The organism is Brucella daejeonensis, from assembly GCF_014199265.1.
GTDB classification, from domain to species: domain Bacteria; phylum Pseudomonadota; class Alphaproteobacteria; order Rhizobiales; family Rhizobiaceae; genus Brucella; species Brucella daejeonensis.
Window position 1 is genome coordinate 1 of the sequence record NZ_JACIJG010000015.1, and the last position, 55,495, is coordinate 55,495.

The window sequence follows — 55,495 nt, forward strand, 5'->3', positions numbered from 1 at the left end:
CATCGGCCACCTCGTCACAACCATCGAACCAGCCGAATGTTCAAACTACTTCGAAAGCGCCGGATACGCTTCCGTCAAAACCTGAAAGGCTCTAAGCGCAACGCAGGCGGGTTTTGGGGAAACAGCCACTTGAACATCCATGCATGTCATGGACTTGTGACGTTTCTTCCTTTCTATGAAGTTGTGATATCGTGCCGGCACGAGACTGCCGATAACCGGCGTCCGCCCCAGCGAAGAGGAACAAAATGGCGAAAGCGAAATGGCAAGTCTATGGCGAGATCACCGGCCCTGTAATCATGATCGGCTTCGGGTCGATCGGGCGCGGTACCCTGCCGCTGATTGAACGCCATTTCAAATTCGACCAGTCGCGGATGGTCGTGATCGACCCCAGCGAGGCCAATCGCAAGATACTCGACGACAAGGGCATTCGCTTCATCAAGGAAGCGATCACCAAGGACAATTACAAGAAGGTGCTCGGCCCCCTGATGAAAGGCGTCGAAGGCCAGCCTTTCGTCGTCAATCTTTCGGTCGACACGGGATCGCTCGACCTTATGCGCTATAGCCGCGAGCAGGGCGCGCTTTATATCGACACCGTGGTGGAGCCGTGGCTCGGATTCTACTTCGACGAGGAGGCGGACAATGCGTCGCGCACCAATTATGCCCTGCGCGAAACGGTGCGCGCCGAAAAGCGCCGGAACCCCGGCGGTCCGACCGCCGTTTCCTGCTGCGGCGCCAATCCGGGCATGGTGTCCTGGTTCGTCAAGCAGGCGCTCGTCGATCTTGCCGGGGAACTGAAGCTCAGCTTTACCGAACCGGCGGCGGAAGACCGTCACGGTTGGGCGAAGCTGATGAAAAAGGCCGGGGTGAAGGGCATTCATATCGCCGAGCGCGACACACAGCGCGCCAGGGAGCCGAAGCCCTTCAACACGTTCTGGAATACCTGGTCCGTGGAAGGTTTCATCGCCGAAGGCCTACAACCCGCCGAGCTTGGCTGGGGCAGCCATGAAAAATGGATGCCGAAAAATGCCCGCAAGCAGAAAAAGGGCAACAAGGCCGCCATCTTCCTCGAACAGCCGGGCGGCAATACCCGCACGCGTACCTGGTGCCCGACGCTCGGCGCGCAATACGGTCTGCTGGTCACGCATAATGAAGCGATTTCGATTGCCGACTTTTTCACGCTGCGCGACAAGAAGGGCAAGCTCGACTATCGCCTGACCTGCCACTATGCCTATCATCCAAGCAATGACGCCATCCTGTCGCTGGACGAAATGTTCGGCGCGGGCGGCAAGGCCCAGCCCGTCCAGCATGTTCTGGAGGAAGATGAAATCCTCGATGGCTGCGACGAACTCGGCGTTCTGCTCTACGGTCACGACAAGAACGCCTACTGGTACGGCTCGCAACTGACGGTCGAGGAAGCGCGCAAGCTTGCCCCTTATCAGAACGCCACCGGATTGCAGGTGTCGTCCGCCGTTCTGGCGGGGATGGTGTGGGCGCTGGAAAATCCCGAAAGCGGGATCGTCGAAACGGATGAGATGGACTATCGCCGCTGCCTTGAGGTCCAGAAGCAGTATCTGGGGCCGGTGAACGGCTATTACACCGACTGGACGCCGCTGGAAGGCCGAAGCCACCTGTTCAAGGAAGACCTAGACGTCAGGGACCCGTGGCAGTTCCGCAATATTCTGGTGCGCTAAATCATTCTGGTGCGTTAAATCGGCGCCGCCCGGTCTGAAAACCGGGCGGTTTTCATTGAGGCAGTTTCGCAACAGTTTCGTTATCCTCACACATGGGGCTTGTTTTCGTGTAGATTTCAATACATCACACGTCATTATCCCCGAATGGAGAGCATGGATATGAAACGCTTCCGCATCATTGCCCCTCTTGCAGTCATGTCGCTGGCGTTGGCCGCGTGCGAAACGGCTGGCCCGATTGGCGGCAATGTCCCGGTCGTCTCGCGCGCGCCTGCCGGCATCGAAGGCAACTGGGTGGATCCGAACGGCATCACCTCCTCGTTCAACGGGGGCATCTTCGAAACCCGCACAACCGACACCAACGAAAAGCTGGCCGAAGGCAACTATCGTTACCAGTCGCCGCAGCTTGTCGAAATCGACATGCGTTCCATCGTGCGCGGCACGACGTCGAAGGTCAATTGCGCGCTCGTTTCCCCGGCGCAGCTCAACTGCACCTCGTCCTCCGGCTCGCGCTTCTCGCTGACCCGCCGCGCCGCAGGATAAGCATCCGATATCCTGCGTAAATTTCAAATATCCACGGCGCGGCCAATATCCGCGCCGACCGGATTTCGGCAGCGACAATTGTCAGGATTGTAATTTGTCTTTTTTTCTCTAGTTTTCCGGCTGAACAGGAGTCGGAAGGTGAGTAAGATGGACAGAGTACATGAGAAACCCGGCAGCGCGACCGGGCAGCAGGCGCAGGCAAGGCTTCCTAAAATCGGCGTCCTCCTGGTCAATCTCGGTACGCCGGACGGCACAGGCTATGGGCAGATGCGCCGTTATCTGGCTGAATTCCTTTCCGATCGCCGCGTCATCGAATGGCCGCGCCTCATCTGGTATCCGATCCTTTACGGTATCGTCCTCAACACCCGCCCAAAGCGTTCCGGCAGGCTTTACGACCGCATCTGGAACCGCGAGATGAATGAATCTCCGCTGCGCACCTATACGCGCGCGCAGGGCGAGAAACTGGCCGCGGCGCTCGCCGACTATCCGAATGTCGTCGTGGACTGGGCCATGCGTTACGGCCAGCCCTCCATCGAAAGCGTGGCCGACCGTTTGTTGCAGCAGGGTTGCGAGCGCATCGTGATGTTCCCGCTCTATCCACAATATTCGGCCACCACCACGGCAACGGTGAACGACAAATTCTTCGAAGCGCTCATGAAAAAGCGTTTCCAGCCCAGCGTCCGCGTCGTGCCCTCCTATGAGGCGGAGCCGGTTTATATCGAGGCGCTGGCGCGCTCCATCGAGAGCCACCTGGCGACACTTTCCTTCAAGCCGGAAGTGATCCTCGCATCCTATCACGGCATCCCGAAGAGCTATTCGGAAAAGGGCGATCCCTATCGCCAGCAGTGCCTTGAGACGTCACGCCTGCTGCGAGAGAGGCTCGGCCTCGATGAAAACCGGTTCCGCTCGACGTTCCAGTCGCGTTTCGGCCCGGAAGAATGGCTCCAGCCCTATACGGACGAAACCGTGGAAGAGCTGGCCCGGCAGGGGGTGAAGTCGATGGCGGTGCTCAATCCGGGCTTTGTCGCCGATTGTCTGGAAACCGTGGACGAGATCGGCCATGAAGCCGCAGAAGCATTTATGAGAAGTGGCGGCGAGAACTTCAGCCATATTCCCTGCCTCAACGACAGCGAGAACGGCATGAAGGTGATCGAAACGCTGGTTCGCCGCGAATTGACGGGATGGGTGTAATATAAGGGAATAGGGGAGTAGGTTAAAAACATACTCCCCTATTCCCTTACTCACCTACTCCCCTAACGGACGAGAGACAACACCATGACAGGCTTCGACATCACGCTGCTCATTCTGGCCGCACTGGTTCTGGCGACGCTGTTTGCCGGCATCAAGACCGTGCCGCAGGGGTTCAATTACACGGTCGAGCGGTTCGGGCGCTATACGCGCACGCTCAATCCCGGCCTGAGCCTCATCGTACCCTTCTTCGACCGTATCGGTGCGCGCCTCAACATGATGGAGCAGGTGCTGGACGTGCCGACGCAGGAGGTCATCACCCGCGACAATGCCATTGTCGGCGTGGATGGCGTCGCCTTCTATCAGGTGCTGAATGCAGCGCAGGCCGCCTATCAGGTGGCGAACCTGCAATATGCGATCCTCAATCTCACCATGACCAATATCCGCACCGTCATGGGATCGATGGACCTGGATGAGCTTCTGTCCAATCGCGATGCGATCAACGACCGCCTGCTGCGCGTCGTCGATGAAGCGGCCCAACCGTGGGGCATCAAGATGACCCGCGTGGAAATCAAGGACATCAATCCGCCGGATGATATCGTCAATTCGATGGCGCGCCAGATGAAAGCCGAGCGCGACAAGCGCGCGCAGGTTCTGGAAGCCGAAGGCGACCGCAACGCGCAGATTCTGCGCGCGGAAGGCCAGAAGCAGTCGCAGATTCTCGAAGCCGAAGGCAAGCTGGAAGCCGCCAGGCGCGAGGCGGAAGCGCGCGAGCGTCTGGCCGAAGCGGAAGCGAAGGCAACCACGCTGGTTTCCGACGCCGTCTCCAATGGCAATGTGCAGGCGCTCAACTATTTCGTTGCACAGAAATATACCGAAGCGCTCGGCAATATCGCCAGCGCGAAGAATCAGAAGGTCGTGCTGATGCCGCTTGAAGCAAGCTCGCTCATCGGTTCGCTTGGCGGTATCGGCGCCATTGCGAAAGAAGTCTTCGGCGACGGCGGCAGTCCAGTCGATCCGACGCCGCAGCCGCCAGCCAGCTCGCGCCCGCGCTCTCGCAGCGTTCCCCCTGCCGGGCGCAGCTGAACGTTTACCGGAGAGGCGCCATGATCATCGAATTTCTGGCCGGTCTCGGCATCTGGAACTGGCTCGTTTTCGGGCTGGTTCTGCTCATCCTCGAACTTCTGGCGCCCGGCTTCTTCTTCATCTGGTTCGGGCTTGCCGCACTTGTAACGGGCGCGCTTGCCTTCCTGCTGTCCTCGACGGCAGGTTTCGGCTGGCAGTTACAGACCATCGTCTTCCTGGTTCTGGCGGTGATTTTCGTTCTGATGGGGCGCCGTATTTTCGGTTCGCGCGGCAACGATGCCGACGAACCCTTGCTCAACCGTCGCGGCGAGCAACTCGTCGGCCAACGGGCCACGCTGACGGAACCCATCATCAACGGCCGCGGCCGCATTCGCATCTACGATACGACCTGGCGCATAAAAGGACCCGACCTGCCCGCAGGAACGGAAGTGCGTGTGGTGGCTTTCGATCCGGTGACGCTGGAGATTGAAATAGGGGAGTAGGGGAGTAGGGGAGTATGTTTCGGCAAGCACGAAGTGTAACCTGACCTACTCCCTTATTCCCTACTCACTTACTCCCTTAAGCCGCCCCAATCCGCAGCAGATCGTGAAAATGCACCAGCCCGACGGGGCGGTTTGCCTCGATCACGATCAGCGCGCCGATGTGATTCTCATTGATCGTGCTGAGCGCAGCCGTGGCCAGCATGTTCTGGTCTATCGTTTTCGGGTCGCGTGTCATGATGTCATCGACCGCAAGCGAAGCGAGGTTGCGGCTCAGATTGCGGGAAATGTCGCCGTCCGTGACGATGCCCGCCAGTTCGCCTCCTTCGCCGATGACCACGACGCAGCCGAAACTCTTCTGCGCCAGCACCTTCATTGCATCCTGCATGGACGTACCGGTATTCACAAGCGGCAGGCGCTCGCCACGATGCATGATATCGCGGATATGGATAAGGCTGGCGCCAAGCGAGCCGCCGGGGTGGAAGGTCTTGAAGTCACTCGGCGTAAAGCCGCGCGCTTCCAGAAGCGCAATCGCCAGCGCATCGCCGATGGCAAGCTGCATCATGGTCGATGTCGTGGGCGCCAGACCATGCGGACAGGCTTCAGCCGTTTTCGGCAGAAGCAATACGACATCCGCCGCGCGGCCAAGCGCGGATTCCGCGCGCGAGGTGACCGCGATCAAAGGGATGCGGAAACGTCGCGAATAATTGACGATACCCTTCAGCTCAGCCGTTTCACCCGACCATGAAATGGCAAGAATGACATCGTCGCGCCCGATCATGCCAAGATCGCCATGATTGGCTTCCGCCGAATGAACGAAAAATGCCGATGTGCCGGTGGAAGCGAAGGTTGCAGCCAGCTTTGAGCCGATATGTCCGCTCTTGCCGACGCCTGTGACCACGAGACGCCCCCGCGAAGCGACAATACGCTTCACCGCCTCGACGAACGGACCGGAAAGACCGTCGTTCAATGCGTCTTCGAGCGCGGCAAGCCCCGCATTCTCAGTCTTGATGGTGCGCAGCGCCGAAGCGATGGCCGCTTCTGCCTCTGCCGGCGGGAGGATCTGGTCGAGCTTTTCCATGGCGGCAAGGGTTAACTTCTTCGTGGCGCGTTGTCCAAACATTTGTTCGATCCCGATATTTCAACAACCCGCTCGTTCTTCGACGGCAACCAAGAATTAACCATGTGCCTTTACCGTTCGTCTACCACGTTGCGACGGTTTGAAAACACGACATGCTTTTTGCCAAGGCCCTATCCGGCGGTTCGACGCCCATTGCCCGCAGGCTGCGATGCCTGTTGCTGACGGGCGTGGCGATGGCAATCGGTCACGGCCCCTCCCTTGCCCAGAATGCCTACCTGCGCGGAAGCGTTGCCGAGGATGTGCTTTCCGCCTCTTCGCCGGAAACGCTCGCAACCCGCGGCCTTGCCGCGCCCGGCTATGAGGGCGGCTCTGCGGACGCGGCGGACATGGCGGACGACGGCTATACGCCGCCGGAGACCCCCGCCGCGACCGGACCTGCTTCCCAGCCAGGAAGCCAGGCTGCGACCCAGCCCGTTCCCCTACCGCAGGATCGCGAGACTTCAGGGCCCGACAATATGCGTGTCGGCTCCATCAATACCGAAGCGGACAACGCGACGGGCCGCGCCCAGCGGGAGAATCTTCGTCAGGCGCCGGAGCAGGGTCGCGGCGGCGGCACGCAGGAAACCGATCCCTTTGCGCCGGTCGGCATTCGCACCGGATCGTTCATTCTGCGGCCATCGCTGGAACAGGGCATAAGGGCAACGACCAACGGCGACAACAGCGCGTCAGGCTCCAGCGCCGTGCTCAATGAAACGACCCTGCGGCTCAATGCACAGTCGGACTGGTCGCGTCATCAGGCAATGCTCGATGCGTCAGGCACCTGGAGCAAGTCCATTTCGGGCGAAGACGTCTCCGAACCGCAGATCGATATTCAGGGCCGGCTACGCCTGGATCTTGGCGACCAGACGACGGTCAATACCGGCGCGGGCTATCGCCTGCGCCGCGAAAGCGCGTCGAGTCCCAACGGGGTCGTGGGTGCGCTGAAACGCCCGCTCGTGCATACGTTCAACGGAGAACTCGGTGTCGAACGCGACCTGGGACTTCTCTTCGGTGGCGTGACCGGCCGGGTCGAACACGACATGTATGGCGACGCGGAACTGGCCTCCGGCGGTTCCGTCAGCCAGAAGGACCGCGACAACACCTATGCGAGCATAACCCTGCGCGGCGGCTTTGCATTGTCGGCCGCGCTCAAGCCTTTCGCCGAAGTGGAACTGGGCAAGCGTATCTTCGACGAAAAGGTGGACAGCAACGGCTATGAGCGCAGCGGATCGCAATTCGCGCTGCGCGGCGGCCTGATAGTCGATATGGGCGAGAAGCTGAACGGGGAATTCGCCGCCGGTTATATGCGCGCCAATAGCGACGATCCACGGCTCGGCAATGTCAGCGGTCCATCGATCAATGCGGCGCTGAACTGGTCCCCGCTGCGCGGCACCGACGTGCGTCTGTTTGCGCAGACCATGGTCGACAGCTCGACCTCACCGGGAATCACCGGGTCGCTCCTGCATTTTGCCAGCCTCGATGTGACACGCCAGATTCGCTCCGATCTGAGCCTCAACGGCAGGCTGGACGCGAATATACGCCAGAACAAGGACGGTACAGGAACCGACTACACGATCGGGGCGCAGATCGGCGCCACCTACTGGATCAACCGTTTCGTCGGGCTGGATGCGCGGCTTCGCCATGAATTCCTGACGAGCAAGGTGTCCGGCCGTGAATATAAATCTGACAGCATCTATCTGGGCGTGAAGGTCCAGCGATAGTTTCACCCGGATCAAAAACCCCGCCTTCCTTGCGGAAAGCGGGGTTCGAAACGCACAGGTCGCTGTTCGGTTCAGGCTCTCAGGCGGGCTTGACGCTATTCAGCAGGTGGCCGATGGAGTGTTCCACCGAGGGGCGAATATCGTTCCGCCACAGCGCGAAGGCGATATTGGCCTCGATGAAGCCAGCCTTGGAACCGCAGTCGAAGGTCAGGCCCTGATAGTTGAAGCCGAAGAATTTCTGGGCGTCGGCAAGCTTCAGCATGGCATCGGTCAACTGGATTTCGTTGCCCGCGCCCTTTTCCTGCTTGCTCAGCAGTTCGAAGATTTCCGGCTGCAGAATATAGCGCCCGTTGATGTAGAGATTGGACGGCGCCGTACCCTTGGCGGGCTTTTCGACCATCTGCGTGATCTCGAAGCCGCTGCCGACGGCGGCGCCCTTGCCGACGATGCCGTATTTATGAGCCTCGTCCGGGTCGCACTCTTGCACGGCGACGACGTTGCCGCCGGTCTTTTCGTAAAGCTCGACCATTTCCTTCAGGCAGCCCTTTTTGGACTGCATGACCATGTCCGGCAACAGGAGGGCGAACGGTTCATCGCCGACCAGTTCACGCGCGCACCAGACCGCGTGGCCGAGGCCGAGAGGCACCTGCTGGCGCGTGAAACTCGTCGTCCCCGGCTGCGGCTGGAGATCCTGAAGATGTTCCAGTTCCGCCGTCTTGCCGCGTTCGGCCAGCGTGGAGTAAAGCTCGACCTGCGCATCGAAATAATCTTCGATGACCGCCTTGTTGCGCCCTGTGACGAAGATCAGATGTTCGATACCGGCTTCACGCGCCTCATCGACCACATACTGGATGACGGGCTTGTCCACGACCGTCAGCATTTCCTTTGGAATGGATTTGGTAGCGGGCAGGAAGCGGGTGCCAAGGCCCGCGACTGGGAATACTGCCTTGCGGATTTTCCGGATCGAACTCATTCCTCTCCTCGACTTCACTAGAATTACTCGCAGCCAAATGCGACCATTCGGCAAAAGCGCTTTAAGGTCTAACCTTAATTAGGATTGCTATCAAAGCATTGAAACGACTGGAGTTCAAATAAGGCCTTTTCATTAAAGAACTAAGAAATTGCAGGAAGTACCCCATCACATTCGATGACCCGACCTTAATGTTGCTTGATTCAAATATTGTTCGAAACTCCGGCCAAATTTTCCGGGACAATCGCGATGGTAAACCAATTGCTAACCGACAGGCTCTAAATTGATCGTTCGACGGTTCGGTCCGAGAATTTATGCTGGCTCCAACTCAACACGGGATGGTATTAAGTGGTTAATGCAATCTCGAGCAAGCAAAACGGGGATCGAATAAAAACGCGCCGGTATCGGCGAAATTTGATTGCACAAGGGAAACACAGAATGCTGCGATTTCCATTCACGGTGGGACAGACGCTGAAGCTGAAGGCAGTTGCAACGGTTGTGATAGCCGTGCTCGCCTCGACCCTTACAACCGGTTCCGCATTGGCCGACGCGAAGTTTCGCCAGTGGGTCGCCGGTTTTCGCCCCGTCGCCATCAAGGCCGGTGTGTCGCCTTCCACATTCGACCGCGCATTTCGCGGCGTGGATGCGCCCGATCCGGTCGTATTGCAAAAGGCGCGCTATCAGCCTGAATTCACCGAACCCGTCTGGAACTATATCGATAACCGGGTGAACGAGCACACCGTTTCGGTCGGTCAGAGCATGGCGCGCAAATGGGGTCCCTGGCTCCAGCGCATCGAGCAGCGTTTCTCGGTCGACCGCAACGTTCTGCTCGCCATCTGGTCGATGGAAAGCAATTACGGCGAAATCCTCAAGCGCGACGATGTCATGCGCGATGCCGTCCGCTCGCTGGCGACACTCGCCTATGGTGATCGAAAGCGCGCCAAATACGGCCGCACGCAGCTCATCGCGGCGATGAAGATTCTCCAGACCGGCGATATCGATCGCGGCCATCTTTCCGGTTCCTGGGCCGGTGCGCTCGGCCACACACAGTTCATCCCGACCAGCTATCAGGCCTATGCCGTGGACGTGGACCGCAATGGCAAGCGCGACATCTGGAATTCGGTTCCCGATGCGCTCGGCACGGCGGCAAACCTGCTGCACCGCAATGGCTGGCAGCCCGGACGGACCTGGGGCTATGAAGTCGTGTTGCCGAAGGGGCGCAAGTTCCCGTCCGGCTCGCTGTCGGTTGCCCAATGGCAGAAGATCGGCCTCGTGCGCGCCAATGGACGCACCTTTCCCGATCCGAACGAAAAGGCGACGCTGAAAGTGCCGGATGGTCGTCAGGGGCCTGCCTTCCTCATGACGAAGAACTTCTTCGTGCTCAAGCGCTACAACAATGCCGACAAATATGCGCTGGCCGTCGGCCTGCTTGCCGACCGCATCGGCGGCTATCAGGGTCTGCGCCAGGACTGGAACCGCCCTTTCACGCCGATCTCCATGGACGAACGGCTGGAGTTGCAGACACATCTCAAGGCGCTCGGCTATTATGACGGCAATATTGACGGCAAGATCGGCTCGACTTCACGCAAGGCCATCGAGGCTTTCCAGAGTCGCAACGGGCTGCAACCGGACGGACATCCAAGCAAGGAAGTGCTGTCGGTTCTGCGCCGCCGCTAATTCGCCTCGCCCGTTCGATGGAGCGCATTCGATCCCGATGCGCTCCATTTCCTTTTTCAACCCGCACCGAAACGGGTATAAATCGATTTTGACCATGGGCGGGTGCTATCGGCGCAAAAGGCGAGATGGATGAATGCAAACCGCAATATACGCGACTTTGCAAAAAGTGCCGCAATCGCGCTCGCAGCGCTGGCATTGCTGCTTTCCGGTTTAGCCACCGCGTCCGCGCAGGAGCGCCCGCGAACGCTCTTCGACATGCTGTTCGGCCCGAGACAGGCAGAACCGCGGCGTCAGCATGAACGCCCGGTACAAAGGCGCGCCCGACCGAAACCGAAACGCACACAGAAAGCCACCTCCCCCGCATCGCGCCCCGCGCCACGACCGGCAGCACCCGCCGTCGATTATGTGGAGAAAAAGCCCGATGCGAAAAAGATACTGGTCGTCGGCGACTTCATCGGCAACGGCCTTGCCGAAGGCCTCGACATCGCTTTCGCTTCGGACCCCGACCTGAAAGTCGTGTCGCGCGTCAACGGTTCCTCCGGCTTCGTGCGCGACGATCACTTCGACTGGCCCGAAAACATCGGCGGGATAGTCGATGAGGAAAAGCCCGACACCGTCGTCGTGATGATCGGCGCCAATGACAGGCAGGCCATAACGATCAAGGGCACGGGCCTGCCGTTGCGCTCGCCGGAATGGAACGAGGAATATCAAAAACGCGTCGCAGCCTTCGTCAAGTCGATCGGCGACAAGCACGTTCCGTTCGTCTGGATCGGACAGCCGCCTTTCCGCCCGAGAGGCATGTCGCAGGATATGCTGGCCCTCAACGAATTCTATCGCGGCGCCACCGAAAAAGCGGGCGGTAAATTTGCCGACGTATGGGACGGGTTCGTCGATGAAGACGGAAACTTTACCCAAACCGGCTTTGATATTAATGGCCAGACTGCCCGCCTGCGCGGCAATGACGGCATCAATATAACCTCCGCCGGCAAGCGAAAGCTGGCCTTTTACGCAGAAAAGCCGCTGCGCGCCTATCTCGGCGGCGGCAACGCGGAAGACCAACCCCTGCCCGCGGCCGAGAGGCACGACCCGTCCAGACCGGTCGACCGTGTAGCGCCGATGAGCCTGCGTGACATCGACAGGGATGAGAGCGGTGTTCTGCTTGGCGGGAGTCTTCCGACGCGCCCGCAAGCTGCCCGCCCGGCCCCGACCGGCAACAAGCCCTCACCGGGGCGCGCCGACGATTTCACCTGGCCGCGCGCGGGTATAAATCCCTAAAGTCTCCCGAAAGTGGGAACCGCCTACGCGGGGAAAGACATGCGTCCATCTGGACGCACAAAGGCCGCCATGAGCGGCTGCATCTTTCCCTGCCCGCATGATTCTAATTGCCAAGTTTGAGGGAGTTCACAGCGGCGGCTCCATCGTCTATCAGGAAGCCTCGTTCGCCCATGGAGCGTACAGATACGGGTGCAGCGTCGCATATCTCACGCGCAAACGGATCACGCAGCGTCCGCCCAACCCAAGAGGCATTTGAATGAACATCGTATCCAAGCCTCCCGTCGATCACAAACGGGACGAGGCTCCCCATCTCGCGCGCAATCTGTCCAACCGACATCTGCAACTGATCGCCATCGGCGGGGCCATCGGCACCGGGCTTTTCATGGGCTCGGGCAAGACCATTTCGCTGGCTGGTCCTTCCATCCTGCTCGTCTATGCCACGATAGGCTTCATGCTGTTTTTCGTCATGCGCGCACTGGGCGAAATCCTGCTTTCCAATCTCGAATACCGTTCCTTCGCCGATTTCTCGGGCGATTATCTCGGCCCATGGGCACAGTTCTTCACCGGCTGGACCTACTGGCTGTGCTGGATCGTAACAGGCGTGGCAGATGTCGTCGCCGTTTCCGGCTATGTCTCATTCTGGTTCCCGGAACTGGCGCTATGGGTACCTGCGCTCGGCCTGATCGCCACTCTTTTGGCGCTCAATCTGCCCACCGTGCGCAATTTCGGTGAAGTCGAATTCTGGTTCGCATTAATCAAGATCGTCGCCATTGCGGCGCTGATCCTGGCGGGCGCTTATATGCTGATCACCGGATTCGCGCTTCCGGGCGGCGAACAGGCATCGGTCACACATCTGTGGAATCGCGGCGGCTTTTTCCCGAACGGTTTCCTCGGTTTCGTCGCCGGGTTCCAGATTGCCGTTTTCGCCTTTGTCGGGATCGAACTTGTCGGCACGGCAGCAGCCGAAACCAAGGACCCTATGCGCAATCTCCCCAAGGCGATCAATTCGATCCCCATCCGCGTGGTGTTGTTCTATCTGGGCGCATTGTTCGTCATCATCACCGTGATCCCCTGGGATGAGGTCGACCCGAATTCGAGTCCGTTCGTCGCCATGTTCTCGCTGGCTGGCCTTGGCATCGCGGCCCATGTGGTGAATTTCGTGGTGCTGACCTCGGCCACGTCGAGCGCCAATTCCGGCATTTATTCGACGTCACGCATGATCTATGGCCTTGCCACGTCGAGACTGGCGCCCAAGGCGCTCGGCCAGCTCAACAAGCGCCAGGTGCCGGTCAACGCACTGTTTTTCTCCTGCGTTTTCCTGCTCGCAGGTGTGGCCCTGCTTTATGCAGGCCAGAGCATCATCGAAGCCTTCACCATCGTCACGACGATCTCCGCGCTTCTCTTCATCTTCATCTGGTCGATCATTCTGGCGTCCTACCTGCAATATCGCCGCAAACGCCCGGACCTGCATGAAAAATCGACCTTCAAAATGCCCGGCGGTCGCGCGGCGGTCGTGATGGTCTTCGCCTTCTTTGCCTTCATCTTGTGGGCGCTGGCCCAGAAACCGGACACAGCAGTGGCTTTGAAGATCACGCCATTCTGGTTTGTCCTGCTTGGCGTCGTCTATCTGGTCATGAAAGCAAAACGTCGATAAAAAAAACCCGCCTTCATGGCGGGCTTTTCATTTCCAGTTACGCACATAGAGCTGATGAGATTTCGGGGCTGGCGGAGTCGAAAATGGTGGTGTTTGAGAACCGGAGCGCAGCGTACTTAAGGTACGTGAGCACCGGAAGCGCAAAACAACGCCATTTACAGGCCGCCAGAGCCGGAATATCGCAGCTCTAGCGAGGAAGAACCGAACTTCCCATCAGGTCGGCGTCAATGGCATGGGCTGCCTGACGGCCTTCGCGAATGGCCCAGACGACCAGCGACTGGCCGCGACGCACATCGCCTGCCGCATAAAACTTCTCGACGTTAGTGCGATAATCGCGCTCATTGGCCTTGACCGACTTGGAGCCGCGACGGTCGGTGGCGATTTCGAGCTTGTCGCCCAGTTCCCTGATCACGCTGTCTTCACCCGGACCGGCAAAGCCGATAGCGATGAATGCGAGATCGGCCTTGATGAAGAACTCGCTGCCGGCAATCGGCTTGCGCTTCTCGTCCACCTGACAGCATTTCACATGAGTGAGACGGCCTTCTTCGCCGACGAATTCAAGCGTCGCCACCTGAAATTCACGCGTCGCGCCCTCTGCCTGACTGGAAGAGGTGCGCATCTTGGTGGCCCAGTAAGGCCAGACGCTGAGCTTGTCTTCCTTTTCCGGCGGCTGCGGGCGAATATCGAGCTGGGTCACATTGACGGCGCCCTGACGGAAAGCCGTGCCAACGCAGTCCGAAGCGGTATCGCCGCCGCCGACAACCACGACATGCTTGCCGCCAGCCAGAATCGGAGCCGAAACCCACGCCACAGATTCGATGTTCTCGCGACCGACGCGGCGGTTCTGCTGAACGAGATAAGGCATGGCATCATGAACGCCATCAAGGTCGGCACCGGGAATGCCCGCCGGACGCGGGGTTTCCGAGCCGCCGCAATAAAGTACTGCGTCGTAGGTGTCGATCAGACCGCGCAATGGCTTGTCCACGCCGATATTGACGCCGCACAGGAAGCGCACGCCCTCGCCTTCCATCTGCGCAACGCGACGGTCGATGAGGTGCTTTTCCATCTTGAAATCGGGAATGCCGTAGCGCAACAGACCGCCGGGGCGGCTTTCGCGCTCATAGACATCGACCATGTGACCAGCGCGGGCAAGCTGTTGCGCTGCGGCCAGACCAGCCGGGCCGGAGCCGATGATGGCAACCGACTTGCCGGTCTTGTTGGCAGCAGGTTGCGGCACGATATAGCCCAGTTCATAAGCCTTGTCGCCCAGCGCCTGCTCAACCGTCTTGATCGCCACCGGCGCGTCTTCGAGGTTCAGCGTACAGGCTTCCTCGCAGGGTGCCGGGCAGATGCGACCGGTAAATTCCGGGAAATTATTGGTCAGATGCAGGTTGCGGATCGCCTGATCCCAATTGTTATTATAGACGAGATCGTTCCAGTCCGGGATCTGGTTGTGCACCGGGCAGCCCGTCGGCCCGTGGCAGAACGGAATGCCGCAATCCATGCATCGCGCAGCCTGCTTCTGCACTTCGCCATCCGTCATCGGAATGGTGAATTCGCGGAAGTGGCGGATACGATCCGACGCCGGCTGGTACTTTGCCACCTGCCGGTCGATCTCAAGAAAACCAGTTACTTTACCCATTTTTTGTTCCTCTCGCGTCGCATGACAACCAGCGCCGCGTTTTCCTTGTGACTCTTATTCAGCAGCAACGCCGACCCGCATACGCTCCATCTCTTCCAGAGCGCGACGATATTCGACCGGCATGACTTTGACGAACTTCGGACGATAGCTCTCCCAATTGTCGAGTATCTCCTTCGCTCGCGTCGAGCCGGTATAATGCAGGTGATTGGCGATCAGTTGCACCAGACGCTCCTCATCATGACGGGTCATGTTGGCCGAAACGTCCACACGTCCCATATGCTGGAGGTCGCCGCCATGGTGATGCAGCTTTTCGAGCATGTCGTCTTCTTCCGGCACCGGCTCCAGCTCGACCATGGCCATGTTGCAGCGCTTGGCGAAATCGCCCTGCTCGTCCAGCACATAGGCGACACCGCCCGACATGCCAGCCGCGAAGTTCCGCCCCGTCTGCCCGATGACCACGACAATGCCGCCGGTCATATATTCGCAGCCATGGTCACCCACGCCTTCGACAACCGTGACCGCGCCGGAATTGCGCACCGCGAAACGCTCGCCTGCGACACCACGGAAATAGCATTCGCCCTCAAGCGCGCCATAAAGCACGGTATTGCCCGCGATGATCGAGTTCTCCGCGACAATGCGCGTGTCTTCCGGCGGACGAATGACAATGCGGCCACCCGAAAGACCCTTGCCGATATAGTCGTTGCCGTCGCCGATCAGCTCGAACGAAATGCCGCGCGCCAGAAACGCGCCGAAGGACTGACCCGCCGTACCGGTAAGCCGCACGGCAATCGTATTCTCCGGCAGCCCCTTGTGACGGAAGCGCTTGGCCACTTCGCCCGACAGCATCGCACCGGCGGAACGATCGACATTTCGGATGTCCACGTCGATCTTGACCGGCTGGCGATCCTCAAGCGCAGGCATCGCCTCGGCGATCAGCTTGCGGTCGAGAACGTCCTCGATCGGGTGATGCTGGCGTTCGGTCCAGTAGATTTCGTGCTTTTCAGCTTCCGGCTTGTGGAAGATGCGGCCGAAATCCAGCCCCTTGGCCTTCCAATGGTCGATCATGGTCTGCTTTTCGAGCAGTTCCGTTTCGCCGATGATCTGTTCGAGCCTGGTGAAGCCCATTTCAGCCAGAAGCGCCCGCACTTCTTCAGCCAGATAGAAGAAGAAGTTGATGACGTGTTCCGGCGTGCCCTTGAAGCGCTTGCGCAGAACCGGATCCTGCGTCGCCACGCCCACCGGGCAGGTGTTCAGATGGCACTTGCGCATCATGATGCACCCAGCCGCGATCAGCGGTGCGGTGGAGAAGCCGAACTCGTCGGCACCGAGCAATGCGCCAATGACCACATCGCGACCGGTGCGCAAACCGCCGTCGACCTGAAGCGCCACGCGGGAGCGAAGCCCGTTCAGCACCAGCGTCTGATGGGTTTCGGCCAAGCCGATTTCCCATGGGGAACCGGCGTGCTTCAGCGAAGTCAGCGGCGAAGCGCCCGTGCCACCGTCATAGCCCGACACGGTGATATGATCGGCGCGCGCCTTGGCAACACCAGCCGCAACCGTGCCCACGCCCACTTCCGACACCAGCTTGACTGAAACATCGGCCGCCGGATTGACGTTTTTCAGGTCGTAAATGAGCTGCGCCAGATCTTCGATGGAGTAGATATCATGGTGCGGCGGCGGCGAAATCAGGCCAACCCCTTGCGTCGAATGGCGGGTCTTGGCAATGGTCGCATCGACCTTGTGACCCGGCAACTGACCGCCTTCACCGGGCTTTGCGCCCTGCGCCACCTTGATCTGGATCAGATCGGAATTGACCAGATATTCCGTCGTCACGCCAAAGCGGCCCGATGCCACCTGCTTGATCGCGGAGCGTTCCGGGTTCGGCGCGCCATCGGGCAGCGGATAGAAACGATCCGGCTCCTCACCGCCTTCGCCGGTGTTCGACTTGCCGCCAATGGCATTCATCGCACGCGCCAGCGTGGTATGCGCCTCACGGCTGATCGAACCGAACGACATGGCGCCCGTCGAGAAACGCCTGACGATTTCGCTCGCCGGTTCGACCTCATCGATGGATACAGGCTTCAGCCCGCGAGCCTCGGCAAAACGAATATCGAACAGACCGCGAATGGTCTTGGCCTGCGCCGATTTGGAATCGAGCATACGCGTATATTCGCTGAACTTTTCCGGGTTCGACGTGCGCACGGCATGTTGCAGCGTGGCCACCGCATCCGGGTTCCACATATGCGCTTCACCGCGCATACGATAGGCATATTCGCCGCCGACTTCGAGTGCCGTCAAAAGCACCGGATCGTTGCCGAATGCGCTGGTGTGACGGCGCACGGTTTCTTCCGAGACTTCGTCCAGACCGACACCTTCAATGCTTGTGGCCGTACCGAAGAAGAATTTTTCGACAAAGCTCGACTGCAATCCAACCGCATCGAAAATCTGCGCGCCGCAATAGGACTGGTAGGTCGAAATGCCCATCTTGGACATGACCTTGAGAATGCCCTTGCCGATGGACTTGATGTAGCGCTTGACCACTTCATTCTCGTCCACTTCCGGCGGAAATTCGCGGCGGCGATGCATGTCCAAAAGCGTGTCGAAGGCCAGATAGGGGTTGATCGCTTCCGCGCCGTAGCCGGCGAGACAGGCGAAATGATGCACTTCGCGCGGCTCGCCGGATTCGACGACCAGACCGACGGACGTGCGCAGACCCTTGCGGATCAGGTGGTGATGCACAGCCGCGGTGGCCAGAAGCGCCGGAATCGGAATGCGGTCCGGGCCGACCTGACGGTCTGAGAGAATGACGATATTATAACCGCCATGGACAGCGGCTTCGGCACGGTCGCACAGGCGCTCGATGGCCCCATGCATGCCGCTCGCGCCTTCACCCGTATTATAGGTGATGTCGAGCGTCTTCGTGTCGAAACGGTCCTCGGTGTGGCCTATGGAGCGGATTTTTTCCAGATCGCCATTGGTCAGGATCGGCTGGCGCACTTCCATGCGCTTGCGGCGCGATGTGCCGACAAGGTCGAAGATGTTCGGGCGCGGGCCGATGAAGGACACGAGGCTCATCACCAGTTCTTCGCGGATCGGATCGATCGGCGGGTTGGTAACTTGCGCAAAATTCTGCTTGAAATAGGTGTAAAGCAGCTTCGACTTGTCGGACATGGCCGAAATCGGCGTATCCGAGCCCATCGAACCGATGGCTTCCTGACCGGTGGTGGCCATGGGCGACATCAGAAGCCTGGTGTCTTCCTGAGAGTAGCCAAAGGCCTGCTGACGGTCGAGCAGGCTCACATCCTTGCGCAGCGCGCGCGGCTCGACCGGGCTCAGGTCTTCCAGGATGAGCTGCGTATTGGCAAGCCACTGCTTGTAAGGATGCTTCTGCGCGATCTGCGACTTGATTTCCTCGTCGGAGACAATGCGGCCCTCTTCCATGTCGATGAGCAGCATGCGGCCCGGCTGAAGACGCCACTTCTTGACGACCTTCTTTTCGTCCACCGGCAGGACGCCCGCTTCCGAAGCCAGAATGACGAAGTCGTCGTCCGTCACGATATAACGTGCGGGGCGCAGGCCGTTGCGGTCGAGCGTCGCGCCGATCTGGCGACCATCGGTGAAGGCAACAGCGGCGGGGCCGTCCCATGGCTCCATCAGGGCAGCATGATATTCGTAGAACGCCTTGCGCTCATCCGACATCAGCTTGTTGCCCGACCATGCTTCCGGGATCAGCATCATCATTGCATGGGCGAGGCTATAGCCACCCTGATGCAGGAATTCGAGCGCATTGTCGAAGCAGGCCGTATCCGACTGGCCTTCATAGGAAATCGGCCATAGCTTGGAAATGTCGTTGCCGAACAGTTCGGAGTCCACCGATGCCTGACGCGCCGCCATCCAGTTGACATTGCCGCGCAGCGTGTTGATTTCGCCATTATGCGCAACCATGCGGTATGGATGCGCCAGACGCCAGGACGGGAAAGTGTTGGTCGAGAAGCGCTGGTGAACGAGCGCCACCGCGCTTTCAAAACGCGGGTCGCGCAGATCCTGATAATAGCTGCCGACCTGATAGGCGAGGAACATGCCCTTATAGACAATGGTGCGCGCCGACATGGACACGACGTAGAAGCCGTTATCCTCGCCGTCATTTTCCTGATAGATGCGATTGGAAATGACCTTGCGCAGCACGAACAGGCGACGCTCGAACTCGTCTTCGGTCTCCAGCATCGGGTTGCGTCCGATGAAGACCTGAAGATGGAACGGCTCGGTCGCAGCAATGTCGGGCGCTTTCGACAGCGAAGAATTGTCCACCGGCACTTCACGGAAACCGATGAACTCCTGGCCCTCGGCGACAATCACTTCCCTGACGATTTCTTCCGCGTGCGCACGCAGCGCCGCATCGCGCGGCATGAACAGATAGCCGACGCCATAAGACCCCGGTTGCGGCAGGTCGACGCCCTGACGCGCCATTTCCTCGCGCAGGAAACGATCCGGTATCTGCACGAGAATGCCAGCGCCGTCGCCCATCAGGGGATCGGCGCCGACAGCGCCGCGATGGGTGAGGTTTTCGAGCATCTTGAGGCCGTTTTCCACGACCTGATGCGACTTCCTGCCCTTCATATGAGCGATGAAGCCGACGCCGCAGGCATCATGTTCGTTGCGCGGATCGTAAAGACCTTGCGCTGGCGGCAAACCCGCCGCTTTGGTTTTTCGCGCCGTTCGGGTGGTCGCCGTCGTCGCAGTTTTGACCGTTCCGTTCTGACCGTTGTGAGAAACCACATGCGATACAGATGGCGTCAAATGCGTCATCGTCATTCCCTCCGTTTGGCCCTCGTCATGAGGCGCGCGATCAGTATAACCGAAATGGTGACAACCATCTCGTCGTCGTTTGGTATATATGGAAAGCCTTGTTGAAAAGGCGTTGGACGAGGTTCCAGACCGGAGCGAGTCGCAGCCGGAACGATGTTTAGCGCCTCGTTCACATCAGGCCCGGACAGACAGCTCCAGCTCGCCGGAAACGGCGCACGGAATCTCCCTGTCGCAGTCGAAGCGCCCGTCACCGTCAGGCTCGGGGCCTGCCAGTCGGCGCTTATTCTTCTGAAACTTTTCGAAGAGCGTTTTGACCGCTTTCGGTTCGCATCAGCGTCTAATTGGACAGCATTGCTGTCCTAATTACGTATGCCAGAATTCAAATTGCCTCACAAGATGGAAACGCAATTTTTCTCGGCAGCTTCCGAAATAAAATGTCGAGAACGCCTAATTTCCCGGCCTTTAATTACGTATAAACACCCTTGCGTCAGTTTGGCGCGGCCCAATCCTTCCCATTTCTGCTTAAAAAATAGGCACTCTTATTGCGCATTTTCCATCGCGCGGCCCTTAACCGGAAAGCCCGGAACCGCTATAGACGCTCTGGACGATGCGACAGCTCCATTTACACCACGCGGAGGAATACGTGCACTTTGCTTCAGATAACTGGGCAGGCGCCCATCCCAAAATCGCCGAAAGCCTTTCACTGCACGCAGCGGGATTTGCGGCAGCCTATGGCGCCAGCGAGATCGACAAACGCGTGGAGCAGCGCTTCAACGAACTGTTCGAGCGCGAAGTGGCCGTGTTCTTTGTCGGCACCGGAACCGCGGCCAATTCGCTGGCATTGGCGAGCGTCAACCGTCCGGGCGGCGTTTCGCTGGTGCACCGGGAAGCGCATGTCATCGAAGATGAATGCGGCGCGCCTGAATATTTCACGGGCGGCGCGCGCCTGCATCCGATCGACGGCGCGCATGGCCGCATCGACCCCAAGCTTCTCAGCCGCGAGCTTACGCGCTTCAATCCGGCCTTCGTACATGCCGGCCAGCCAATGGCCGTAAGCATAACGCAGGCCACGGAAGTCGGCACGCTTTATCAACCCGAGCATATCGCCACCATTTCGAAGATCTGCCGCGATGCCGGTCTGCCCCTGCATATGGATGGCGCGCGCTTTGCCAACGCGCTGGTTTCGCTCGGTCTGACGCCCGCCGAAATGACCTGGAAGCAGGGCGTGGATATCGTTTCCTTCGGCGGCACCAAGAATGGCTGCTGGTGCGCGGAAGCCCTCGTTTTCATGGACCCGGACCGCGCCAGGGACCTGCCGTTCATCCGCAAGCGCGCAGCGCAGCTTTTCTCCAAGACGCGTTTCGTGGCGGCGCAGTTCGACGCCTATCTCCAGGACGATCTCTGGATCGATCTGGCAAAGCATTCCAACGCGCTTGCCGCGCGCCTTGCCCGGTATGTGGACGCATCGAGCCAGATGCGGCTTGCATGGAAGCCGGAGGCAAACGAAGTCTTCGCCATCATGAAGCAATCCGTTTACGACCGCCTGCGCAATGCCGGAGCGGTCTTCTACGACTGGAACCCGCCGCATTCGGAAGTGGGACGCATCAGCGAGGGTGAAATTTTCGCCCGTTTCGTCACGAGCTTCGCCAATACGGAAGAAGAAGTGGATCGGTTCGGCGAACTGATCGCCTGAATATGCGCTGAAAATAAAAAGCGGCGCAAAACACGCCGCTTTCTTCTTTTAGAGCGCCAATCTGCCAATCTGCCAATCTGGCAATCTGATTGAATCAGTGCGCGGTCTTGGCCTCGATCTGCTGGGCACCCTCGGAGCCAGCCTTGGCGACTTCGATCCGGCGCGGCTTCATCTGTTCGGGAATCTCGCGTTTCAGGTCGATGTGCAGAAGGCCGTTCTTGAGGCTCGCACCGGCAACTTCAACGAAGTCGGCAAGCTGGAAACGGCGCTCGAAAGCCCGCGAGGCGATGCCGCGATACAGGACTTCACTGGCCTGCGAAGCATCTTCCTCGGCCCTCTGGCCCTTGATGGTCAGCTGGTTGCGATGGGCCTCGATTTCGAGTTCGCTTTCGGAAAAGCCCGCCACCGCCATGGTGATGCGATAGGTGTTCTCGCCCGTGCGCTCGATATTATACGGCGGATAGGACTGATTGCCCTCCGGCGAAGCCAGCGAGTCCAGCATGGTGAAGAGACGGTCGAAGCCGACCGTGGAACGATAAAGCGGGGAAAAATCTACGTGACGCATAGGATAGCCCTCCTTTAGAGCGACATGATGCATGAGGCGGCGAAACTCCCTTTGTGGCGAGCTTCCCGTACCGGCGGCCCCTTTTCTGGCGACCACGAAAAACATTTGGGAATGACGGCTTTTCATTTCAAGGCCAGCCGCATCGGCTCACCGGAAACGCGCGCCCTTACACGGCCTGTCACGCCGCGTAACAACTTCTTATCGATCAGCCCCCTCGATCTGGGGCGCCGCCGCACAATGAACCCAAAATGAACATCATCTTTGGCGAGCGTTCACGCGCTTGGGGCTATTGTCCCTCCATGCCTGTCGCGAGGCAGGTTTCATAAAGGATCACGGTAATGAAAAAAGCTGTCATTGCTTTTACCGCACTCACCGCCGTCGCAGCCGGAATTGCGACACCGACGCTTGCAGCCGATAGCGGCCTGCGCGTTCAGATTCAGTATTACGACGACGACGGCTATCGCCCGCCGCGCCCCTATCCGGGTCCGCGCTCCGACTGGGACGGCCCGCGCCGTGGCTGGGGCAATGGCTATGGACGCCGTGAAATCATGGGGCCGCGCCGCATCGCACGTTCGCTCGAACGCCGCGGATATGACGTCGGAGACATACGCCTTGAGCGCGACACCTATTTCGTGCGCGCCACCCGCCCGAGCGGCCGCCGTGTCATCGTGATGGTGGACGCCTATTCGGGCCGTATTGTCGGCGAACGCCGCCCTCGCGGCTACTGAGCATCTTCTTTCGGAGAGTCGCGACCCGATCAGCCGGCGTAACGTCCCTTGCGCAGGCTGTTTCCCAACCGGAAGTTCGGTCACGAACTTCCGGTTACTTTTTATCATCATTTGCCCCATTATGCTTGGACAGAACGTCGCCATCTGAAAGCCCGTCAGCACACCCAAAGCGCCTCACGGTTTGAGGACCCGCTTCAAAACATGAAAGGTCCGCAGTCGGATGTCGGAACTGCTTTTCGAAACCGATGCGAATCCCATTCCGCAAGGAATAAGGGCCGGGCTTCTCGACACCCCTGACGGCAAGACGCTTCGCTACGCCATATTGAAACCGGAAACGCGACCGGTGCGCGGAACCATCGTCCTGCTTCAGGGACGCAATGAGTTCATCGAAAAATATTTCGAGACCATGGCGGACCTGACCATGCGCGGCTTTACGGTCGTCACATTCGACTGGCGTGGACAGGGCGGTTCCTACCGCCTGCTGAAAGACCGTATGCGCGGCTATGTCCGCCGCTTCGACGATTATTGCGACGATCTCGATCTGGTACTTGACCGGATCGCGCTTCCCGACTGCCCGCCGCCTTTCCATGTTCTCGGCCATTCCGCCGGGGGGCTGGTCGCGCTTTCATCCGTGGGCAGGCTGGGCTCGCGTATCACCCGCATGGTACTCTGTGCGCCCTTTCTGGGACTGGCGGGACAAAAAATCAGCGACGACAATGTGCGCCGCATCGCCTCCATATTCTGCCGGGTCGGCCTTGGCCGGATCTATGCTTCCGGCGGGCGCAGGCTCTCCTCGCGCCCCTTTGCGGGCAATCCGCTGACCAGCGACCCGGCCCGCTTCATGCGCAATATGGAAATGGCGCGCCTGCACCCCGACCTGGCGCTTGGCGGCCCCACCGCACAATGGCTGTATAATGCGCTCGATACGGCAAGACGGGTCAATCGGCCGGATTTCCACGAAGGGCCGAGAATGCCGGTTCTCATCGTTGCCGCAGGCGCCGACCGGGTGGTCTCGACGCCGGTCATAGAGCGTTTCGTCGCCCGCACGCGCAATGTCTCGCTGGTGACGATCACCGGCGCGCGCCACGAAATGCTTCAGGAAACGGACTTCTATCGCGAACAGCTCTGGGCGGCTTTCGATGCGTTCATTCCCGAAGCATCCGATGTCGAAACCATGCCGGAGACCCTCGAACCCTGAGGTCTGTCGAATCTCAGCCGTTGAGAAGGTCGAGCGCCGCCCTGTGCAGCTCAGGCGTGGCGGCCGCCACGATATCGCCGCCCTTTTCCGCCGGACCGCCGTCGCGTTGCGTCACCACACCGCCCGCCTGCTCGATAAGCGGTATGAGCGCAACAATATCGTAGGGCTGCAAACCAGCTTCGACCACAATATCCACAAAGCCGCTTGCCAGCATGGCGAAGGCATAGCAATCGACGCCATAACGTGACAGGCGCACGGCGCTTTCCAGCCTGTCGAAGCCCGCGCGGCTGCCCCCCTTGAAAAGGGCGGGCGTGGTCGTGAACATCGTTGCATCGGCCAGAACGGCGTTCTTGCGAACAGCCAGCCGCTGCGGCGTCCCCTCACCGCCACGCATGAGAAAGGCGCCATTGCCGTCGCTATAGAACAGCTCGCCGGTGAAGGGCTGCGACATCATCCCCGCCTTCGCATCGCCATCCGCAGTCAGGCCCAGCAACGTGCCCCAGACAGGCAGGCCCGAGATGAACGCTCGCGTGCCGTCAATCGGATCGATGACCCACACATGGCTGCGGTCGGTATTTTCCGGGCCGTATTCCTCGCCCAGAATGCCGTGTTCGGGAAAATTGCGCGCTATAACGGCGCGAATCGCCCGCTCGGCAGCACGATCCGCCTCGGTCACCGGATCGAAACCGACGCTATATTTGTTGTCCACCTCCGTCAGCTGACGGAAACGTGGAAGTGTCTCGGCAGCAGCAGCCTCCGCTACTTCGGAAAAAAATGCCTTGTCGATCAGCAACCCCATACTCCTGTTTCCAAAACACGACGCCTGCTTGTGCAAATCATGCTAATTTTGCCTATAGTTTGAGCAACCAAAATTTAGCTCAAAAATTATGCGCATTTTCTTGACGATAACGCCATTTCGGCGTAGCTTAAATATCAGACAGGTTTTCCTGTCGATGCCTTTCGGGGCATTTCCTCCCTAGTCTTTGGCCGCGCTCGTAACCATCGGGTGCGGTTCTTTTTATCTACCGACTGACATTGAATTGCACGGGGAATTGCACCCGGAATTGCACGGATCTCGCCCGGTTGAAGCCGAAACGCCATCCTGCTGCGGCCTTCCGTTTGACATGGTCTAGTGGTCTGATTCCGACATTTGCACCCCTCTGATACAGGCGCCGGGCAAATGTCGGAATCGCAAAGACCACTAGTAACTTTATGTATCTAGTGGATTTTTCGAATTTGACGTTTGAAACAGCATCTCATTCAGTCGGGATTCAAACGTCAAATTCAATCCACTAGGGTCAGGACCTATTCCGCGGCGAGAGGCGGCGCAACGAACAGATCGTCCGGCAGGGAAGTGAGGTCGCTCAGGAACCGGTACAGATCGGAACGGAGCGTCTCGAAGCCTGCGAGTTTGCCAAGGCTCTGTTCGTTCACATAAAGACTGCGATTGATCTCGATTTGCAACGCATGGCAGGCGATTGCGGGCCGCCCGTAATGCTCGGTGATGAAGCCGCCGGCATAGGGCTTGTTATGCGCGACCGTATAGCCGAGATCCTGCAACAGTTCGATCGCGGCCTGCGTCAGCCGTTCGCTGCAAGACCGTCCGAAGCGGTCCCCGACGATGAAATCCGGGCGGGACCCGATTTCGCCCGGGCGCGCGCCACCGGGCATCGAATGACAATCGATCAGAACGGCATAGCCGAAGCGCTGGCGCGTCGTCCGAAGCAAAGCGTCGAGCGTCTGGTGATAGGGCTTGTAGAGGTCTTCTATCCGGTAGAAAGCTTCGGCAAGCGGAATGCGTCCCGGATAAATCAACTGCCCCTCGCCGACCAGGCGGGGCACCGTTCCGAGACCGCCCGCGACACGGGCGGACTGGCTGTTCGCGAAAGGCGGCAGCGGTTCGGAAAACATGCACGGATCGAGTTCGTAAGGTTCGCGGTTCACGTCGAGGAAAGCTCGCGGAAAATGCGCCTTGAGCAAAGGCGCGCCGAGCCGGGTCGCCGCAGCGAACAGTTCGTCGACATAACAATCTTCCGAATGGCGAATGCCCAGCGCATCGAGTCGCGAGGCCTCCACGAAGGATTGCGGATAATAACGCCCGCTATGGGGGGAATTGAAGACAAACGGAATGCGTTGTTCCGCCGGAGCGCAGACCTCGAAAGGCGGTATCAGACTAAAATCACGCTCCAAACTCATTCTTCACCCGTTTTAACCGGAACGTCGCGGACCACGCGGTCATATGCCTATAGTCGCGGATCGACAGTTTACCGACAAATTACGTCACACAGCCTGCCTGCGCAAATGGCAGGACGCAAAATCTCCCGGAGCGCCCGCATCTTGTGCGACAAACCTGTCACAAATGACAGCTTGTTGCCAAATACGCGCCATAACAATTAACATTCACGCGAGCATTCATTTCATATTTACCAAAGAAGCGTTTTCTACAGTGGATATCGAGTCGTAAGAGGTCAGCTTTTGAGCGATGAACACGACGCAGAATTCGGACGGAACAATGAAAAGAATCCTTCTAGCTGAAGATGACAATGATATGCGGCGCTTCCTCGTGAAAGCGCTTGAGAGGGCCGGCTATCACGTAACGCACTTCGACAATGGCGCCAGCGCATATGAGCGCCTGCAGGAAGAACCTTTCTCCCTGCTCCTGACCGACATTGTGATGCCGGAAATGGACGGTATCGAGCTGGCGCGCCGTGCGACGGAAATCGACCCGGACCTGAAAATCATGTTCATCACGGGCTTCGCCGCTGTTGCGCTCAATCCCGATTCGGACGCTCCGCGTGACGCCAAGGTGCTTTCCAAGCCGTTTCATCTGCGCGATTTGGTGAACGAAATCGAAAAAATGCTGATTGCCGCCTGAGGCGATCCCGCGGATTTCCGGCCCTTTGTTTCGTCATCAACAAAAAGACGAAAAAACTTCATAAAAGGGCATTGACGGGCGCAGCGCGATATGGTGTATGCGCCCCATCGAATGGGCGTGTAGCTCAGCGGGAGAGCACTACGTTGACATCGTAGGGGTCACAGGTTCAATCCCTGTCACGCCCACCATTCGATCCCTAGACAATCAAGGGTTTTCGGCTACTTCCTCCCCGTCTTCATTTTCTTCTATTGCCGCATCTGGGTGCAGTTTGGGTGCAAATAGCGGCCTTCGAGTGCACTTTTGCAGCTTCTCAATGACTGAATCTGTGGCGCGCATGGCGTCCGAAAGATACTCCGGGTCAAAGGCTTCATAGGCATCGGCGGTTCTGGCTTCGTCATGCCCGAGCCAAACGTCGCGCTGCTCCTTGTCGACGCGCGGCTTTTCACGGCGAACCATAGTCGCCATGAAATGACGAATTGTGCCCTGTGTGAATTGCGAAAGTTCACATTCCTCGGCGTGACGTTTGAACGTCCGCTTCATAGTGGTGACAGGCTGACTATTCCAAACCATCGGTGCGCCAACGGCCTCGCCGAGCCTTGCGGTTTCTTCCACTTCTTCCTCGGCTTTCCATTTATCTAGCCAGTCACGCAGATTTTCGGTCAGCCGGATTTTCGGGCGATACTTGTTGGTCTGCCGGCGCCCTGATGGATTTAGATCAATGACACCAAATCTCCGGTTGATGCGATCCGGCGTGTCCCGAAAATCGATAATGCTTTCAGGACGCGCCCATGTATTGAGCGAGAGTATGACAAACCGGAATAGATTCTCCTGCCGCTTGCCGATCATATCGATGAAGTGGCCAAATTCTTCGAAGGTAGGAAGCCAGTCTCGCGGCTTGGGTTCTGGCACGTTTAAAAGTTCGGCAACCTGCTTCGCCTGGGTGATAACCTCGGGCGCACTGTCCAGCAATTGAACCTCATGTTCATTGCCAAGCCCATCACGCACCACCAATAGCTTTTTCCCGATCTGAAATGCCGCTGAAACGACTGACAGGTTGCGAGCGATGTATGCTGGGCTATGTGCAAATTTCTCCTGGCTCCATTGCATAAATTCCCGCTGCCGGATCGGGCCGAAGGAAGCAACATTGGCCGTCGGAAGCATCTTTTCAGAAAGAAACTCCCGGATGATGGAAATTGCCCGAAACGCCTGTTCTCCCGACGGCTTGGTTTTGACGTCGTTCTCGTAATAGTGGTCAAGCGCCGCTAGCATCATCACGCGTTCGGGCGAGCGTCCCGATACTGCCTGGAGCGTTCCGACGAGTTCAATGAGCTTGTCTTGGGCTTCGTTGAGAATTTTCGTGCCAAGTGATCGGCGAGCAACCTTTCGCTTTCGCTTGTTGTACCAGAATGCGTAGAGGTTGCCGGAATTGCCCTCGGTGCCGATCCAATAGTCTCCATACTCCCAGAGGCGTTCTGACATGCTTTTTCCTTACGAGATAGATAAGCGGCAACGGCGGATGGATGGTAAAGTACAGCCCCCTTTTTGCCGGATACATAAGCTATTTCGCCATTCTGGCGCGCTCGACGGAGTTCTCGGAGTCCAAGTAGTGCGGAGAATCGCTTACAGATTTCGTTCTCTGGTAGCAGTTCCTCATACCGCGTAAGAGCGTTATTTGTCTGCATGACCGCCTCCATTGACGGCGAGCGCACACCCTCCTACCGGATTGGCTGGCATCGCGTCGTGATAGGATTGATCAAGCATCCGCCCGGCAGCATTTTTTGACACCGGATTGACGTAAATCACGCGTTCGCCGTGGAAACCGGTCCCACCTTCGAGGTTGAGCCATCGGCCACGCGGATTTTCGCGTTCCGTGCCCCCACAGCGGCGCCAATCAGGATCATCGACATCGCGGTCATAGACCTGCTGCCAGCCCCCCCACTGCTTGAAGAAGAAAGGAACTCCGGCCGCCGCGCATTGATCGCGCAGAGATCGAGCCCAATCCGGGTGCATCGGACGCGCACCCTTCCCGCTCTCCCCGCCAGCGACAACCCAATCGATCCCGCGCCCGCAACCATACTTCAGCCCGCAATACATGCGCTGGCCTGCATACTGACCGTGCTCTATGTCGGCATATGCCTCGCTGCGCAGACTATCTAGAGGGTTGATCACGCCGGGAATCTTGATGCTATCGAGGTCAACTGGGCCGAGTAATGGCTCGGCGCTGACCCAGCGAATTGCCGCCGGCGTGTCGAGCAGCGCTGGAATGCGTTCATTGGCGCGCTTCTGATCTTCGACAGATACACCCAGCCAGACATTCGGCAGCGGCCATGACCAGACTTCACGAGCGCCGCCATCGAAGGAATACCAGTTTGCATAAATCTCTTCGAGCAGATCATCACCACGAGAGAGAAAATCCCGCATTCGATCGGCGCGCTTCGTTAGAATCTGGAAGGTGTGACGGCTAGCGATCGCCATAACGGTGAAGACGTCAAGAATCCAATCGTCCGGCACATCCTCGTGGAAAAGGTCGCCATGCGCGCAGACGAACACCATGCGGGGCTTTTTCCATTCAAGCGGCTGGGCGAGCCATTCACGGTTACGACGCACCTTGCCATTCCAAACCGGCCCGGTTTTAGACCCGACCGTAAGGCCGACACGGGACGGATGATGCTGTAGGCGCGTGCCGGCGAGTTTCATCGCATAGCAGTTCGTGCAGCCAGGTGAGACGACACTGCAGCCGGTGATCGGATTCCATGTCGCGTCGGTCCATTCGATATGAGTCTTGTCAGCCATGAGCAGGCACCTCCGTCTGCGAGAGGGCAGCGTCGATCACTGAAAGGACATCGTCCAATCGATCAATGGAAGGTTGGTCAACATCGGCGATAGTCGATAAGTCGCCGCCCACCGTGACGCTTGCAAAAACTGCGGCCCGATCTTCCCGAATGACCTCGCGGGCGTATTGCAACGCACTCAGCAGCGCATCATGCGAATTGCACGACGTCAGGATGCGGTCGACGTAGCTATCCAGAATATGATCCATTCCAAAGGCGCGTGGCACGATAACGGCAGCGACAGGCAAGCCGTCCTCTGGCCCTATGAATGTGAACGTGTTGCTGCCGCCCGTATCGACGGACCAATCGTACGGATATCCGAGTTCGATCCAAGGCTTGTTGTTCGAGCTATTCCCCATCGTTGCTGCCTCCCGAAAGAAGTTCGAGCAGAGCCAGCGGCCAGACGACGATGAAGAATACGGCGCCAAGAATCCGTGCTATCAGCGGGAGTTCTTCGTAAGCCTTTGTATTTTTCGGTTCGCAGCGGCGTTTTTTGAGAAATAGCGCTATGTAGACGGCAGCGCCGACAAGAAGCCATACTAGAATGAAATTCATGGTTTCCGCTCCTCCAACAGCGTTTCAATCTGCGCGGAGACGCGGAGCACCCACGCGAGCAGAACCGCTAAAACGGACGTTTCCTGGCTGATCCCAAATAATTTCGTGCAGATCAGGAGAGACGTCAGGGCCAGCAACAGGTTGATGATCTGGTACCAGATTTTCCGCATGGCTCCCCCCTAAACCCGCATCGGCATGATGACGAACAGCGGCGGCACGTCGCCATCCTCGGCCCCGACAGGCGAAACCTTGCAGGGGGAACCGGGATCGCTAAGCTCGAACCGCATTTCCTTGGCGGAGGCGGCGCCCAGAACGTCGAGGCAGTATTTGTGATTGAAGCCGATGGTCACCTCGTCGTCGTGTCCATCGCCCACAAAAATGCTGTCCTCGGCCTGCCCGTTGTCGGGGTTGATGACTTCCAGTTTCAGTTCACTTTGGCCGAAGCTGAATTTCACCGCCCGCCCGCGATCGCTCGATACCGTGCTGACACGATTGATCGCATCCGCAAGGCTAGCACGGTCGACCGTATAGAATTTGTCATTGTTGGCCGGGATCACGCGCTGATAGTCCGGAAATGTGCCGTCGATCAGTTTTGATGTGATCGCCGTGCCATCCGGCAGGACAACACGAACTTTGCGTTCCGACAGCTTCAGGACGATATCCTCATCGCCTTCCGCGAAATGCTGGAGCAAGGCGACCGTGCGGCGTGGAATGATGACGCCCGGAATGCCTTCGCTGCCCGACGGAACATCCAGTTTCATCAGCGCCAGCCGGTGGCCGTCCGTTGCCACGAAGGCCAGATGCTCCTCGTTATGGTGCATGAACACGCCATTGAGATAATAGCGCGTTTCCTCCGCCGAGATCGCGAAAGCGACCGTGGACAGGACACGCGCCAGCGTGTTGCCTGACAGGGCAAACTCATGCGTGAAGTCATCCGCCGGCATTTCTGGAAAATCCGAAGCCGGCAGCACCTGCAGGCGGAAGCGCGAGCGCCCCGACTTGATGTTCACATGCGTCTGGTCGCCTTCGAACTCGACCATGCTGCCGTCGGCAAATTTCCTCACCGCATCGTGCAACAGCGCCGACTGCACCGTGAATGGTGCGATATCCGGCAGGCCGTCCTGCTTTGCCACGGCCTTGACCTCGATGTCGAGATTGGTGCCGGTCACGCATAGGTGCCCGCTTTCGACCTTGAGCAGCACGTTGCCAAGGATAGGGATCGTGTTGCGCTTTTCGACGGCGCGATTGACCGCCGCCAGGGCGGGGAGCAACGCTCCCCTTTCTATGGTGAATTTGACCGCTGTCATAGCGAGGCCTCGGGCTTGCCCGCGAAGCACGGAAGTTCGGTCGCCTTTGCGACGTCGGAAACAGAATGCTCCAGGTGCTGGGTGATGATCTGGTCTGGACGATAGATCTGATAGCACCAGTAGACGCTGCCCCCACTGACGCGGTAGCGCAGGCGGACCGGGATGCGCACCGCATCGCCCATGAAGAACACCGGGATCGAAAGGATGAACATGCCGGGCACGGTGACAGGCTTGCCGTCGGCGCCAACGTGGCTCTCTTCCCACTGAAGCTGACGCTCACCGGATTGCAGCGTGTGATTGACCTTGACCTTGGCCTCCACATTAATCTGCATCTTGCGAGAAAGCTCCACCAGCTGGTTGGGGTTGGAAACGGTGCAGGAAAAGTCTCGCTCGATGTTGGCCACGTCAGCATCGGACGGTGACGCGAGATCGGGAATGCGATCTTCAAGGAAATAGGCGAACTTTTCCTGATCCATGAACTCGCCATCCTTGCTGACCCAGACTTTCCATTCTTCGGACAGCGGGAACTCGTAGTGGATGCGATGGGACAGGAAAGCGGCAATGCCTCCGTTCTGGGCTTCGTGATAGTCGATAACGGCAGTCATAGACGGCTGGCGCCAGTTCAGATCGACAAATACGGCGGAATCATCCGTCTTGTGGCGGTTGGCAAGATCGATGAGTGCTGCCAACGTCTGGACTTTCGCCGTACCCTGCTTGCGTGCTGGATATAGCCTATGTGCTTCGAGAATGGCCGACACCGCCTCAAGCCCCGGCTTTTCGCCGCGTTTGAGCAGGGCCGGTACCATGCCCGGCAGACCGGGCATATCGTCGGTGGATGTCAAAAAGACAATCTCGGCGCCTTTGGCCTGTGCGCCAAGATCGGCAGCAGCCTGAATATCAAAGTTTCCCGAAACGGGCGGAAGAAGTTCGGAAGTTGCAGTATTCTCGGACATTTTAGCTCCTGATTTTCAGAGGGGTTAGCCGTGGATCACGTCGGTCACGCCACGCGAGGCATCGCGTGGCCCGCCAAACATGTCGATTTGTCTGGGGTGCTGGGTGGAGAGAGAACCATCGTCCAGAAGCCAGTAGAACGACGAACCGTGAACCGGCTTCGGGCGCTTGGAACTGGTTTCCGCCTCGATGGTGACTGTGCCGTCGACCACTTCGATATTGAGCTTGAGCGTGACCGAACCCTTGGCCTTGACCTTGGGGCGGTCGCCGGTGTGCTCTTGCAGGGCGGCAAGAGTATCCATCATTTCGGTGGTCAGGCGTTGCGCCAGTTCCCCGTTCTCCAGAAGGCCAATTATGGTGTTGGAATCGCGTATGCGCTGCATGTCTTTCTCCGTGGTTTAAAAGGGGATTTCATCATCGAGATCGCGCGCGAAACCGCCGCCGCTCTGGCCGGCATATCCGCCACCGGATGCAGAAGTATCGTCCTGACTTCTCGATGAATTCTGACCGTAATCGTCCGGGCTGGACGGGCCGCGCCCGCCGCCATTGCCCTGCGGCAGAAGCTCAAGTGCGCCGCCGAAGTTTTCCAGAACGGTTTCCGTCGAATAGCGGGCGTTGCCGTTCTGATCTTCCCACTTACGGGTGCGAACTTTTCCGGCGATGTAGACGATATTGCCCTTCTTCAGGTACTGCTCCGCCGTTTTGGCAATGCCCTGATTGAAGATGACAATGGTGTGCCACTCGGCTTTTTCTTTCTTCTCGCCGGTCTGCTTGTCCCGCCAGGTATCGGTTGTGACGACGCGCATTGTGACGATGGCATCGCCATTGTTGGCGCGGCGCACTTCCGGGTCCGCGCCAAGACGGCCGATCATCTGATGGAGGTTGAGGCTCATGCCGCCGCCCTCCAGTCGATGCCGAGATAGCGGGTGAGCCGATCAAGCCATGCTTCCTCGGCCTTCATCGGAGCCCACGGCTTGATAGCTCCCGTCAACTTCGGCATCGGCAGTTCCCGGCCTGCAAGGTTTTTCAAGCCGTTATTGCCAAAGAGCAGCGCTGTTTCGGCGCGAAGCATCCGCTCGTCCATCTCTTTGACGCCGTAAGGAACAACAGGCGGCAGGCCAGCCTTTCGATAAATCGTCTGGTCAAGCCGCGCCTTGACGGCCTCGACGGCATCACGAACGAGATGCATCGGAATATCGTGCATGCGATAGAGTGCATCAGCGAGAAACAAAACGGCCGGTCTGGGCCATTCACCGATAAACGCCTCGTGGGCATCGTGCAGAAGAAAATAGGCACATAGAGTCGAGTCGCCCGTTTCATTCGCCAGCGCATCGGCACCCATTACGCAATGCTGCGCAACCGAATACATCGGGCCTCTGTTGATGCCGTTGAAACGGGCCAGCTTCGAAAGGGCGCTGGCAATGGTCGGCCAGTGAATATCGCTATCCAGAGGCTTGGCGAGGTTCATGACGGAACCATCGGGGCGGAAAGAGTGAACGACAGAAGTCATAGCGGGACACCGAAGACGAGCGAGAAAAAAGGAACGGCGAAAGCGATGACGCTCGCCGCGATGGCCTCTGCCGCGGTCATGACAGCGCCCGCCCGTTGCGCACCGGGATCTTCGGCAATGTCTGCTCGGCGGCGATGGTGAGTTTTGCCCGCTCGACGGGCAGCAAGGGCAGGAGATTCAGGAATTGCTGCAGCACACAAATGCAGCGTTCGCGCTGCGGTGCCCACGGGTCGAGCATCAATGCGGCGCGGCTTGCGCAATACCGTCCCCAAGCCTCGAAAAACTGCGTTGACGTTGTAAGATCGACCGTCATGGGCGGACGGTTGGGAACCGGCTGCCTGACCTTCATGATCATGTCGGTAAGGTTATCGTACGCCGCCTTCCGGCTTTCCGACTTCCATTCCGCAGCCAGCTGCTGGGCCTGCGTTCCGAATTCGATGATTTCAGCGGACGTGAACCCGGCCCGGATCAGGTCTTTGAAGGTTGCCGCCCCCGACGATGCCGCGATGTCCTGCATCGACTTCGCCATTTCGATGGCACGAAGATGCGGGGTGCGCTCAAACTCGCGTGGATCGGTGTTGCGGATCGGGACGGTTGGCCGGGGAAAGGACCGGGCTACTTGCGAATTCGGAAAACTCATGGATGCCTCCATCGGTTAGGATGGGGCTAATATCGAATAATTTGCGATAATCTGTCAATTGGGTTTATCGCATTTTTTGCGATGCTCAATATTTTGAAAGGCTTAACATCGCAAAATATGCGAATCACCAACAAAAAGCCCGGCACGGGGCCGGGCTGATTTGGTCATTGATCAGAGAATGTTACTCGCGTGTCACCGAGAATCTGACCCGCCCCAGGATGCGGATCACGTCGCCGTCCTCGCCGCTGATCGGAATGGCTTCCTGGTATCGCGGATCATCGGATTCCGGCACAAGCCACATTGCCCCGAATTCGTCCTGCCAGAGCTTCTTCACTGTTGCTTCGCGCAATCCGTCCGCTCGCTCTCGCTCGACGATATAACGTTTCCCCGCGATCAAATCTTCCGGGCGCTCCAGTGCATCGGTAAAGACCAGCACTGTGCCATCCGGATAGCGCTTGTTCATTGATGGCCCCCTGGTTTCAGCCGCATGCAGTGAGAAATTCGACAGCGCCGGATCGTCCGGCACGGGAACTTCATACTGGTCTTCTATCGGCCATTCCCAAGTTTCCGCCCAAGCCCCGGCTTGTATCTGTCCCTTGACGGTTACGGTTCGCCCACCCTCACTGCCCACCAGTTCGGCTGTCGAAACCCCAAGCGCCTTTGCATAGGCCTGCAGTTTTTGCTCGGACAGTGTGCTCTTGGAGCTTTCCGCCCGATGGACCGTCTGCCAGTGCACGCCCAACTTCTCGCCGAGCGCACCCTGCGAGAGTCCCTGTGCTTCCCTGATTTCTCTGATCCTGTTCTTCATGGCGGGCATCATATCAGCATCGCTAAATCTGCGTTATCGAAAAAAATGCGATATTGCCCTTGACTTTCACATCGCAATTTGTGCGATATAGGGAGGCAAAGGAGCACGCTATGAAACTTGCAGACTGGCGTAAACGAGAGGGGCTTTCGTGTGATGATATCGCGCGCAGACTTGAAATCACTGCGGTGCGCGGCGGTTCCAGCGTGTGGAATTGGGAAACCGGACGCGCGCGGGCTGACGCCGATATCATCGACAGGATCGAGATTCTGACCAAGGGCGAGGTATCGCCGCTCGATATGCACCGTACCCGTCTCGACTGGCTGCGCCAGAACAGGAGCGATGAGGCCGCATGATGCTGAAACCCCTCCGCCGCCTCGACGATGCAGCCTGCGCTTTCCTGACCGGGCATTCGCGCCGCGATCTCGACCGGGTACGCCTGCGCCGCCTGAAAATCCTTGTCCGCCGGGAAATCGCCCGGCTGGAGCGCGAAGCGCGCGAGCATGAATATTACTCATTTCGTGCGACCTTCTGCCGTTCTTTAGCGCAATCGCTTGCGAGCCGCCTTGAAGGCGTCGTCAATCGCGTTGATGGTGAGTCCTACCGAATTTTGCTGGATCATCTGCATATCGAGCGCATCAACCTTCACGCCCGCCGCAAATTTCAGTGGGACGACTGGCATTCGCTCGACGACTTCGACAAGGCGCGCATTCACTGCCCGGTAATGCCGGTAATCGATCCGACCGGCAAGCAATACGGCAAGCTCTTCGAGGGCCTTGGTGACTGCCGCATTTTTGATCCGTTCCATGACAAGGGCGGTTTCCGCATTCGGCATTGGCATCGCGTTCTGGCTCCGTTTTTCCGGTGGCGGGCGCGCCCCTTGCAGCGTGTGAAGGTTAGCGGCCCGCCGTGATGATCTGACCCCGGCAAACTGACACCCCAACCCCTTTCCCACCATGGGAAAAACTTGCGGCTTTTCCCGCCACGGGAAAGCTTTGCCTTTCGAGGAAGCCCCCATGAACCAACTGACCGATGCATGGTTTTACCGGATCAAGGCAGCACAGAACGAACTCATCAAATATTGCGGCGGTATCGAGCAGGTCACGAAGCTCATATCGCTTTCAAAAAGCCAGGTGGGGCGTTGGAATAACCCGCTCGACCCGGACATGATGCCGGTTCACATCGTCTGCCAGCTCGAAGCGCAATGCGGCGTACCCAGCGTGACTTCGGTCATGGCGGCGCTGAATAATCGGCGGCTGGCCGAACCGGATGACGACGCCCTGCGCGCCGCCGGGAATTTGCTGACCGCCCATTCGGAGGTTGTCCGCAGCGTGGGCGAAGTGATGAGCATCGGCGCGCAGGTCTTTGCCGATGGCAAGGTTACAGGCACCGAGGCGATGCAACTCGACAAGCCTGCAGCCGATGCCGAGCGAAGGCTTGGTGAATTGCGCCGTGAGCTTTCAGGCCACATCGCCAATGCCCGGCGCGGCGACCCTGCGCTCCGCGTCATCGGGGATGACTGACCATGGCCAGCCATCCTCCAAAAGAACCTTCTGTCGCAAGCGTCCTTCTTCTGGTCGCCTCCTGCTGCATCGGCGCAACCATTGCCGGGGCTTATGCCGCCATTCTGTTCTGGCCGGCGGTGATGCGATGACGATCAGCCTGCTCGACAGTCGCGTGGAAATCATTGTCGACGACGTTATGGCCGCGCTTGCCCGGATGCCGTCCGATAGCGTGGATTGTGTCGTTACCTCGCCACCTTATTGGGGCCTGCGCTCATATATCGCCGATGGCGATCCGCTCAAGCCGCTGGAAATCGGGCTTGAACCAACACTCGCGGCACATCTGGAAACAATGGTCGCGGTGTTCGAGAAAGTACGTCGCGTGCTGAAACCCACCGGCACATGCTGGATCAATTATGGCGACTGCTATGCCACCACGCCGAACGGCAAATCCGCTGCCGATTATAAGGCAGAAGGCACCGATGATCGCACCTTTCGGGACAAGCCTTTCTCGACCATTGGTGGCGGAATCAAGCCGAAAGACCTTCTGATGATCCCGAACCGGCTGGCGATCGCACTTCAAGACGCGGGCTGGTGGGTGCGCTCGGAAATCATCTGGGGCAAGTCCAATCCGATGCCGGATTCTTCCGGTGCCTATCGCCCATCCACCGCGCATGAAAAGATTTTCATGCTGACGAAATCCGATGACGGCGACGTTTGGCGCGCGCGCGATACGGGCGAGATTTCCTTTGGCCCGGACCTCTCGGAGCGCTGCGCGTTCATCACTGACCCGTCACGCGAAGGTGCTCGTTGGACACGCATGGGCTCTTATTATGATGCCGAGGCTGTCAGGCAGGTCAGCGCAACGGGCCTCGCGCACCCCGTGCAGGGATGGGCAACCGGAAGCGAAACGCCCCACACTGCAGTCGCTCATAACAGCGTCAGAAAAGACAAGCAGCGCGGCCATGATCGGAGCCATGACGGCTTCAAAGGTCGATGGGATCAGATGACGAAGGAAGAACAAGGCGCAAATGGCCGGTTTCTTCGCAATTTCGAGCCTGCGCCTCTTTCTGTCTGGCCGATTGCCACCAAGCCGTTTTCCGAAGCGCATTTCGCCACCTTCCCGCCGGAACTGGCAGAGCGCTGCATCCTTGCGGGTTGCCCGAAGGATGGGCTTGTCCTCGATCCATTCGGTGGGGCCGGAACCACGGGGCTTGTAGCCGCGCGCCATAACCGCCGCGCCACGCTGATCGAGCTGAACCCGGAATATGCCGACATCACCAGACGCCGCATAGAAAAAGAATGGCGCGTCAATGACGCGCCATTCGCTGCGACCGATTTCGGCCCTCTGTTCAATACGGAGGTAGCAGGTTGATGCCTGATTTATTCAGCCGCCTCCAGGCCGATGACCAGCCTTTGCCCCATAGCCTCAAGCGCTGCTATCATAAGCGGAAGCTTGGTCGCGGTATCAGGATCAAGCAGACGGCGTGCTTCCTTCTCGTCCTTTCCGATACGGCGGGCAAGTTCGGTTCTCGATATGCCCGAAGCGCGGAAAGTCTCGATCACGGCGATCTTGGTTGCCACATCGGCATCCGGCCAGATCAATTCTCCCTCCGATTTCGCTTCGGGCAGTTCCCGACCCATCTCAAGATAGGTGAGCAGCGCCACACCGAGCGCGTCCGAAGCCTGCTCGCGGGCATCCGCCATATCGTTACCTTCGGTGATGGCTTCCGGCACATCCGGAAATGTCACGATGAAGCCGCCCTCCCGCTCGGTAGGCTCGAACACGGCTGCGTAAGCATATGTTCTCATTCTTCTAGCCCTTTGTTCCTTTGTGTGGCGGGAGGGGCTCAAATGAGCCCCAACCCTTTCTTGATCTTCGCAGCGGTCTTGGGATCGATTTCCCGGCTTGGCAGTGTGGTGAAGCGATCCCCCACCCATACTGTTGCGTGCCCGCCTTTTCCTTTGCGCTTGCTGACCCGGAAGGCCAGCCCCTGCGCCTTTGCCTCATCCCTTAGTTCGGCGATGAAGCGGTCTCGTTTGTCCATCGGGTTCTCCGTGCTGGCAAGGATAATTTCGGATATTTTTGTCCGAATGTCAAGTGCATTCGGATATTTTTGTCCGATTTCCTCAGGGACAAAGTCATGACCGGCTGCGCCTCATCGAAAACCGATTTCACCGCGCTCGGCATGTATGTGGACAGGAAGCGCATCCTCGCGCACTTGACCTTCAGCGCCGTTGCCCGGCTCTGCGATATTGCAACTGACGATGTGCGCCGGGTCATTAACGGCAGTCCGGTCGGCCCTGACGCCGTGCAGGCGCTCTGCGACTGGCTGGAGCGTTCCCCTTCCTTTTTCGACACTCATTCACTCACCGCCAAACGGGAGGCCTATCCATGACGACATTCGGGAAGCCCGGCAGCATTACGCCTGCAAGTTTCACACCCGACCTGCCCACAATCATGATTATCGAAGGGCTGGCGCTCCTCCGCGAAATGGGAATGACCCAAAGCGAAATCGCCAAGGCTTCTGGCATGTCGGTCTATAAGGTCCGCTCCTATTTCAGCACCATTTGCCGCTCCTGGAGCCTTGACCAATGCTGGGGCGTGCGTGGCCGTGAAGAAACCGGGAGTGCGCAATGAGCCTTCCCCTGATCGTTGATTCCTTCGCAGGCGGCGGCGGCGCCTCGACCGGCATAGAAATGGCCTTGGGCCGCTCGCCCGATATTGCCATCAACCACAATGCGGCAGCGCTCGCGCTGCATGAGGCAAACCATCCGCAAACGCTGCATCTGTCGGAAAATGTCTACAAGATCGACCCGCTCGACTATCTGCGCGGCGCGCATGTTGGGCTTGGCTGGTTTTCGCCGGATTGCAAGCACTTCTCGAAAGCCAAGGGCGGCAAGCCTGTCGAGCGCAACATTCGCGATCTCGCCTGGATCATTCCGGGCTGGATAGAGCGCATCCAGAAAAGCGGCGGCAGGGTCGATGTTGTCATTCTCGAAAACGTCGAGGAATTTCAGGATTACGGCCCGCTGATCGAGACCGCGCGCGGACTGATGCCCGACCCGGAACACAAGGGCGAATATTTCAAAAAATGGTGTCGCAAGATCCGCTCGCTCGGCGGCAAGATCGAGTGGCGCGAGCTGCGCGCCTGCGATTATGGCGCACCGACGATCCGCAAGCGCTTTTTCGCTGTCATCCGCTTTGATGGTCAACCCATCGTTTGGCCGACGCCGACGCATGGTTCACCGGACGATCCAGACGTGATCGCAGGGCGCAAGCTGCCTTGGCGCTGTGCCTATGAAATCATCGACTGGTCGCTGCCTTGCCCTTCCATTTTCGATACATCCGCCCAAGTCATGGATAAGCACGGGCTGCGCGCCGTGCGCCCGCTTGCCGACAACACGATGGCGCGTGTCGCGCGCGGCATGAAGCGCTATGTTCTGGATGCCGAACGCCCTTTCCTCGTCAATCTCACTCACGGCGGACGCATCGAGGCAATCGACGAGCCGTTCAAGACCATCACGGGCGCGCATCGCGGCGAAAAGGCGCTCGTTTCGCCCACTGTAATCAACATTACTCCGAACTTGTCCGAAGGCAGCATAGCGGACCCGTTACAAAGTATTGCCGCGCCATCCGCTGTGATCGTTCCGCATCTGATGACGATGCGCAATGCGGGCAAGCCCTTCAATGGTGCGGGTGAGCCAACGCATACCATCACGGCAGGTGGGGCCGGGCTGACCGTTGTCGCGCCGGTGCTTACCGCCGCGCAACACGGCGGCTCTATCCGGTCGATTAATAGTCCGTCGCATACCATCACGGCCAGCACGAAAGATCAGAACAGTGTCATAGTTCCGACGCTGGTCGGGTGCGGTGGCCGTGCAGGGCAGAGCCGCCCTCGCGGTGCCGACGAACCGATGCACACAACCACTGCCAAGGCCGATACGTGCATCGCGACCGCATTCGTTGCTCGCGATTTCGGCACTTCGACTGGCCACGGCCTCGATGAGCCTGCCCACACGGTCATGCCGGAAGGTCAAGGGAAATCCCGCCTGATCACCGCTTATATGGCGCAGCATAATAATGACAGCCGCCGCGAGGGTGGCGTCAATCCGGGCCGTTCCATGGGCGAGCCGGTATCGACCGTCACGCAAACCGGCTCACAGCAAAGCGTCGTGGCGCCATATCTGCAAGCCTATTACGGCACTGGCGATGGTGGTGAAGAAAACCATCCTGTCAGGACCGTGACCACGAAGGACCGGCACGGCCATGTCGAGGCCGCGCTCGACGTGCCACCTTTCACACCAGCACAGGCCGAACGGGCGCGTGAGGTTGCCGCGTTCCTGCGCTCCTATGGTTTTTGGGATGAGCGCGAGTTCGTAACCATCGAAGCGGGCGGCATTGTCTATGTCATCGTGGATATCGGAATGCGTATGCTCGTGCCCCGCGAGCTTTATCTCGCGCAAGGATTTCCGGCTGAGTACGAAATCGAGCGCGGCATCAATGGCGAGCTTTTCTCGAAATCGGTGCAGGTTTCCTGTTGCGGCAACAGCGTTTCGCCACCGGTTGCCGCCGCGCTCGTCGCCGCGAATTGCAGCCATCTGGCCCTTCACATAGAGGCAGCGGAATGACCTCTCCTGTCCAATTCCCCTATCTCTACCGCTGGAACCGGCAGGGCTGTAAAGACCAATCATGTGCGGTCGATGTACGCGCCAAGGTCATGAACTCCTGTCTGGTCCGTTTCCCCGATGGTTACACCATGGTGACAAGTCGCAATGCGCTTGCTCGCCTGAAAGATACTGGTGCAGCATGACCCTTACCAGCAACCGATACTTTGCACGCTGCGTGTCAGACAAAAACCCGGATAATCCTTTCTGGTACGTGGCAGACGGTGGGCCGCAAGGCTTGAATGTAACCGTTAAATTGCAACGAATAATCTATTGTGATCTCGGTATCAGCGAATTCTATTTTGTACTGTCCAAAGAAGGAGCAGAGGCGCTCGCCGAGTTGGCCAATCAAAAACGCATTGATTGGAGGGCACCTGAATGGGCGAGATACTAAAGCTCTTTGTCGAGGATGCCCGCGCCGTCACCATCGCCGATGCCGCGCAGCGCCTCGGCCTGAAATGTAACCCGCGCGGAAATGAACACCCGCAACCCTGCCCCGCCTGCGGCGGCAAGGATACCTTCGCCTTCAACACCCAGAAGAACAAATGGAACTGCCGTCAAGGCGGAATCGGCGGGAATGATGCCATCGGCATGGCTGCGCATGTTCATGGCCTCAATGTCCGTAGCCGTGAGGGATTGTTGGAGGCCTGTTCAATCCTTCTCGGACAGCCCATCCCCGAAGGGGGCGAGCGGGAAACGGATGCCGATAGGGCCGCGCGCTTGGAGCGGCTGGAAGTGCAGCGCCAGCGTAATGCCGAATTGCAGGAACAACAGGCCAAAAGCCAGGCCGATTATCGTGAAATCGAGCGCAAAAAGGCGCGCGGCATTTATGCCCGCGCATCCACGCTGCATTCTGCGGCCCAAATGCATGGCCGCTTTTACCTTATGGAGCGGGGCGCTCGGGTGCCGGATTCCGATTGGCTTCGGGTAGGCGGCGCTGTGCCATACTGGCATGGCGGCGACACGCTCCATGAAGGACCTGCCATGGTCGCGCCGATCATCGGGCCTGACCTCGGCATTATTGGCTGTCATATTACCTGGATCGACCTCGACAACCGCCCGAAACGCAGGCCCACGATCATTGATCCGGCCACCGGCGAGCTTTTGCCGACCAAAAAGATGCGCGGCAGCAAGAAAGGCGGACTTATCCCGCTTGCTGGTCATCCGCGCATGGAACGGTGGGTTGGCGGTGAAGGTATTGAAAACACGCTGGCCGTCGCGCGCGCCGAAAACCTTCGGCCTGACACGTTCTATTTCGCCGCCGGCGATCTCGGCAACCTTTCCGGCCCTGCCGACCCCGCGTCCCGCTTTGCCCATCCTACCCTGAAGAAGGAAGACACAAAGGGACGTTTGCGCGCCGTCATGGTGCAGGGTCCGGTCCCGCGCCCGGACCAAGGCCCGGATGATGCTTTCTGGGTTGGCGACCATGTGTGCGAGATCGTGCTTCTGGGTGACGGGGATTCCGAGCGTGTCATGACCTCCGCCGCCATGGCGCGGGCGCGAGCACGTATTCTGCGACAGAACCGCAAGGTAGCAATTGCCTGGCCTCCGGCCGGGACCGATTTTTCTGATATGATGGAAGGTGCCGCGTGACAAAGAATTCCCAGGATATACCGGCCGCTGTGCGCGCGATCATGGCCGAAGCTTCACGGCAGGCGGAAGCCGCCGATATTGATCCCCGTAACCCCGCGACCGATGGTCTGCCTGATGCACACTCCCCGGACGATGGCGAGCCAGCGGCCACCACACGCGGGGACCGGACAGTAGACCGCGAAATGGTGAGGGCTTGCGCAGCGCTCGACCATTCCGACACCGACAATGCCGAGCGTCTGCAGCGCCATTTTGGCGAAGACATGCTGGTGCTTGCGCAGAGCAAGGCCCGCAAGGCGACCTATGCGATATGGGACGGCACCCATTGGGATATCGACACCGGCGATCCACGATCCCTTGCAATCGCGCAGCAGCTCGGCGGGCGTATCGCCATGGAAACCGAGTTCCTGCAATACACCCCCGCCGAAGAGGAAGCGTTCAAAGCGGGCAAGGAAGCGCTGAAAAAGCAGGAAGATGAGCGATCCAAGCCGGAAAAAAGGCTCGCTGACGCGGCGCTGAATGCAAAATCGAACCTCGCCAAGCGCAAGAAACGGCGCATGGATCATGCCGTCACGTCGAAGAACCGGGCGCGGCTGGAAGCAATGCTGACCTGTCTGGCGCCGCACGTGATGCGCTCACCGGACGATTTCAACGCCGATCCGCTCAAGGTGGCGCTGCTCGACCACACGCTGATTTTCTCGCGCAAGGTCGAGGAAGTGCGAAACCCGGCCTTTGATGACCCAGACGACAACCGCGAAGATATCCCGGAAACCGTCGAGCGGAAAATCGCAACCGTAAAGGTCATAATGGGGCACCGCCGCGGCGATCTCATTACCCAGATCGTGCCTGTCGCCTATGAAAAGAGCGCCAAATGCCCGAAATGGGATGCTTTTCTCAAACGTATGCTGCCAAGCGATGACGTGCGCCGCATGGTGCAAGTCGCGTCAGGTTTGGGTCTGGTCGGTATTACCGTCCAGAAACTCTTCTTCCATTACGGATTCGGGGCGAACGGCAAGTCCGTTTATATGGAAACCCTTTGCCGGCTTCTGGGGGACGTATCGGTCACGCTGCCGTCAGAATCCTTCATCGGTGAAGGCAACTCCGGCGGTGCGGCCTCACCCGACATGGCGCGGCTCTATGGCCGTCGCTTCCTGCGCGTCAAGGAACTGCCTGAAGGCGAGGATTTGCGCGAAAATCTGGTCAAGGATTTGACCGGTGGCGAGGACTTCACCGTTCGCGACCTGTTTCAGGGCTATTTCGATTTCAAGCCCATCTTCACCGGCCATATGTCCGGCAACGGCTATCCGCGCATCACCGGCACGGACAACGGCATCTGGCGGCGCATGGTCGTTGTGCACTGGCCTGTGACGCTCAAAAAGGAGGAACAGCGCGAGTTTGAGGAGGTCGTTTCGGAATTCCAGCCCGAATATTCGGGCATATTGAACTGGCTCATAGAGGGTGTCCTGATCTTCCTGCGCGAAGGACTGGTCATTCCGGCATCGGTCGAGGCGAAAACACAGGAATACCGCGACGAAATGGACCCCACGTCCGCTTTCTGCGCCCGATGTATCGAGCCTGATGAGCATGGAGAGGTGACCGCCAAGGACTTCTATCAGGCCTATGTTGACTTCACCGTCGATCAGGGCGGCAAGCCCATATCGCTGACCAGATTCGGGCTGATCATGAAGAAGAAGTACCGACGCGAGGATGGGCGGGCGGTGAAATACCATGGCCTGCGCCTCATAGAGGTTCCAAAACCCGCCCACACGTCCGGCTCTGACGATTACGAGGCGCACATGCGATGATGCTCGCCAATCCGCCCCGCAACCCCGCTTTTGGCTCGGCTTTCGCTCCTGAAAACCGACAACCCTTTGATATGATTGAACTTATGCTGTGCAGTAGTTTGCACCAGTTTGCACCACTTTGCACCAGTTTAAACAACGGGATAAATAGAATGATTTCAATAACTTGCACCAGTTTGCACCAGTTTTCCTTGTGTATACGTAAGGGAAAAAGGGGGATGGGGGAAAAAGCTTATTATATGCACAAGCAAAAACTGGTGCAGAGTGGTGCAAAATACTGATTTTATTATTCTATTTCCACTTTTCCAAGTGGTGCAAACTGGTGCAAACTATCGCAAGTGGTGCAAAACATGAAAACCGTTACGATTGATGAACTTCTCGTCTGGGCTTTCGTCCACGAACTGCCAAAGGGTGGCGGTGCAGATGGTCTGGATAGCATTCACTCAGCATGGCGGCAACTGGAAGCTTCGTCCTGGGGCAAGGTTCTGGGCTTTGCCGAACTCATGACGCTTGTCGACCGTGACAGGGCGGAACCGGGAATGTGGATCGAACAGGGTGCCCCTCACGAAGATGCGCTGGAAGTCGGAAAGGCAGTTGCCGATCTCGCCCGCTTTGACGTTTCGTTCCCCGAAGGCTGGAACCCGGTAGCCGACTGGCAGGATTACGACGGTCTGGCGGACGACGCCGTGGCGCGGGCAACGGAACGCCTGATGCTCCGCCCTGCCCGGTCGCGCGCTGCAGGCATAGCCTCGCTTGTGATATCCAGCGCCGTTCTGGGCCGCGCGCCCGATTACACCGCGCCGGAACCGGAATGCGACATCGTCAAACGTGGCGGTCAGGCAGCGTGGTTCATGCACCGTCAGACAACCGATGCTTTCGGTCGGGAATATTCGGTCGAGGTCGATGGCTTTAACCGCCGTGCGCGTCGGCCTTATGCGGGCGCTTACCGCAAGTTTGTTCTCACACCTGACCCGACAGCCGATATTCTGGGCCGGATCGACTATCAGATTTGGGTTGCCGCGCTGGAAAAGCTGGAATCAGGACTGATAAATCAGCTTGTCGGCCATAAACTGACCTTCTCGCACCGCTCGGCCACGCCGTGGATGGAAAACCGCGATATGGTTGGCGTCCAGCTTTTCCGGGCCTTTGAAGGCGTTCATCGGTTAGAGCCTGAAAATATCTGTTGACCTGCGACTCCGGGTTGACTTACACCTTGGATGCTAAAAAAGATTAGACGAACCCCGGCGCACCCGCGACCGGGGTTTTTGTTTGGGGTGAGGCCAATGCTGGTCAGTCGATGGGAAAACATCGAGGGCTTGCGTCGGTACGCCAGCGGTATCAAACGGCTGCAAACGGAATTTCCAAAAGTCCTCCCGCGCATCGTCAATCAGGTCGGGCGGCGTGCTCGCACTCGGGTGGTACGCAATCTCACCAAGCAGACAGGCTTGCAACGTCAGGTCATCGTCCGGGCGGTGAAGAACATCGATACCGCAAAGCCGGGAAAACTGTTCTATTCGCTGCAATCGCGTGGCGGGTTCATCCGCCTGAAGTATTTCAGGGCAAGGGAAACCCGGCAAGGTGTGTCAGCACATCCGTTCGGTAAGCGTCGCGTATTCCCCGGCACCTTCATCATGGGCGGGCAGTTCCCCTACCGCCACGTGAAGAAGTGGAATTTGGACGGGCATGTTTATCGCCGTATTGGTCGCGCTTCGCAGCGCCGCGTCACGCAGGTGAAGTCGGACGTTCGAATTCCCGATGAAATGGTGCGCGGCGAAAGTCGAACCGCATTCGAGCGTGAGGCGACCGTGACCATGCCCCCTCGGGTCGAGGCAGTGATCCGCAAGCTCATCGGGTGACCCCACCCCCCTTTTAGGGACCGTATCCGCTCCAATTCTAACCCACGGGCGGGCTCGACTGCCGGTTTTCACCAGTAGGTCGTTTTGAAAGCGATACACGGATACACGTGCTTGCACGTGTTCATACACAGGAGCGCAAACGGGCCATCATGTCGAACGACGATTGGATTTCGATTTCGGAAGCCGCCGGGCGGCTGACCGCGATGGGCGATCCGGTCGAGCGCTCGACCCTGTCGCGATATCTCAAACAGCATTCCGAAGCGATCGAGCTTCGCGACGACGGAAAGGCCCGACTGGTAGAGTTCAACACTCTGGTCGCCCACCGAAACGAGAACATCAGAATCCGCGTGGCACCTCCCACGACGCGGACGGTTGCGGCGCAGGGAAACTTCAACCCTGCGCCGCGCTTTTCGGGAAGCCAGTCTGACGGCGCGGCGCGCAAGGCGCAGGCCGATGCCGAACTGCGCGAAATGGATCTAGCGGAACGGCGTAAGACCTTGACCAAGGTGTCGGAGGTGGATCGGGCCGGGCGCGATGCCGTCGCATTGATGCAGAGCGCGTTTGAGCGCGCACTGGAAACGGAGGCCGCAAACGCCTCGGTGAAATACGGTTTCGACGAGCGCGCCACGCGTTTGGTTCTCAAGGCGTTTGTGCGCAAGGGACTGGAAGTTTTCAATCAGACAATTCTCGGGCGGATCGATGCCATGCGTCAGCGGGACGAGGCCGATATGACCGATGAGCCTAAAGAGGAAAGCGAACAGACATGAACGCCCTGCAGCCGCGTGAGCAATTCATGGAATTGCCCCGTGGTGAATTGGTGTTGCTCCGGGGGTTGGAAGCGGCCAGCCGCCCCATCGAAAATCTGACGATTTCCGAACATGCCGATCGCTATCGTAAGGTATCGCCCGAATCCGGTTCTCCATGGCCGGGCGATTTCCGTACCGACCGTGTGCCTTATCTGCGCGAACCGCAGGATTGCCTGCACCCGGACCATCCGGCGCGCCGATGCACTGCCCGCTGGGCTGCGCAGCTTGGCAAATCGACTGCAATCGAGAACTGGTTTTGCTTCATCGTCGATCAGGCGCCCGGTTCCATGATGATCGTGCTGCCGACGCTGGAAGAAGCAACGAAGTTCAACCGGATCAAGCTTCATCCAACGATCGAGGCGACACCCCGGATCAAGCACAAGGTGCTTCCGGTCAACAGCCGCGACGAACAAGGCTCGACGACGGCGTTCAAACGTTTCGCCGGCGGGTTCTGCCAGATCGTCAATGCAGGTTCTTCCAAGGGCCTGCAGATGGTGTCGATCAAGTATCTCGCCATGGATGAGATCACCGGCTATCAAAGCGATGTCGACGGACGTGGCAGTCCGCGCGATCAGGCTCGCGCCCGCCAGAAAATGCACGGCGACACGGCGAAGGAATGGCAGGGATCGACGCCGGGCATAGCGGGCGCTTGCGCGATCACCGACGATTTCGATGCCGGGGATCAGCGTTATTTCTATCTGCCCTGCCCGCATTGCCGAACCTTCCAGGCGCTGGAATTCGACAACATGTCGCCCGCAGATTCCGACAAGGGCCTGCCGGTGCATTTCCGTTGCATATCCTGCAACGAGGTTATCCTTGACGGTCACAAGCATGAAATGTTGCCGCAAGGAAAGTGGATTGCACGACGGGTTCGTGATGGTGACCCAACCGTTCCTCTGGCGATCCCGGAGAACGACATCGAACATTGGCGTTGCGAGCCATGCGAAGGCCGCTGCCGTGACTGGCAACCGTCATGGCACCTTTGGGCAGCATATGCCCCTCGCGAACGTTGGGCCGACATCTGGACCCGCTGGACAGACGCGCAAGGAAACGTCACCAAGCTGCGAACTTTTTTCCAGCAGGATTTGGCGCTTCCATATGACCCAGCCGGTGTTGCGGTCGAACATGAGAAAATCGTTGAAGCGGTTCGCAAGGACCCACTGCCCTCGCGGGTTATCCCGTCATGGGCCGGTCTCGTCGTTTCCGCTGCAGACGTGCAGGGCTATGGCATCAAGTGGATGGTCATAGCTATTGGCCCACGCGGCCAATACCAGATCATTGACCGCGAGATTTTCGAGGGAGCCCCTGACCAAAGCGACGAACCGTGGATCAAGCTCTCCGATGCTTTCGGGAGAGAATATCCGACCGCCGGCGGCGGCATGAAAGGCATAGACCTTTCCGGCGTCGACTCCGGTTTCGCGACCGACCGCGTCTATCGTTTCTGCGCACCGCGCGCAAACGTCTACGCGCTCGACGGACGCGCACCACAGGGGCTCCCCTGGCTCGGGACTCCCGTCAAACGCGACATCAAGGACAAGCACCGGCGCATCATGGCAAAGGTTCTTCTCTATCCCGTCGGCCTGTTCGACGTAAAAACCGCAGTGGTTGCGGCGCTTGCCAACCTGGTGCTGGGTGCAAACGAAAGCGGCCAGTGGCCCCGCAATACGCTGCATATTGCCAACGACATTTGCGACGAAGACTTCGCCAAGGAGTTGACCGCCGAAAGTCTGGTTGACCCCGATGAAGAGGCTCTGGCCTCTCCGTCACGGGGCAAGCGAAAACTGATCCCGTCAAAGGCGGGTCGTATCTGGAAAAAAATCGCAGGGCGCAAGAACGACTGGTTTGACGCCACCGTCTACGCCTTCGCACTCGGCTGGCACCTTGAACGCAAACTCCGCCTGACCGCCGAGCGGTGGGCCGACCTGCTGGTCAAGGTTCATGGCGTGCCAGCCGAGAATGATCTGTTCGGCCATGCCGAGCAGTCTGTCTTCGACAAGCCCGAGAAACCGAAAAAGCCGCGCGATACCGAAACGCGGCGCAACGCTTGGAAAAATCGATGAAATTGCTCGACCGCATCAAAGGAGTAGGCCGTGCGCTGCGCTCCGGCACAGTGCTGTCGGGCGTTTCAGCACGGCCAACCGCACGTATGTTGCGCGATTCCAAGAGTGGCGTTCTTGCGGCACAGAGGGTTTCCATCGTCGACAACCGCGAGGAAATCCGCCGAAGCTGGCAGCGCGCCGCCGCCTATGCATTGGACTTCATCCAGAATTCCGGCAAGCTCAAAGGTGCCTGCGATCAGGTTCTCGTCGATACTGTCGGCGTCGAACTCGTCTTGCAGCCGCAACCCGAACTCGCCGAATTCGGTTACTCCCCAGAGGAGGTAAGCGCCCTCGTTGCCCAGCTGAAGCGGGAATGGAAGCGTTATGCCTGGAACCCGCGTGAATGCGACATGCGGGGCAAGTTCACCCTGCCGCAGTTGGTCGATATCGGCCTGCGTTGGTACATGGCTTATGGCGAGATAACCGGCATTCTGGACTATATGCCTCGCGCCAAGCGGCGGAAACATGGGATCACGTCCGGCGTAAAAGTCTGCATGACACCGCCGAGCAAGCTGGCACAGGACACCAACGAGTTTGAGAACCTGTTTCAGGGGGTCTACCATGACGAGGATGGACGCCCGATTGGCTATCTGTTCGAGGAAAAGGTCAGCGGAGTCACCCAGAAGGTTCGATATCCGGCCTATGACGCGGACGGTCGACCAATAGTCTTGCACCTGTTCGACCCCGCCGATGCAACCGACGTTCGCGGGATTTCCGTTCTTTCATCCGCGATCCGGAAACATGCGCAGAAAGAGGTACTGGACGAAGCGACCCTGCAAACTGCCATCCTGCAGACAATTTTCGCGGCGGTGCTCACGAGCGACAACCCGTCGAAAGATGCATTCGATGCACTTGAGGCCATTGAAGACGAGGAACTGCGGGAAGAGTTCATCGGCTTTCTGAAAGCCAAGATGGACAAAGCGCGCGAGAGCAATATTGGCATAAACGGCACACCGACGGTCGCGCATCTGGGTCCGGGCGAAGACCTGCAATTCCGTTCGTCAGCTACGCCTGGCAAGGAATATCTGCCTTTCGCCAGCAGCCTCGACCGCGAAACGGCCCGCGCCATTGGTGTCACATACAGCAGTTACGCGATGGACCACTCGGATGCGACCTATTCGTCGGTTCGCATGGAGAACGCGACCATCTGGCCCATCGCTGTACGCCGCCGCGAGCGTCTCGCAGCTCCGATGTTGCAGGCTGTCTACGAAAGCTGGTTTGACGAGATGGTCGGCGAAGGCCGCATCAAGCTCAAGGTCTCTTACGAGGTTTTTGCCGCCAACCGGGAGAAGTTCACCTGGGCACAATGGCAGGGACCGGCAGCACCCACCGCCGATGACTACAAGAGCGAACGTGCGGTTTCGGAACGCATTTCGAATGGCACTTCGTCGATCGCCATCGAATGCGGTCAAAAGGGAATCGACCCGTACGAGCTATTTGACCAGCAACAGCGAGAGCACAAGCGCTATGTCGATGCTGGGATGAGATCGCCTTACGAGCGGCCAAACCAGCCACCGCTGCCAGTCGATGACCCACCGGAAGACAACAAGAAGAAGGCTGCGGCATGAACAGTATCCGCGTCAGAAAGACGGAAATCAATCTCGATGACCCGTGTGCCGCAGCCAAGAAGCTTCGCGGCCTTCGCATACAGATCGCCGCCGGCGGACAAACCGAAGTTGTGCGCTTCGGTGATGACGAAGTCCGGTATGGCAAAACCAACATTGCGGCGCTCGATCAGGAAATCGAGCGTCTGACAGCAGAATGCCAGAGCGTCAGCGGTGGCCCTCGCCGCCGGTTCGCGAAGCGCATGCGCTTTTGCTGATCCAACAGGAGATTCCACAATGCCCGTTCTTCAGGACGGCGAGCTCGTGCTCTACGGGTTCGTCGGCGATAACTATTGGGATGAAGGCTTTACGGCGCAGGATGTCCTTGCGGCTCTCGCTGAAGTCGGTCGCGATACGGATATTACCGTTCGCATCAATTCGGCAGGCGGTTACGTCTATGACGGTGTAGCCATCTACAACGCGCTCGCAGGACATAAGGGCAAGGTCACCGTCGTGGTCGATGCTTTCGCCGGCTCGGCTGCGTCCGTCATTGCCATGGCTGGCGAGGAACGCATCATGCGAACTGGCGCCATGATGATGATCCACGACCCCGCCTCCGTGACCTACGGCAATGCCGAGGACCACGAAGCCGCAGTAGGTTTTCTCAACAAGCTCGGTGACATGATGGCGGAGATTTATGCCGAGCGCACCGGCGAGGATGCCGAAACAATCCGTGCCGACATGCGCAAGGAAATCTGGCTGACCGGCGACGAAGCCGTTGCCCGAGGCTTTGCGACAGATACCGAGAAGATCAAGGCCGTCGCATTTTCCGCTTTCGATTACCGCATTTATGCCAACGCTCCAGCCCGGCTGAAGCGGATGGCACAGAAGAATTCATGGTCGCTCGACCATGAAATGAACGCGTCTGCACCCGCCGGCGCGCCCACCAGTCAAAAGGAAGACGATATGACTGACAAGCCGCAGGCGGGCCAGGCACCCGCCGATATCGCCACCGCCACCGCCAATGCCGAAAAGGCAACCAAGGAGCGGATCAAGGCGATCATGACCAGCCCCGAAGCATCGGGCCGCGAAGAACTGGCGAGCCATTTTGCATACGACACCACCATGACGGCGGATGATGCCGTCAAGGCATTGACCGTGGCGCCGAAGGCGGAAGCAGGCAATCAGCCGGAGCCTGATCCGGTTCAGGATTATGAGCAACGCCGCATGTTGGCTTCTGGTCAATCGCAGCCCCAGCCGCAACGCAAGCCCGGAGCGCCGACAGCAAAGATCAACACCGGCGAAATTTACGCCTCCCGCCGCCAGGCGGCCAAGTAGGAGAACCCACCCATGGAAAACAAGGTTATGGGTCCGCGCCCTCTCGAATTCATCCTGCACGAAGGTGACGGCCACATTTCGCGGGATGTCGTGACGGTCCCGTCCGGCACGGGCCTGATCAAGCCCGGTACCGTGCTCGGCGAGCTAACCGCGACACCGGGCCGGTTCATCCCGTCGCCTGACGCCGAGGTCGTCGGCAAGGAGGGCGCGGAAACCGCGAAGGCGATCGCCTGCTATGCCATCGACGCCACCGCACAGGATGCCGAAGCCGTTGTCATCAATGTGCACGCCGAGGTCAAAACATCACTGCTGGTGTTCGACGCCTCCGTCAACGACGCTGCCAAGCAGGCGGCAAAACTCGAACAGTTGCGCGCCGTTCATATCAAGGCCCGCTAAGGAGATTCCCATATGCCAACCCTTGATATTTTTAACGACGATGCATTCTCCGTGCAGTCGCTGACCGCAACCGTCAACAATCAGCCCTACCGCCCCGGCCAGATCGGTGCTTCCGGCATGTTCGAAGAAGATGGTGTCACTACAACCATCATATCGGTCGAGGAACGTGACGGTTCGCTGAGCCTCGTAGAACCGAGCGAACGCGGTGGACCGGGCGAAACCGCCACGGGCGAAAGCCGCAATCTGATCCCGTTCAATGTGGATCATTACGAACGAAATGATTCTGTGAAGGCAGATGAAGTTCAGAATGTTCGCGCTTTCGGTACGGAGAGCGAAGTTGAACAGGTGACGGATCGTGTCATGAGCAAGGTCGACCGGCACCTGCTCGACCTTGACATGACGCTTGAACATCAGCGCGTCGGTGCCATCAAAGGCATTGTTACCTCGAAGTCCGGACGCGTGCTGCATGATCTTTACAACCGGTTCGGGATCGCGGTTCCTGCCCCTGTTTCGCTCGATCTCGACAATGATGCGGCCAAGGTCGATGAAATTCTGGAAAAGGATGTCACCTGGTCCATCGAAGATGATCTCGACAGCTTCTACAGCCATTTCCATGTCTGGACCGGGCGAAACCTTCATCTCAAGCTTTGGGGACATAAGCGCATTCGGGAAACCTTCCTCGCCACCAACGGCGCGGGCCAGCTTCGCGAAGCGATCCCCGACAAGTTTACAGTCGGCAAGTTCGTGTTCGAGCGATACAAAACGGGTTCGCGCGCAACGGCCAATCTGGGTGCGGCCTATATCGACCATAACGAAGGCCGCGTGACCCCGATGGGTGCACCGGGCTTGTTCATCACGCGCTTTGCACCTGCCGATTATATGGAAACGGTCAATACCAAGGGCCTCCCGCGCTATATGAAGCAGATTCCAATGCGCAACGGTAAGGGCGTCGATATCGAAGTTCAGTCGAACCCGATTTCGCTTTGCACCAAACCCGGCGCGTTGCGCAGGATCACTCTCTAACCGGCAATATCGTTCACCGGCCCGCATCCATCAATGCGGGCCGCAGTGTTCATGCATGAGGTTCACCCATGTCGAAGAAATCCACTATTGTCGTTGCTTTCTCGAACGGCGGCATAATCCCCGCCAGGATTCTGGAAAAGCCAAAGGATGTTTCCGTACTGCCCCACGAGCCGATCGAGGTTCCGAAGGTTTATGGCGACCATCTGATTTTCGACCGTATTGCTTATGACTTTGTCGAGGCAGAGAAGCGGAAGAAGGCGGACGCCGCATCGGCGGCAAAGCATGCCGAGGCCGCGCGTTCGGATACGGAGGCGTTGGAAGCGCTCAATGAGCAAATCGCCCGGCTCGTCTCCGAGAACGAAAGGCTGACTGCCGATCTGGATGAGGCCGACAAGGCCCTTGCGGATGAACGCGACAGGCTCGGCAAGGAACTGGAAGCGGAACGCAATAACGTCGCCATGCTGACCGAGCAACTGGCCGAAGCAACGAAGCCGCCTGTTCAGGAGCAAGAAACTCTGAAAATGGACGGTGATGGCGGCAAATCCAAATGAGCCCGTCGCCCTTCGAAGAACACCGGGATGCCCTTTACGAGGAAGTAGACGCAGAATTTGCAGAACCGTTGCGCGTCTTCTTCCTCAAAAATGGCCGCAAGATTGCGGGCCGTGAGCCTGTCGAGATTGATGCCGTCTTGCGGACAGCAGGCCGCGATGCATTCCAGCCGGACGGCGGGAACAATGCCGATTGGAACATCAAGCTTGCCGCAGGTAAGGCGACACTTGCAGTTGACCGCGCGGCTTATCCGGAACTTGATCTCGTCAAAGGCTATCGGGTCTGCGCGCTTGCCCGTAAAGGCCAGCCGATGTTCGAAGTGCAATTCGTAGATTTTCGCTCGCACCGCCGCCTCTACGCAATTCTGGGCGAATCCGCGGTAGGGAAATCAAGGGATGTCTGATCATGAGCCTTGCCCGGATCGCACTGCGCGCCACTGCCGTTGAAGCTTTGAAAGGCCGGACACGCGCCTTGAACAATGTGCTGGACAGTGAAATCGGTATTATTGACAGCGATAGCGGAGGCAATGTCACAATCGAAGCCGACCAATATTTCATCGCGATCTATACCGATGCCGGGAAAACGCAGGTGGGCGACAATGAGCTGCGCTCGTTGTTGTTGAACGGGCGAACGGAAATCATGTTTGAAACGGGCGTGACGGCCAGCATGGGCGTTCCAGACCCGGACACCGGCGAGATCAGACTTCCTGAAATTGGCATCCCCGACACTGACGGCAACTTTGAATTCACGCTCGATCTGATTTCGCGGGAAATGGTGCAGGCCCTGACTGACCCGGACAATGCCTGGGGCCAGTT

59 protein-coding genes and 1 tRNA gene (1 of these 60 cut by a window edge) are annotated in these 55,495 nt (G+C 58.7%); 38 read left to right on the top strand and 22 right to left on the bottom strand.

Going from position 1 to position 55,495, the window contains the following annotated elements; all coding sequences use genetic code 11:
• Positions 1 to 245 precede the first annotated feature (245 nt).
• The 5 genes from FHS76_RS16905 to FHS76_RS16925 all read left to right on the top strand — a co-directional run bounded on the left by FHS76_RS16905 (position 246) and on the right by FHS76_RS16925 (position 4,987).
• Complete coding sequence (locus FHS76_RS16905; RefSeq protein ID WP_183655425.1) at positions 246 to 1,691, top strand: homospermidine synthase; 1,446 nt, start codon at positions 246 to 248, stop codon at positions 1,689 to 1,691.
• Between the two features lie 159 nt (positions 1,692 to 1,850).
• Entirely contained in the window at positions 1,851 to 2,231 is a 381-nt protein-coding gene (gene omp10 / locus FHS76_RS16910) for an outer membrane lipoprotein Omp10 (RefSeq protein ID WP_183655427.1), read from the top strand.
• Positions 2,232 to 2,378: 147 nt separating this feature from the next.
• Positions 2,379 to 3,422: a ferrochelatase gene (gene hemH / locus FHS76_RS16915; protein WP_183655429.1), complete on the top strand. Its 1,044-nt coding sequence runs from the start codon at positions 2,379 to 2,381 to the stop codon at positions 3,420 to 3,422.
• Between the two features lie 84 nt (positions 3,423 to 3,506).
• A complete protein-coding gene (locus FHS76_RS16920) occupies positions 3,507 to 4,505 on the top strand; it encodes an SPFH domain-containing protein (RefSeq protein ID WP_183655431.1) in 999 nt (332 codons plus the stop codon).
• Between the two features lie 20 nt (positions 4,506 to 4,525).
• A complete protein-coding gene (locus FHS76_RS16925; protein ID WP_183655433.1) occupies positions 4,526 to 4,987 on the top strand; it encodes an NfeD family protein in 462 nt (153 codons plus the stop codon).
• 76 nt (positions 4,988 to 5,063) lie between these two features.
• Here the strand turns inward: FHS76_RS16925 and FHS76_RS16930 are convergent, their stop codons facing one another.
• Complete coding sequence (locus FHS76_RS16930) at positions 5,064 to 6,065, bottom strand: KpsF/GutQ family sugar-phosphate isomerase (RefSeq protein ID WP_183655667.1); 1,002 nt, start codon at positions 6,063 to 6,065, stop codon at positions 5,064 to 5,066.
• Between the two features lie 152 nt (positions 6,066 to 6,217).
• Here FHS76_RS16930 and FHS76_RS16935 point away from each other — a divergent pair, with 152 nt between their 5' ends.
• Complete coding sequence (locus tag FHS76_RS16935; RefSeq protein ID WP_183655447.1) at positions 6,218 to 7,825, top strand: outer membrane beta-barrel protein; 1,608 nt, start codon at positions 6,218 to 6,220, stop codon at positions 7,823 to 7,825.
• A 79-nt stretch (positions 7,826 to 7,904) separates the two neighbouring features.
• Here FHS76_RS16935 and galU read toward each other — a convergent pair whose 3' ends face one another.
• Positions 7,905 to 8,798 (bottom strand): UTP--glucose-1-phosphate uridylyltransferase GalU, encoded by an 894-nt coding sequence (gene galU, locus FHS76_RS16940; RefSeq protein WP_183655450.1) that lies wholly within the window; start codon positions 8,796 to 8,798, stop codon positions 7,905 to 7,907.
• A gap of 435 nt (positions 8,799 to 9,233) precedes the next feature.
• Between galU and FHS76_RS16945 the strand changes: the two genes are divergently transcribed.
• The 3 genes from FHS76_RS16945 (at position 9,234) to FHS76_RS16955 (ending at position 13,401) form a co-directional block, all read left to right on the top strand.
• On the top strand, positions 9,234 to 10,472 hold the full coding sequence (locus tag FHS76_RS16945) for a lytic murein transglycosylase (protein WP_183655453.1): 1,239 nt from the start codon (positions 9,234 to 9,236) through the stop codon (positions 10,470 to 10,472).
• 129 nt (positions 10,473 to 10,601) lie between these two features.
• The gene (locus tag FHS76_RS16950; protein WP_183655458.1) at positions 10,602 to 11,747 is read left to right on the top strand and encodes an SGNH/GDSL hydrolase family protein; all 1,146 of its coding nucleotides are present in this window, start codon (positions 10,602 to 10,604) and stop codon (positions 11,745 to 11,747) included.
• A 256-nt stretch (positions 11,748 to 12,003) separates the two neighbouring features.
• Positions 12,004 to 13,401, top strand: coding sequence for an amino acid permease (locus FHS76_RS16955; protein WP_183655461.1), 1,398 nt, complete (start codon positions 12,004 to 12,006; stop codon positions 13,399 to 13,401).
• 187 nt (positions 13,402 to 13,588) lie between these two features.
• Here FHS76_RS16955 and FHS76_RS16960 read toward each other — a convergent pair whose 3' ends face one another.
• On the bottom strand, positions 13,589 to 15,043 hold the full coding sequence (locus tag FHS76_RS16960) for a glutamate synthase subunit beta (RefSeq protein WP_183655463.1): 1,455 nt from the start codon (positions 15,041 to 15,043) through the stop codon (positions 13,589 to 13,591).
• A 54-nt stretch (positions 15,044 to 15,097) separates the two neighbouring features.
• Entirely contained in the window at positions 15,098 to 19,849 is a 4,752-nt protein-coding gene (gene gltB, locus FHS76_RS16965; RefSeq protein ID WP_183655465.1) for a glutamate synthase large subunit, read from the bottom strand.
• Positions 19,850 to 20,492: 643 nt separating this feature from the next.
• Between gltB and FHS76_RS16970 the strand changes: the two genes are divergently transcribed.
• Positions 20,493 to 21,542: a threonine aldolase family protein gene (locus FHS76_RS16970; protein ID WP_183655467.1), complete on the top strand. Its 1,050-nt coding sequence runs from the start codon at positions 20,493 to 20,495 to the stop codon at positions 21,540 to 21,542.
• A gap of 94 nt (positions 21,543 to 21,636) precedes the next feature.
• On the opposite strand, the gene FHS76_RS16975 is transcribed toward FHS76_RS16970, so the two are convergent.
• Positions 21,637 to 22,107, bottom strand: coding sequence for an Hsp20 family protein (locus FHS76_RS16975; RefSeq protein ID WP_183655469.1), 471 nt, complete (start codon positions 22,105 to 22,107; stop codon positions 21,637 to 21,639).
• Positions 22,108 to 22,445: 338 nt separating this feature from the next.
• On the opposite strand from FHS76_RS16975, the gene FHS76_RS16980 reads away from it, so the two are divergent.
• Positions 22,446 to 22,835 (top strand): antifreeze protein, encoded by a 390-nt coding sequence (locus FHS76_RS16980; RefSeq protein WP_183655471.1) that lies wholly within the window; start codon positions 22,446 to 22,448, stop codon positions 22,833 to 22,835.
• Between the two features lie 220 nt (positions 22,836 to 23,055).
• Entirely contained in the window at positions 23,056 to 24,033 is a 978-nt protein-coding gene (locus FHS76_RS16985) for an alpha/beta fold hydrolase (RefSeq protein ID WP_183655473.1), read from the top strand.
• Between the two features lie 13 nt (positions 24,034 to 24,046).
• Here FHS76_RS16985 and hisN read toward each other — a convergent pair whose 3' ends face one another.
• Positions 24,047 to 24,826, bottom strand: a complete 780-nt coding sequence (gene hisN, locus FHS76_RS16990; protein WP_183655670.1) for a histidinol-phosphatase — start codon at positions 24,824 to 24,826, stop codon at positions 24,047 to 24,049.
• Positions 24,827 to 25,338: 512 nt separating this feature from the next.
• Positions 25,339 to 26,229, bottom strand: coding sequence for an N-formylglutamate amidohydrolase (locus tag FHS76_RS16995; RefSeq protein WP_183655475.1), 891 nt, complete (start codon positions 26,227 to 26,229; stop codon positions 25,339 to 25,341).
• 316 nt (positions 26,230 to 26,545) lie between these two features.
• Between FHS76_RS16995 and cpdR the strand changes: the two genes are divergently transcribed.
• Positions 26,546 to 26,908 (top strand): cell cycle two-component system response regulator CpdR, encoded by a 363-nt coding sequence (cpdR, locus tag FHS76_RS17000; RefSeq protein ID WP_183655478.1) that lies wholly within the window; start codon positions 26,546 to 26,548, stop codon positions 26,906 to 26,908.
• A 113-nt stretch (positions 26,909 to 27,021) separates the two neighbouring features.
• Positions 27,022 to 27,096, top strand: a tRNA-Val gene (locus FHS76_RS17005).
• 16 nt (positions 27,097 to 27,112) lie between these two features.
• On the opposite strand, the gene FHS76_RS17010 is transcribed toward FHS76_RS17005, so the two are convergent.
• The 12 genes from FHS76_RS17010 to FHS76_RS17065 form a co-directional block, all read right to left on the bottom strand.
• Positions 27,113 to 28,387: a site-specific integrase gene (locus tag FHS76_RS17010; protein WP_183655480.1), complete on the bottom strand. Its 1,275-nt coding sequence runs from the start codon at positions 28,385 to 28,387 to the stop codon at positions 27,113 to 27,115.
• Between the two features lie 189 nt (positions 28,388 to 28,576).
• Positions 28,577 to 29,701, bottom strand: a complete 1,125-nt coding sequence (locus tag FHS76_RS17015) for a DUF5131 family protein (RefSeq protein ID WP_183655483.1) — start codon at positions 29,699 to 29,701, stop codon at positions 28,577 to 28,579.
• Positions 29,694 to 30,098, bottom strand: a complete 405-nt coding sequence (locus FHS76_RS17020) for a hypothetical protein (protein WP_183655485.1) — start codon at positions 30,096 to 30,098, stop codon at positions 29,694 to 29,696. Before FHS76_RS17020 ends, FHS76_RS17015 begins: the two co-directional genes overlap by 8 nt.
• Positions 30,088 to 30,294, bottom strand: coding sequence for a hypothetical protein (locus tag FHS76_RS17025; protein ID WP_183655487.1), 207 nt, complete (start codon positions 30,292 to 30,294; stop codon positions 30,088 to 30,090). The genes FHS76_RS17020 and FHS76_RS17025 overlap by 11 nt, the downstream gene beginning before the upstream one ends.
• Positions 30,291 to 30,464, bottom strand: a complete 174-nt coding sequence (locus FHS76_RS17030; protein WP_183655489.1) for a hypothetical protein — start codon at positions 30,462 to 30,464, stop codon at positions 30,291 to 30,293. Before FHS76_RS17030 ends, FHS76_RS17025 begins: the two co-directional genes overlap by 4 nt.
• 9 nt (positions 30,465 to 30,473) lie before the next feature.
• Entirely contained in the window at positions 30,474 to 31,601 is a 1,128-nt protein-coding gene (gene dnaN / locus FHS76_RS17035) for a DNA polymerase III subunit beta (protein ID WP_183655491.1), read from the bottom strand.
• Positions 31,598 to 32,554 carry a DUF2303 family protein gene (locus FHS76_RS17040; RefSeq protein ID WP_183655493.1) on the bottom strand — a complete coding sequence of 319 codons (957 nt, stop codon included), beginning with the start codon at positions 32,552 to 32,554 and terminating at the stop codon, positions 31,598 to 31,600. Before FHS76_RS17040 ends, dnaN begins: the two co-directional genes overlap by 4 nt.
• 24 nt (positions 32,555 to 32,578) lie before the next feature.
• Positions 32,579 to 32,935, bottom strand: coding sequence for a hypothetical protein (locus tag FHS76_RS17045; RefSeq protein WP_183655496.1), 357 nt, complete (start codon positions 32,933 to 32,935; stop codon positions 32,579 to 32,581).
• Positions 32,936 to 32,950: 15 nt separating this feature from the next.
• Positions 32,951 to 33,445, bottom strand: coding sequence for a single-stranded DNA-binding protein (gene ssb, locus FHS76_RS17050; protein WP_183655499.1), 495 nt, complete (start codon positions 33,443 to 33,445; stop codon positions 32,951 to 32,953).
• Positions 33,442 to 34,062: a hypothetical protein gene (locus tag FHS76_RS17055; RefSeq protein ID WP_183655502.1), complete on the bottom strand. Its 621-nt coding sequence runs from the start codon at positions 34,060 to 34,062 to the stop codon at positions 33,442 to 33,444. Before FHS76_RS17055 ends, ssb begins: the two co-directional genes overlap by 4 nt.
• 76 nt (positions 34,063 to 34,138) lie before the next feature.
• Positions 34,139 to 34,702, bottom strand: coding sequence for a hypothetical protein (locus FHS76_RS17060; protein ID WP_183655505.1), 564 nt, complete (start codon positions 34,700 to 34,702; stop codon positions 34,139 to 34,141).
• Positions 34,703 to 34,883: 181 nt separating this feature from the next.
• Positions 34,884 to 35,510, bottom strand: a complete 627-nt coding sequence (locus FHS76_RS17065) for a helix-turn-helix domain-containing protein (RefSeq protein WP_235992729.1) — start codon at positions 35,508 to 35,510, stop codon at positions 34,884 to 34,886.
• Positions 35,511 to 35,620: 110 nt separating this feature from the next.
• Here FHS76_RS17065 and FHS76_RS17070 point away from each other — a divergent pair, with 110 nt between their 5' ends.
• The 5 genes from FHS76_RS17070 to FHS76_RS17085 all read left to right on the top strand — a co-directional run bounded on the left by FHS76_RS17070 (position 35,621) and on the right by FHS76_RS17085 (position 38,384).
• Positions 35,621 to 35,863: a helix-turn-helix domain-containing protein gene (locus FHS76_RS17070; protein WP_183655508.1), complete on the top strand. Its 243-nt coding sequence runs from the start codon at positions 35,621 to 35,623 to the stop codon at positions 35,861 to 35,863.
• Positions 35,863 to 36,420: a hypothetical protein gene (locus tag FHS76_RS17075; protein WP_183655511.1), complete on the top strand. Its 558-nt coding sequence runs from the start codon at positions 35,863 to 35,865 to the stop codon at positions 36,418 to 36,420. The genes FHS76_RS17070 and FHS76_RS17075 overlap by 1 nt, the downstream gene beginning before the upstream one ends.
• A gap of 103 nt (positions 36,421 to 36,523) precedes the next feature.
• Positions 36,524 to 37,030, top strand: a complete 507-nt coding sequence (locus FHS76_RS17080; protein ID WP_183655514.1) for a phage regulatory CII family protein — start codon at positions 36,524 to 36,526, stop codon at positions 37,028 to 37,030.
• A gap of 2 nt (positions 37,031 to 37,032) precedes the next feature.
• Entirely contained in the window at positions 37,033 to 37,161 is a 129-nt protein-coding gene (locus FHS76_RS22740) for a hypothetical protein (RefSeq protein WP_268902750.1), read from the top strand.
• On the top strand, positions 37,158 to 38,384 hold the full coding sequence (locus FHS76_RS17085) for a DNA-methyltransferase (RefSeq protein WP_183655517.1): 1,227 nt from the start codon (positions 37,158 to 37,160) through the stop codon (positions 38,382 to 38,384). The genes FHS76_RS22740 and FHS76_RS17085 overlap by 4 nt, the downstream gene beginning before the upstream one ends.
• 8 nt (positions 38,385 to 38,392) lie before the next feature.
• On the opposite strand, the gene FHS76_RS17090 is transcribed toward FHS76_RS17085, so the two are convergent.
• Complete coding sequence (locus FHS76_RS17090) at positions 38,393 to 38,821, bottom strand: type II toxin-antitoxin system HicB family antitoxin (RefSeq protein WP_183655520.1); 429 nt, start codon at positions 38,819 to 38,821, stop codon at positions 38,393 to 38,395.
• Between the two features lie 38 nt (positions 38,822 to 38,859).
• Positions 38,860 to 39,057, bottom strand: a complete 198-nt coding sequence (locus FHS76_RS17095) for a hypothetical protein (protein WP_183655523.1) — start codon at positions 39,055 to 39,057, stop codon at positions 38,860 to 38,862.
• 96 nt (positions 39,058 to 39,153) lie between these two features.
• On the opposite strand from FHS76_RS17095, the gene FHS76_RS17100 reads away from it, so the two are divergent.
• Genes FHS76_RS17100 through FHS76_RS17115 form a run of 4 tightly spaced genes read left to right on the top strand, consistent with a single transcriptional unit; the run spans position 39,154 to position 41,823 of the window.
• Positions 39,154 to 39,408 (top strand): hypothetical protein, encoded by a 255-nt coding sequence (locus FHS76_RS17100; protein ID WP_183655525.1) that lies wholly within the window; start codon positions 39,154 to 39,156, stop codon positions 39,406 to 39,408.
• Positions 39,405 to 39,650 (top strand): FaeA/PapI family transcriptional regulator, encoded by a 246-nt coding sequence (locus tag FHS76_RS17105; protein ID WP_183655527.1) that lies wholly within the window; start codon positions 39,405 to 39,407, stop codon positions 39,648 to 39,650. The genes FHS76_RS17100 and FHS76_RS17105 overlap by 4 nt, the downstream gene beginning before the upstream one ends.
• Positions 39,647 to 41,641 carry a DNA cytosine methyltransferase gene (locus tag FHS76_RS17110; RefSeq protein WP_183655529.1) on the top strand — a complete coding sequence of 665 codons (1,995 nt, stop codon included), beginning with the start codon at positions 39,647 to 39,649 and terminating at the stop codon, positions 41,639 to 41,641. The genes FHS76_RS17105 and FHS76_RS17110 overlap by 4 nt, the downstream gene beginning before the upstream one ends.
• A complete protein-coding gene (locus tag FHS76_RS17115) occupies positions 41,638 to 41,823 on the top strand; it encodes a hypothetical protein (RefSeq protein ID WP_183655531.1) in 186 nt (61 codons plus the stop codon). Before FHS76_RS17110 ends, FHS76_RS17115 begins: the two co-directional genes overlap by 4 nt.
• 244 nt (positions 41,824 to 42,067) lie before the next feature.
• On the opposite strand, the gene FHS76_RS22590 is transcribed toward FHS76_RS17115, so the two are convergent.
• Positions 42,068 to 42,286: a hypothetical protein gene (locus FHS76_RS22590; RefSeq protein ID WP_235992731.1), complete on the bottom strand. Its 219-nt coding sequence runs from the start codon at positions 42,284 to 42,286 to the stop codon at positions 42,068 to 42,070.
• Here FHS76_RS22590 and FHS76_RS17120 point away from each other — a divergent pair.
• From FHS76_RS17120 to FHS76_RS17190, 15 genes are all read left to right on the top strand, one after another.
• Complete coding sequence (locus FHS76_RS17120; RefSeq protein WP_235992732.1) at positions 42,269 to 43,270, top strand: DUF7146 domain-containing protein; 1,002 nt, start codon at positions 42,269 to 42,271, stop codon at positions 43,268 to 43,270. The genes FHS76_RS22590 and FHS76_RS17120 overlap by 18 nt on opposite strands.
• The gene (locus FHS76_RS17125; protein WP_183655535.1) at positions 43,267 to 45,072 is read left to right on the top strand and encodes a DNA primase family protein; all 1,806 of its coding nucleotides are present in this window, start codon (positions 43,267 to 43,269) and stop codon (positions 45,070 to 45,072) included. The genes FHS76_RS17120 and FHS76_RS17125 overlap by 4 nt, the downstream gene beginning before the upstream one ends.
• Entirely contained in the window at positions 45,069 to 45,350 is a 282-nt protein-coding gene (locus FHS76_RS17130) for a hypothetical protein (protein ID WP_183655537.1), read from the top strand. The genes FHS76_RS17125 and FHS76_RS17130 overlap by 4 nt, the downstream gene beginning before the upstream one ends.
• A 69-nt stretch (positions 45,351 to 45,419) precedes the next feature.
• A complete protein-coding gene (locus FHS76_RS17135; RefSeq protein ID WP_183655539.1) occupies positions 45,420 to 46,256 on the top strand; it encodes a hypothetical protein in 837 nt (278 codons plus the stop codon).
• 96 nt (positions 46,257 to 46,352) lie between these two features.
• On the top strand, positions 46,353 to 46,925 hold the full coding sequence (locus FHS76_RS17140) for a hypothetical protein (RefSeq protein ID WP_183655542.1): 573 nt from the start codon (positions 46,353 to 46,355) through the stop codon (positions 46,923 to 46,925).
• A gap of 149 nt (positions 46,926 to 47,074) precedes the next feature.
• Positions 47,075 to 47,692 (top strand): hypothetical protein, encoded by a 618-nt coding sequence (locus tag FHS76_RS17145; RefSeq protein WP_183655545.1) that lies wholly within the window; start codon positions 47,075 to 47,077, stop codon positions 47,690 to 47,692.
• Positions 47,689 to 49,791, top strand: a complete 2,103-nt coding sequence (locus FHS76_RS17150; RefSeq protein ID WP_183655548.1) for a terminase gpA endonuclease subunit — start codon at positions 47,689 to 47,691, stop codon at positions 49,789 to 49,791. The genes FHS76_RS17145 and FHS76_RS17150 overlap by 4 nt, the downstream gene beginning before the upstream one ends.
• The gene (locus tag FHS76_RS17155; protein WP_183655551.1) at positions 49,788 to 51,398 is read left to right on the top strand and encodes a phage portal protein; all 1,611 of its coding nucleotides are present in this window, start codon (positions 49,788 to 49,790) and stop codon (positions 51,396 to 51,398) included. The genes FHS76_RS17150 and FHS76_RS17155 overlap by 4 nt, the downstream gene beginning before the upstream one ends.
• Positions 51,395 to 51,652 (top strand): hypothetical protein, encoded by a 258-nt coding sequence (locus FHS76_RS17160; protein WP_183655554.1) that lies wholly within the window; start codon positions 51,395 to 51,397, stop codon positions 51,650 to 51,652. The genes FHS76_RS17155 and FHS76_RS17160 overlap by 4 nt, the downstream gene beginning before the upstream one ends.
• 19 nt (positions 51,653 to 51,671) lie before the next feature.
• Positions 51,672 to 52,712, top strand: coding sequence for a head maturation protease, ClpP-related (locus tag FHS76_RS17165; protein ID WP_183655556.1), 1,041 nt, complete (start codon positions 51,672 to 51,674; stop codon positions 52,710 to 52,712).
• Between the two features lie 12 nt (positions 52,713 to 52,724).
• Entirely contained in the window at positions 52,725 to 53,108 is a 384-nt protein-coding gene (locus tag FHS76_RS17170; protein ID WP_183655559.1) for a head decoration protein, read from the top strand.
• A gap of 12 nt (positions 53,109 to 53,120) precedes the next feature.
• Entirely contained in the window at positions 53,121 to 54,131 is a 1,011-nt protein-coding gene (locus FHS76_RS17175; protein WP_183655562.1) for a major capsid protein, read from the top strand.
• 68 nt (positions 54,132 to 54,199) lie between these two features.
• Positions 54,200 to 54,682, top strand: a complete 483-nt coding sequence (locus FHS76_RS17180; RefSeq protein ID WP_183655565.1) for a hypothetical protein — start codon at positions 54,200 to 54,202, stop codon at positions 54,680 to 54,682.
• Positions 54,679 to 55,083, top strand: coding sequence for a hypothetical protein (locus FHS76_RS17185; RefSeq protein WP_183655568.1), 405 nt, complete (start codon positions 54,679 to 54,681; stop codon positions 55,081 to 55,083). Before FHS76_RS17180 ends, FHS76_RS17185 begins: the two co-directional genes overlap by 4 nt.
• A gap of 2 nt (positions 55,084 to 55,085) precedes the next feature.
• Positions 55,086 to 55,495, top strand: the 5' portion of a protein-coding gene (locus tag FHS76_RS17190) for a hypothetical protein (protein ID WP_183655571.1). Its footprint extends 409 nt past the window's final position; 410 of the gene's 819 nt are visible here — the first part of the coding sequence; it begins with the start codon at positions 55,086 to 55,088; its stop codon lies beyond the right edge, outside the window.

What these genes read in the sequence shown, in the direction of transcription:
- FHS76_RS16985 (WP_183655473.1), top strand. Translation starts at nt 23,056, where the DNA reads ATGTCGGAACTGCTTTTCGAAACCGATGCGAATCCCATTCCGCAAGGA.
- FHS76_RS17145 (WP_183655545.1), top strand. Translation starts at nt 47,075, where the DNA reads ATGTCGAACGACGATTGGATTTCGATTTCGGAAGCCGCCGGGCGGCTG.
- FHS76_RS17010 (WP_183655480.1), bottom strand. Translation starts at nt 28,387, where the DNA reads ATGTCAGAACGCCTCTGGGAGTATGGAGACTATTGGATCGGCACCGAG.
- FHS76_RS16905 (WP_183655425.1), top strand. Translation starts at nt 246, where the DNA reads ATGGCGAAAGCGAAATGGCAAGTCTATGGCGAGATCACCGGCCCTGTA.
- FHS76_RS16975 (WP_183655469.1), bottom strand. Translation starts at nt 22,107, where the DNA reads ATGCGTCACGTAGATTTTTCCCCGCTTTATCGTTCCACGGTCGGCTTC.
- FHS76_RS17100 (WP_183655525.1), top strand. Translation starts at nt 39,154, where the DNA reads ATGACCGGCTGCGCCTCATCGAAAACCGATTTCACCGCGCTCGGCATG.
- FHS76_RS17080 (WP_183655514.1), top strand. Translation starts at nt 36,524, where the DNA reads ATGAACCAACTGACCGATGCATGGTTTTACCGGATCAAGGCAGCACAG.
- FHS76_RS17130 (WP_183655537.1), top strand. Translation starts at nt 45,069, where the DNA reads ATGATGCTCGCCAATCCGCCCCGCAACCCCGCTTTTGGCTCGGCTTTC.
- galU (WP_183655450.1), bottom strand. Translation starts at nt 8,798, where the DNA reads ATGAGTTCGATCCGGAAAATCCGCAAGGCAGTATTCCCAGTCGCGGGC.
- FHS76_RS16920 (WP_183655431.1), top strand. Translation starts at nt 3,507, where the DNA reads ATGACAGGCTTCGACATCACGCTGCTCATTCTGGCCGCACTGGTTCTG.
- ssb (WP_183655499.1), bottom strand. Translation starts at nt 33,445, where the DNA reads ATGAGCCTCAACCTCCATCAGATGATCGGCCGTCTTGGCGCGGACCCG.
- FHS76_RS22740 (WP_268902750.1), top strand. Translation starts at nt 37,033, where the DNA reads ATGGCCAGCCATCCTCCAAAAGAACCTTCTGTCGCAAGCGTCCTTCTT.
- FHS76_RS17060 (WP_183655505.1), bottom strand. Translation starts at nt 34,702, where the DNA reads ATGAGTTTTCCGAATTCGCAAGTAGCCCGGTCCTTTCCCCGGCCAACC.
- FHS76_RS17085 (WP_183655517.1), top strand. Translation starts at nt 37,158, where the DNA reads ATGACGATCAGCCTGCTCGACAGTCGCGTGGAAATCATTGTCGACGAC.
- FHS76_RS17070 (WP_183655508.1), top strand. Translation starts at nt 35,621, where the DNA reads ATGAAACTTGCAGACTGGCGTAAACGAGAGGGGCTTTCGTGTGATGAT.
- FHS76_RS16935 (WP_183655447.1), top strand. Translation starts at nt 6,218, where the DNA reads ATGCTTTTTGCCAAGGCCCTATCCGGCGGTTCGACGCCCATTGCCCGC.
- FHS76_RS17105 (WP_183655527.1), top strand. Translation starts at nt 39,405, where the DNA reads ATGACGACATTCGGGAAGCCCGGCAGCATTACGCCTGCAAGTTTCACA.
- FHS76_RS17170 (WP_183655559.1), top strand. Translation starts at nt 52,725, where the DNA reads ATGGAAAACAAGGTTATGGGTCCGCGCCCTCTCGAATTCATCCTGCAC.
- FHS76_RS17140 (WP_183655542.1), top strand. Translation starts at nt 46,353, where the DNA reads ATGCTGGTCAGTCGATGGGAAAACATCGAGGGCTTGCGTCGGTACGCC.
- FHS76_RS16960 (WP_183655463.1), bottom strand. Translation starts at nt 15,043, where the DNA reads ATGGGTAAAGTAACTGGTTTTCTTGAGATCGACCGGCAGGTGGCAAAG.
- dnaN (WP_183655491.1), bottom strand. Translation starts at nt 31,601, where the DNA reads ATGACAGCGGTCAAATTCACCATAGAAAGGGGAGCGTTGCTCCCCGCC.
- FHS76_RS17150 (WP_183655548.1), top strand. Translation starts at nt 47,689, where the DNA reads ATGAACGCCCTGCAGCCGCGTGAGCAATTCATGGAATTGCCCCGTGGT.
- FHS76_RS17160 (WP_183655554.1), top strand. Translation starts at nt 51,395, where the DNA reads ATGAACAGTATCCGCGTCAGAAAGACGGAAATCAATCTCGATGACCCG.
- hemH (WP_183655429.1), top strand. Translation starts at nt 2,379, where the DNA reads ATGGACAGAGTACATGAGAAACCCGGCAGCGCGACCGGGCAGCAGGCG.
- FHS76_RS16930 (WP_183655667.1), bottom strand. Translation starts at nt 6,065, where the DNA reads ATGGAAAAGCTCGACCAGATCCTCCCGCCGGCAGAGGCAGAAGCGGCC.
- FHS76_RS17115 (WP_183655531.1), top strand. Translation starts at nt 41,638, where the DNA reads ATGACCTCTCCTGTCCAATTCCCCTATCTCTACCGCTGGAACCGGCAG.
- FHS76_RS17055 (WP_183655502.1), bottom strand. Translation starts at nt 34,062, where the DNA reads ATGACTTCTGTCGTTCACTCTTTCCGCCCCGATGGTTCCGTCATGAAC.
- FHS76_RS17065 (WP_235992729.1), bottom strand. Translation starts at nt 35,510, where the DNA reads ATGAAGAACAGGATCAGAGAAATCAGGGAAGCACAGGGACTCTCGCAG.
- FHS76_RS17045 (WP_183655496.1), bottom strand. Translation starts at nt 32,935, where the DNA reads ATGCAGCGCATACGCGATTCCAACACCATAATTGGCCTTCTGGAGAAC.
- gltB (WP_183655465.1), bottom strand. Translation starts at nt 19,849, where the DNA reads ATGACGCATTTGACGCCATCTGTATCGCATGTGGTTTCTCACAACGGT.
- FHS76_RS16925 (WP_183655433.1), top strand. Translation starts at nt 4,526, where the DNA reads ATGATCATCGAATTTCTGGCCGGTCTCGGCATCTGGAACTGGCTCGTT.
- FHS76_RS17110 (WP_183655529.1), top strand. Translation starts at nt 39,647, where the DNA reads ATGAGCCTTCCCCTGATCGTTGATTCCTTCGCAGGCGGCGGCGGCGCC.
- FHS76_RS17165 (WP_183655556.1), top strand. Translation starts at nt 51,672, where the DNA reads ATGCCCGTTCTTCAGGACGGCGAGCTCGTGCTCTACGGGTTCGTCGGC.
- FHS76_RS17090 (WP_183655520.1), bottom strand. Translation starts at nt 38,821, where the DNA reads ATGAGAACATATGCTTACGCAGCCGTGTTCGAGCCTACCGAGCGGGAG.
- FHS76_RS16955 (WP_183655461.1), top strand. Translation starts at nt 12,004, where the DNA reads ATGAACATCGTATCCAAGCCTCCCGTCGATCACAAACGGGACGAGGCT.
- omp10 (WP_183655427.1), top strand. Translation starts at nt 1,851, where the DNA reads ATGAAACGCTTCCGCATCATTGCCCCTCTTGCAGTCATGTCGCTGGCG.
- FHS76_RS16945 (WP_183655453.1), top strand. Translation starts at nt 9,234, where the DNA reads ATGCTGCGATTTCCATTCACGGTGGGACAGACGCTGAAGCTGAAGGCA.
- FHS76_RS17155 (WP_183655551.1), top strand. Translation starts at nt 49,788, where the DNA reads ATGAAATTGCTCGACCGCATCAAAGGAGTAGGCCGTGCGCTGCGCTCC.
- FHS76_RS17040 (WP_183655493.1), bottom strand. Translation starts at nt 32,554, where the DNA reads ATGTCCGAGAATACTGCAACTTCCGAACTTCTTCCGCCCGTTTCGGGA.
- FHS76_RS17075 (WP_183655511.1), top strand. Translation starts at nt 35,863, where the DNA reads ATGCTGAAACCCCTCCGCCGCCTCGACGATGCAGCCTGCGCTTTCCTG.
- FHS76_RS17025 (WP_183655487.1), bottom strand. Translation starts at nt 30,294, where the DNA reads ATGAATTTCATTCTAGTATGGCTTCTTGTCGGCGCTGCCGTCTACATA.
- FHS76_RS16950 (WP_183655458.1), top strand. Translation starts at nt 10,602, where the DNA reads ATGAATGCAAACCGCAATATACGCGACTTTGCAAAAAGTGCCGCAATC.
- FHS76_RS17120 (WP_235992732.1), top strand. Translation starts at nt 42,269, where the DNA reads ATGGCTGCGCATGTTCATGGCCTCAATGTCCGTAGCCGTGAGGGATTG.
- FHS76_RS17020 (WP_183655485.1), bottom strand. Translation starts at nt 30,098, where the DNA reads ATGGGGAATAGCTCGAACAACAAGCCTTGGATCGAACTCGGATATCCG.
- FHS76_RS17175 (WP_183655562.1), top strand. Translation starts at nt 53,121, where the DNA reads ATGCCAACCCTTGATATTTTTAACGACGATGCATTCTCCGTGCAGTCG.
- FHS76_RS16995 (WP_183655475.1), bottom strand. Translation starts at nt 26,229, where the DNA reads ATGAGTTTGGAGCGTGATTTTAGTCTGATACCGCCTTTCGAGGTCTGC.
- FHS76_RS16980 (WP_183655471.1), top strand. Translation starts at nt 22,446, where the DNA reads ATGAAAAAAGCTGTCATTGCTTTTACCGCACTCACCGCCGTCGCAGCC.
- FHS76_RS17015 (WP_183655483.1), bottom strand. Translation starts at nt 29,701, where the DNA reads ATGGCTGACAAGACTCATATCGAATGGACCGACGCGACATGGAATCCG.
- FHS76_RS17180 (WP_183655565.1), top strand. Translation starts at nt 54,200, where the DNA reads ATGTCGAAGAAATCCACTATTGTCGTTGCTTTCTCGAACGGCGGCATA.
- FHS76_RS17185 (WP_183655568.1), top strand. Translation starts at nt 54,679, where the DNA reads ATGAGCCCGTCGCCCTTCGAAGAACACCGGGATGCCCTTTACGAGGAA.
- FHS76_RS17135 (WP_183655539.1), top strand. Translation starts at nt 45,420, where the DNA reads ATGAAAACCGTTACGATTGATGAACTTCTCGTCTGGGCTTTCGTCCAC.
- cpdR (WP_183655478.1), top strand. Translation starts at nt 26,546, where the DNA reads ATGAAAAGAATCCTTCTAGCTGAAGATGACAATGATATGCGGCGCTTC.
- FHS76_RS22590 (WP_235992731.1), bottom strand. Translation starts at nt 42,286, where the DNA reads ATGAACATGCGCAGCCATGCCGATGGCATCATTCCCGCCGATTCCGCC.
- FHS76_RS17095 (WP_183655523.1), bottom strand. Translation starts at nt 39,057, where the DNA reads ATGGACAAACGAGACCGCTTCATCGCCGAACTAAGGGATGAGGCAAAG.
- FHS76_RS17030 (WP_183655489.1), bottom strand. Translation starts at nt 30,464, where the DNA reads ATGCGGAAAATCTGGTACCAGATCATCAACCTGTTGCTGGCCCTGACG.